55 protein-coding genes, 1 tRNA gene and 1 pseudogene (1 of these 57 cut by a window edge) are annotated in these 56,242 nt (G+C 68.0%); 18 read left to right on the plus strand and 39 right to left on the minus strand.

Annotated elements, in window-relative coordinates:
• Positions 1–279 (plus strand): annotated as a pseudogene (locus C441_RS14670) (NADH:flavin oxidoreductase); the annotation flags it as partial.
• Positions 280–399: 120 nt separating this feature from the next.
• Here C441_RS14670 and C441_RS14675 read toward each other — a convergent pair.
• Both C441_RS14675 and C441_RS14680 read right to left on the minus strand, forming a co-directional pair.
• Entirely contained in the window at positions 400–1,209 is an 810-nt protein-coding gene (locus C441_RS14675; protein ID WP_007275788.1) for a ZIP family metal transporter, read from the minus strand.
• Positions 1,210–1,317: 108 nt separating this feature from the next.
• A complete protein-coding gene (locus C441_RS14680; RefSeq protein WP_004968746.1) occupies positions 1,318–1,746 on the minus strand; it encodes a hypothetical protein in 429 nt (142 codons plus the stop codon).
• A gap of 187 nt (positions 1,747–1,933) precedes the next feature.
• Here C441_RS14680 and C441_RS14685 point away from each other — a divergent pair, with 187 nt between their 5' ends.
• Both C441_RS14685 and C441_RS14690 read left to right on the plus strand, forming a co-directional pair.
• Positions 1,934–3,112 (plus strand): aspartate kinase, encoded by a 1,179-nt coding sequence (locus C441_RS14685; RefSeq protein ID WP_007275789.1) that lies wholly within the window; start codon positions 1,934–1,936, stop codon positions 3,110–3,112.
• A gap of 235 nt (positions 3,113–3,347) precedes the next feature.
• The gene (locus C441_RS14690) at positions 3,348–4,694 is read left to right on the plus strand and encodes a tryptophanase (RefSeq protein WP_007275790.1); all 1,347 of its coding nucleotides are present in this window, start codon (positions 3,348–3,350) and stop codon (positions 4,692–4,694) included.
• Positions 4,695–4,724: 30 nt separating this feature from the next.
• Here the strand turns inward: C441_RS14690 and C441_RS14695 are convergent, their stop codons facing one another.
• Together C441_RS14695 and C441_RS14700 are read right to left on the minus strand one after the other, a co-directional pair.
• Complete coding sequence (locus C441_RS14695; RefSeq protein WP_007275791.1) at positions 4,725–5,384, minus strand: metallophosphoesterase family protein; 660 nt, start codon at positions 5,382–5,384, stop codon at positions 4,725–4,727.
• A 48-nt stretch (positions 5,385–5,432) separates the two neighbouring features.
• Positions 5,433–6,005 (minus strand): IMP cyclohydrolase, encoded by a 573-nt coding sequence (locus C441_RS14700; protein WP_007275792.1) that lies wholly within the window; start codon positions 6,003–6,005, stop codon positions 5,433–5,435.
• A 132-nt stretch (positions 6,006–6,137) separates the two neighbouring features.
• On the opposite strand from C441_RS14700, the gene C441_RS14705 reads away from it, so the two are divergent.
• A tRNA-Gln gene (locus C441_RS14705) sits at positions 6,138–6,210 on the plus strand.
• 161 nt (positions 6,211–6,371) lie between these two features.
• Here C441_RS14705 and cgi121 read toward each other — a convergent pair.
• Positions 6,372–6,866 carry a KEOPS complex subunit Cgi121 gene (gene cgi121 / locus C441_RS14710; protein WP_007275793.1) on the minus strand — a complete coding sequence of 165 codons (495 nt, stop codon included), beginning with the start codon at positions 6,864–6,866 and terminating at the stop codon, positions 6,372–6,374.
• Positions 6,863–9,352, minus strand: coding sequence for an ATP-dependent DNA helicase (locus C441_RS14715; RefSeq protein ID WP_007275794.1), 2,490 nt, complete (start codon positions 9,350–9,352; stop codon positions 6,863–6,865). Before C441_RS14715 ends, cgi121 begins: the two co-directional genes overlap by 4 nt.
• 164 nt (positions 9,353–9,516) lie before the next feature.
• On the opposite strand from C441_RS14715, the gene C441_RS14720 reads away from it, so the two are divergent.
• The 3 genes from C441_RS14720 (at position 9,517) to C441_RS14725 (ending at position 10,859) form a co-directional block, all read left to right on the plus strand.
• Positions 9,517–9,762 carry a ferredoxin gene (locus C441_RS14720; protein ID WP_004968753.1) on the plus strand — a complete coding sequence of 82 codons (246 nt, stop codon included), beginning with the start codon at positions 9,517–9,519 and terminating at the stop codon, positions 9,760–9,762.
• A gap of 160 nt (positions 9,763–9,922) precedes the next feature.
• Complete coding sequence (locus tag C441_RS20760; RefSeq protein ID WP_424008935.1) at positions 9,923–10,009, plus strand: hypothetical protein; 87 nt, start codon at positions 9,923–9,925, stop codon at positions 10,007–10,009.
• A gap of 4 nt (positions 10,010–10,013) precedes the next feature.
• A complete protein-coding gene (locus C441_RS14725; protein WP_007275795.1) occupies positions 10,014–10,859 on the plus strand; it encodes a DUF7089 family protein in 846 nt (281 codons plus the stop codon).
• A 21-nt stretch (positions 10,860–10,880) separates the two neighbouring features.
• Here C441_RS14725 and C441_RS14730 read toward each other — a convergent pair whose 3' ends face one another.
• On the minus strand, positions 10,881–11,459 hold the full coding sequence (locus tag C441_RS14730; RefSeq protein ID WP_007275796.1) for a DUF7090 family protein: 579 nt from the start codon (positions 11,457–11,459) through the stop codon (positions 10,881–10,883).
• Between the two features lie 93 nt (positions 11,460–11,552).
• Entirely contained in the window at positions 11,553–12,011 is a 459-nt protein-coding gene (locus C441_RS14735; RefSeq protein WP_007275797.1) for a DUF2391 family protein, read from the minus strand.
• Positions 12,012–12,137: 126 nt separating this feature from the next.
• Here C441_RS14735 and C441_RS14740 point away from each other — a divergent pair, with 126 nt between their 5' ends.
• Positions 12,138–12,818, plus strand: a complete 681-nt coding sequence (locus C441_RS14740) for a class I SAM-dependent methyltransferase (protein ID WP_007275798.1) — start codon at positions 12,138–12,140, stop codon at positions 12,816–12,818.
• Positions 12,819–12,848: 30 nt separating this feature from the next.
• Here the strand turns inward: C441_RS14740 and C441_RS14745 are convergent, their stop codons facing one another.
• The 3 genes from C441_RS14745 to C441_RS14755 form a co-directional block, all read right to left on the minus strand.
• Positions 12,849–13,985, minus strand: coding sequence for an ABC transporter ATP-binding protein (locus tag C441_RS14745; protein WP_007275799.1), 1,137 nt, complete (start codon positions 13,983–13,985; stop codon positions 12,849–12,851).
• Between the two features lie 115 nt (positions 13,986–14,100).
• Positions 14,101–15,822, minus strand: a complete 1,722-nt coding sequence (locus C441_RS14750; RefSeq protein ID WP_007275800.1) for an ABC transporter permease — start codon at positions 15,820–15,822, stop codon at positions 14,101–14,103.
• Between the two features lie 9 nt (positions 15,823–15,831).
• Complete coding sequence (locus C441_RS14755; protein ID WP_007275801.1) at positions 15,832–16,974, minus strand: thiamine ABC transporter substrate-binding protein; 1,143 nt, start codon at positions 16,972–16,974, stop codon at positions 15,832–15,834.
• A 128-nt stretch (positions 16,975–17,102) separates the two neighbouring features.
• Here C441_RS14755 and C441_RS14760 point away from each other — a divergent pair, with 128 nt between their 5' ends.
• On the plus strand, positions 17,103–18,185 hold the full coding sequence (locus tag C441_RS14760; RefSeq protein ID WP_049920622.1) for an AI-2E family transporter: 1,083 nt from the start codon (positions 17,103–17,105) through the stop codon (positions 18,183–18,185).
• A 9-nt stretch (positions 18,186–18,194) separates the two neighbouring features.
• Here the strand turns inward: C441_RS14760 and C441_RS14765 are convergent, their stop codons facing one another.
• A complete protein-coding gene (locus C441_RS14765; protein ID WP_007275803.1) occupies positions 18,195–18,971 on the minus strand; it encodes a sulfurtransferase in 777 nt (258 codons plus the stop codon).
• Between the two features lie 251 nt (positions 18,972–19,222).
• Between C441_RS14765 and C441_RS14770 the strand changes: the two genes are divergently transcribed.
• Positions 19,223–20,083: a sulfurtransferase gene (locus tag C441_RS14770; protein WP_004968763.1), complete on the plus strand. Its 861-nt coding sequence runs from the start codon at positions 19,223–19,225 to the stop codon at positions 20,081–20,083.
• A 53-nt stretch (positions 20,084–20,136) separates the two neighbouring features.
• On the opposite strand, the gene C441_RS14775 is transcribed toward C441_RS14770, so the two are convergent.
• A complete protein-coding gene (locus tag C441_RS14775) occupies positions 20,137–21,579 on the minus strand; it encodes a short-chain fatty acid transporter (RefSeq protein ID WP_007275804.1) in 1,443 nt (480 codons plus the stop codon).
• A 186-nt stretch (positions 21,580–21,765) separates the two neighbouring features.
• Here C441_RS14775 and C441_RS14780 point away from each other — a divergent pair, with 186 nt between their 5' ends.
• Positions 21,766–22,365 (plus strand): hypothetical protein, encoded by a 600-nt coding sequence (locus C441_RS14780; RefSeq protein ID WP_007275805.1) that lies wholly within the window; start codon positions 21,766–21,768, stop codon positions 22,363–22,365.
• A gap of 137 nt (positions 22,366–22,502) precedes the next feature.
• On the opposite strand, the gene C441_RS14785 is transcribed toward C441_RS14780, so the two are convergent.
• The gene (locus tag C441_RS14785; RefSeq protein WP_007275806.1) at positions 22,503–22,772 is read right to left on the minus strand and encodes a DUF7553 family protein; all 270 of its coding nucleotides are present in this window, start codon (positions 22,770–22,772) and stop codon (positions 22,503–22,505) included.
• An 88-nt stretch (positions 22,773–22,860) separates the two neighbouring features.
• On the opposite strand from C441_RS14785, the gene uvrB reads away from it, so the two are divergent.
• The 4 genes from uvrB to C441_RS14805 all read left to right on the plus strand — a co-directional run bounded on the left by uvrB (position 22,861) and on the right by C441_RS14805 (position 27,389).
• Positions 22,861–24,963 (plus strand): excinuclease ABC subunit UvrB, encoded by a 2,103-nt coding sequence (uvrB, locus tag C441_RS14790; protein WP_007275807.1) that lies wholly within the window; start codon positions 22,861–22,863, stop codon positions 24,961–24,963.
• Positions 24,964–24,969: 6 nt separating this feature from the next.
• Positions 24,970–25,389: an NUDIX hydrolase gene (locus C441_RS14795; protein ID WP_007275808.1), complete on the plus strand. Its 420-nt coding sequence runs from the start codon at positions 24,970–24,972 to the stop codon at positions 25,387–25,389.
• Positions 25,390–25,797: 408 nt separating this feature from the next.
• Complete coding sequence (locus tag C441_RS14800; RefSeq protein WP_007275809.1) at positions 25,798–26,880, plus strand: sulfite exporter TauE/SafE family protein; 1,083 nt, start codon at positions 25,798–25,800, stop codon at positions 26,878–26,880.
• Positions 26,881–26,948: 68 nt separating this feature from the next.
• Entirely contained in the window at positions 26,949–27,389 is a 441-nt protein-coding gene (locus C441_RS14805; RefSeq protein ID WP_007275810.1) for a universal stress protein, read from the plus strand.
• Between the two features lie 19 nt (positions 27,390–27,408).
• Here the strand turns inward: C441_RS14805 and C441_RS14810 are convergent, their stop codons facing one another.
• Both C441_RS14810 and C441_RS14820 read right to left on the minus strand, forming a co-directional pair.
• Positions 27,409–27,903, minus strand: a complete 495-nt coding sequence (locus C441_RS14810) for an acyl-CoA thioesterase (protein ID WP_004968772.1) — start codon at positions 27,901–27,903, stop codon at positions 27,409–27,411.
• Between the two features lie 446 nt (positions 27,904–28,349).
• Entirely contained in the window at positions 28,350–29,552 is a 1,203-nt protein-coding gene (locus tag C441_RS14820) for an SPFH domain-containing protein (RefSeq protein WP_007275812.1), read from the minus strand.
• Between the two features lie 92 nt (positions 29,553–29,644).
• On the opposite strand from C441_RS14820, the gene C441_RS14825 reads away from it, so the two are divergent.
• Entirely contained in the window at positions 29,645–29,839 is a 195-nt protein-coding gene (locus C441_RS14825; RefSeq protein WP_004045037.1) for a DUF7554 family protein, read from the plus strand.
• A 55-nt stretch (positions 29,840–29,894) separates the two neighbouring features.
• Positions 29,895–30,392 carry a 2'-5' RNA ligase family protein gene (locus tag C441_RS14830; RefSeq protein ID WP_004968776.1) on the plus strand — a complete coding sequence of 166 codons (498 nt, stop codon included), beginning with the start codon at positions 29,895–29,897 and terminating at the stop codon, positions 30,390–30,392.
• 51 nt (positions 30,393–30,443) lie between these two features.
• Here C441_RS14830 and C441_RS14835 read toward each other — a convergent pair whose 3' ends face one another.
• Positions 30,444–31,820, minus strand: coding sequence for a cytochrome P450 (locus C441_RS14835; protein WP_007275813.1), 1,377 nt, complete (start codon positions 31,818–31,820; stop codon positions 30,444–30,446).
• A gap of 78 nt (positions 31,821–31,898) precedes the next feature.
• Complete coding sequence (locus tag C441_RS14840; RefSeq protein WP_007275814.1) at positions 31,899–34,103, minus strand: ATP-dependent DNA helicase; 2,205 nt, start codon at positions 34,101–34,103, stop codon at positions 31,899–31,901.
• 150 nt (positions 34,104–34,253) lie between these two features.
• Between C441_RS14840 and C441_RS14845 the strand changes: the two genes are divergently transcribed.
• Positions 34,254–34,718 carry an ester cyclase gene (locus tag C441_RS14845; RefSeq protein WP_049920623.1) on the plus strand — a complete coding sequence of 155 codons (465 nt, stop codon included), beginning with the start codon at positions 34,254–34,256 and terminating at the stop codon, positions 34,716–34,718.
• Between the two features lie 13 nt (positions 34,719–34,731).
• On the opposite strand, the gene argF is transcribed toward C441_RS14845, so the two are convergent.
• The 21 genes from argF to C441_RS14950 form a co-directional block, all read right to left on the minus strand.
• Complete coding sequence (gene argF / locus C441_RS14850) at positions 34,732–35,631, minus strand: ornithine carbamoyltransferase (protein ID WP_007275816.1); 900 nt, start codon at positions 35,629–35,631, stop codon at positions 34,732–34,734.
• A 69-nt stretch (positions 35,632–35,700) separates the two neighbouring features.
• Complete coding sequence (locus C441_RS14855; protein ID WP_007275817.1) at positions 35,701–36,843, minus strand: [LysW]-lysine hydrolase; 1,143 nt, start codon at positions 36,841–36,843, stop codon at positions 35,701–35,703.
• Positions 36,840–37,976: an aspartate aminotransferase family protein gene (locus C441_RS14860; protein ID WP_007275818.1), complete on the minus strand. Its 1,137-nt coding sequence runs from the start codon at positions 37,974–37,976 to the stop codon at positions 36,840–36,842. The genes C441_RS14855 and C441_RS14860 overlap by 4 nt, the downstream gene beginning before the upstream one ends.
• Positions 37,973–38,905: an acetylglutamate/acetylaminoadipate kinase gene (locus C441_RS14865; RefSeq protein WP_007275819.1), complete on the minus strand. Its 933-nt coding sequence runs from the start codon at positions 38,903–38,905 to the stop codon at positions 37,973–37,975. Before C441_RS14865 ends, C441_RS14860 begins: the two co-directional genes overlap by 4 nt.
• A 57-nt stretch (positions 38,906–38,962) precedes the next feature.
• Positions 38,963–40,006: an N-acetyl-gamma-glutamyl-phosphate reductase gene (gene argC / locus C441_RS14870; RefSeq protein ID WP_007275820.1), complete on the minus strand. Its 1,044-nt coding sequence runs from the start codon at positions 40,004–40,006 to the stop codon at positions 38,963–38,965.
• Positions 40,003–40,878, minus strand: a complete 876-nt coding sequence (gene lysX, locus C441_RS14875) for a lysine biosynthesis protein LysX (RefSeq protein ID WP_007275821.1) — start codon at positions 40,876–40,878, stop codon at positions 40,003–40,005. The genes argC and lysX overlap by 4 nt, the downstream gene beginning before the upstream one ends.
• A gap of 1 nt (position 40,879) precedes the next feature.
• On the minus strand, positions 40,880–41,059 hold the full coding sequence (lysW, locus tag C441_RS14880; protein WP_004968787.1) for a lysine biosynthesis protein LysW: 180 nt from the start codon (positions 41,057–41,059) through the stop codon (positions 40,880–40,882).
• A 281-nt stretch (positions 41,060–41,340) separates the two neighbouring features.
• Positions 41,341–42,807, minus strand: coding sequence for an argininosuccinate lyase (argH, locus tag C441_RS14885; protein ID WP_007275822.1), 1,467 nt, complete (start codon positions 42,805–42,807; stop codon positions 41,341–41,343).
• Between the two features lies 1 nt (position 42,808).
• Positions 42,809–44,026, minus strand: coding sequence for an argininosuccinate synthase (locus tag C441_RS14890; RefSeq protein ID WP_007275823.1), 1,218 nt, complete (start codon positions 44,024–44,026; stop codon positions 42,809–42,811).
• A 522-nt stretch (positions 44,027–44,548) separates the two neighbouring features.
• Positions 44,549–45,763 (minus strand): cation:proton antiporter, encoded by a 1,215-nt coding sequence (locus C441_RS14895; RefSeq protein WP_007275824.1) that lies wholly within the window; start codon positions 45,761–45,763, stop codon positions 44,549–44,551.
• Complete coding sequence (locus tag C441_RS14900) at positions 45,763–46,248, minus strand: cation:proton antiporter regulatory subunit (RefSeq protein ID WP_007275825.1); 486 nt, start codon at positions 46,246–46,248, stop codon at positions 45,763–45,765. The genes C441_RS14895 and C441_RS14900 overlap by 1 nt, the downstream gene beginning before the upstream one ends.
• Positions 46,249–46,291: 43 nt before the next feature.
• Complete coding sequence (locus tag C441_RS14905) at positions 46,292–46,894, minus strand: hypothetical protein (protein ID WP_007275826.1); 603 nt, start codon at positions 46,892–46,894, stop codon at positions 46,292–46,294.
• Positions 46,895–46,900: 6 nt separating this feature from the next.
• The gene (gene glyS, locus C441_RS14910; protein WP_007275827.1) at positions 46,901–48,685 is read right to left on the minus strand and encodes a glycine--tRNA ligase; all 1,785 of its coding nucleotides are present in this window, start codon (positions 48,683–48,685) and stop codon (positions 46,901–46,903) included.
• A complete protein-coding gene (locus tag C441_RS14915) occupies positions 48,678–49,532 on the minus strand; it encodes a CBS domain-containing protein (protein ID WP_007275828.1) in 855 nt (284 codons plus the stop codon). Before C441_RS14915 ends, glyS begins: the two co-directional genes overlap by 8 nt.
• 132 nt (positions 49,533–49,664) lie before the next feature.
• Positions 49,665–50,255 (minus strand): DUF7529 family protein, encoded by a 591-nt coding sequence (locus C441_RS14920; protein WP_007275829.1) that lies wholly within the window; start codon positions 50,253–50,255, stop codon positions 49,665–49,667.
• A gap of 60 nt (positions 50,256–50,315) precedes the next feature.
• Positions 50,316–50,762: a DUF7555 family protein gene (locus C441_RS14925; protein WP_007275830.1), complete on the minus strand. Its 447-nt coding sequence runs from the start codon at positions 50,760–50,762 to the stop codon at positions 50,316–50,318.
• A gap of 2 nt (positions 50,763–50,764) precedes the next feature.
• Entirely contained in the window at positions 50,765–52,099 is a 1,335-nt protein-coding gene (locus C441_RS14930; RefSeq protein ID WP_007275831.1) for an ABC transporter ATP-binding protein, read from the minus strand.
• A complete protein-coding gene (locus C441_RS14935; protein WP_007275832.1) occupies positions 52,096–53,175 on the minus strand; it encodes an ABC transporter ATP-binding protein in 1,080 nt (359 codons plus the stop codon). The genes C441_RS14930 and C441_RS14935 overlap by 4 nt, the downstream gene beginning before the upstream one ends.
• A complete protein-coding gene (locus C441_RS14940; protein ID WP_007275833.1) occupies positions 53,172–54,611 on the minus strand; it encodes an ABC transporter permease in 1,440 nt (479 codons plus the stop codon). The genes C441_RS14935 and C441_RS14940 overlap by 4 nt, the downstream gene beginning before the upstream one ends.
• A gap of 6 nt (positions 54,612–54,617) precedes the next feature.
• Positions 54,618–55,667: an ABC transporter permease gene (locus C441_RS14945; RefSeq protein ID WP_004968800.1), complete on the minus strand. Its 1,050-nt coding sequence runs from the start codon at positions 55,665–55,667 to the stop codon at positions 54,618–54,620.
• 211 nt (positions 55,668–55,878) lie between these two features.
• Positions 55,879–56,242 carry the 3' portion of an ABC transporter substrate-binding protein gene (locus C441_RS14950; RefSeq protein WP_007275834.1) on the minus strand. It continues 1,463 nt past the right edge of the window, so 364 of the gene's 1,827 nt are visible here — the last part of the coding sequence; its start codon lies beyond the right edge, outside the window; it ends in the stop codon at positions 55,879–55,881.

Raw genomic sequence — 56,242 nt, forward strand, 5'->3', positions numbered from 1 at the left:
GCCCCGTCGCTCGCGGAGGCCGCCGCCGAGTACGTCGCGGACGACACGGTCGTCGTCGCCAACGGCGGCCTCGGCGACCCGGACGCGGCGCGGGCCGCCCTCGACGCCGGCGCGGACCTGTTCACGCTGGGGACGAGCGCGCTCGCCAACCCGGACTGGCCGGCGCGCGTGGCCGCCGGCGACGACCTCGACGCGTTCGACCCGGCGGAGTACCTCGCGCCGACCGCCGGGCTCTCGGACCACGAGGTGCCGTCGGAGCCCCCGCTCGCGGACGACTGACGCGGGTTCGCCGCCGGCTTCCCCGTCGGCGACCCGACCACCGAACCCCTTCGCTTCCACTCGAACTCCCGTTTCACAGCTCCGACGGCCGCCGTATTCGGTCGCGCTGACTCGATTCGACTACCCGAGCGTCACGTCGAGATAGAGCATCACGACGACGCCGAGCATCGTCCCGAACGTCGCCACGCGCTCGTGGCCGTTCGAGTGCGTCTCGGGGACGATTTCGTCGGAGATGACGAACAGCATCGCGCCGGCGGCGAAGCCCATCGCGTAGGGGAGCAACGCCGCGGCGTACTGGACGGCCCACGCGCCGAAGACGGCGAGCGGAATCTCCACGAGGCCGGCGCGGATGCCCGCGAACGTCGCGTAGGTCGTGTTCCGAAGCCCGGCGTTGACGGCGGCGATGGAGACGGCCAGCCCCTCGGGGATGTTCTGGATGCCGATGGCGAGCATCAGCGGGATGGCGGTCCCGAGGTCGCCGGAGCCGAAGCCGACGCCGACGGCGAGGCCCTCGGGCATGTTGTGGATGGTGATGGCGACGATGAACAGGATGACCGATGCCATCTTTTTGTCCGTCTCCGGGGCGTCAGCCCGGGTCTTGCCGGTCACGAGGATGTGGACGTGCGGAATCCACAGGTCGGCTTGGTCGAGGACGACGACGCCGATGACGAAGCCGGCGAGGACGGGAATCGGATTCCCGCCCGCCGCCTCGATGCCGGGGAGAATGAGGCTCGTGAAGCTCGCGGCGAGCATGACGCCGGCGGCGAAGCCGAGGAGCGTGTCGAGCGAGCGCTTCGAGGGGTCGCGCCAGACGAGGATGAGGAGCGCGCCCAGCATGTTCATGCCGGCGATGACGACGCCGCCGAGGAGGCCCTGCATCACCGGGTCCGAGCCGGCGAGCGAGACGAACAGCTCTTCGGCCGCGGTCACAGTCGTCTCACTTCCGGTCGTCGGCTCCCGCGTCGTTCGGTCATGGGCCACCTGACGGGCGGGAGGTATGTATGCCCTCGGTCGGTTCTCGCCGCCCGCGACGACCGACTACCCCGTCTCGTCGAGGACGTACCGGACCGTCGGCGACCCCTCGAACCGCGGACCGTGGCCGACGCGGTCGAAGCCGGCGTGCTCGACCGCGTCGCAAAGCGGCGTCTCGGATTCGAGGACGAGCACCTCGACCGGCAGGTCCTCGGCGCTGGCGAAGCGGAGCGGCTCTTCGAGCAGTCGCCGCACCGCCGTCTCGGTCCCGCCGAGCCGGGTGACGTGGAGGACGCCGTCGCGGACGTCGAAGCCGACGAACCCGAGCACCGGTTCGTCGTCCGCCGGCGCGTCGGCGTGGGGGTCCGACCCCGTCTCGGCGGTGGCGAGGCGGACCGTCCGGTCGCGTATCAGCCGCCGCATCGCTCGTATCGGCGCGTCGGCGACGGCGGCGAGCGCCTCGGCGTCGGTGTCGACGGCGTCTCTGACATCCATGTCCGAACCTTCCGCGGCGTCGGTGATAAATCTCCGCCCGCGAGGCGTCGGTACGGGCCGTCTCAGCGCCGGATTCGCGGGTGACGGCAACGGTTGAATCGGAGGACATAGTTATACGTCCCCCCGCGTTAGCCCCTCGCATGTTTACCAACGAAGCCCCGAAGCGACGCGACGCACCGGAGGGACGATGCGCGTAGTCGCGAAGTTCGGCGGCACCTCGCTCGGTAGCGGCGACCGAATCAACCGCGCCGCCGACTCCATCGCCGCGGCCGTCGAACACGGCCACGAAATCGCCGTCGTCGCCTCCGCGATGGGCTCGACGACCGACGACCTCCTCGACGAGATCAAGTTCGAGGCCGACGACCGCGACCGCGCCGAAATCGTCTCGATGGGCGAGCGGACCAGCGTGCGCATGCTCAAGGCGGCGCTGGCCGCCCGCGGCGTCAACGCTCTGTTCGTCGAACCCGGCACGGACGAGTGGCCGGTCATCACCAACGACCTCGGCGAGGTCGACGTCGAGGCCACGAGAGAGCGGGCCGCGAAGCTCGCGGCCGAACTCGACGGCGTCGTCCCGGTCATCACCGGCTTCCTCGCGCAGAACCACGACGGCGAAATCACGACGCTCGGCCGCGGCGGCTCCGACACCTCCGCCGTGATGCTCGGCAACTACATGGACGCCGACGAGGTCGTCATCGTGACCGACGTGGAGGGCGTCATGACCGGCGACCCGCGGGTGGTCGAAGGCGCGCGCAACGTCGGCCGCATCACCGTCGACGAGCTTCGGAACCTCTCGTTCCGCGGGGCCGAGGTCGTCGCGCCGTCGGCGCTGTCGTACAAGGACGCGGCGCTCGACGTTCGGGTCGTCCACTACCAGCACGGCGACCTGCTCACCGGCGGGACGCTCATCGAAGGCGAGTTCCACAACCTCATCGACATGCAGGAAGAGCCCCTCGCGTGTCTCACCGTCGCCGGGCGGGCGATTCGCAACCGACCGGGCATCCTCGCGGACCTCTCGGCCGCCCTCCGAGAGGAGGACATCAACGTCGACTCGGTCGCCTCCGGGATGGACTCCATCACGTTCTACGTCCTCGAAGACGACTCCGACCGGGCCGAGGCCGTCCTCCACGACCGCGTCATCGCCGACGACGCGCTGTCCTCGGTCACCGTCGAAGACGACATCGCCGTCGTCCGCGTCACCGGCGGCGAACTCCCGAACCGCCCCGGCGTCATCCTCGACATCGTCCAGCCGCTGTCCGACGCCGGCATCAACATCCACGACGCCATCACCTCCGCGACCTCCGTCGCCATCTTCGTGGCGTGGGACGACCGCGAGGAGACGCTCGGCATCATCCAAAACGAGTTCTGAGCCGGCCCCGCCCCGTTACCTCTCGACGCTGTTTTCGCGCGACTGCGTCCCCGCCAGCGACGCCAACGGCCGGTGAGCCACGACGGCCGCCGAGGTCGGTTCGTGGCGGTTCGTGGCGAGAGCGGAACAGCCGGCGACACCGATGCACACACCCGTCCACGAGCGCCGGAAACCGGTCGTCGTCCCTCGATTTTCCGCCTGCCGATTACTTCACGTTCGCGGGCCTATTGCGGGCATGAAATCGTACAAGGCGAAGATGGTCGAGCCCATCGAACTCCCCTCGCGCGAGGAGCGCGAGGCCGCCCTCGAACGCGCCGGCTACAACGCGTTCAACCTCGACGCCCGCGACGTGTACATCGACCTCCTGACCGACTCGGGGACGGGCACGATGTCCGCCGAGCAGTGGGCGGCGATGATTCGCGGCGACGAGGCCTACGCCGGAAGCGAGTCGTTCGCCCGCCTCGCCGACTCGGTCCGCGACGTGATGGGCTTCGAGCACGTCGTGCCGACCCATCAGGGCCGCGGCGCGGAGAACGTCCTCTACGGCGTCCTCTTGGAGGACGGCGACGTGGTGCCGAACAACTCCCATTTCGATACGACCCGCGCCCACGTCGTCAATCAGGGCGCGGAACCCGTCGACTGCCCGTCGCCCGCCTCACGGGACCCCAACTCCACGGAGACGTTCAAGGGGAACTTCGACATCGACGCGGGCTACGCGCTCGTCGAGGAGGTCGGTGCCGACGCGATTCCCGTCGTCGTCCTCACCATCACGAACAACTCCGTCGCCGGCCAGCCCGTCTCGATGGCGAACATCCGCGCCACCGCGGAGTTCGCCCGCGACATCGACGCCATGTTCGTCATCGACGCCTGTCGGTTCGCCGAGAACGCCCACTTCATCAAGACCAACGAGGCGGGCTACGAGAACCACTCGGTCGCCGAAATCGCCCGCGCGCAGTTCGAACACGCCGACGCGATTACGATGTCCGGCAAGAAAGACGCCCTCGTCAACATCGGCGGCTTCGCCGCGATGCGCGACGAGACGGTGTTCGAGCACGCGAAACAGCGCGCCATCCTCTACGAGGGCTTTCCCACCTACGGCGGCCTCTCGGGGCGCGACATCGAGGCGATGGCCGTCGGCCTCCGCGAGGCCGTCACGCCGCCGTACGTGACCGACCGGGTCGAGCAGGTGGCCGAACTCGGTGACCTGCTGGTCGAGGCCGGCGTCCCCGTCTACCAGCCGACGGGTGGGCACGCGGTCTACCTCGACGCCGGCGAGGTGTTCCCGCACGTCCCGAAAGACGAGTACCCCGGACAGCAACTCGTCTGCGCGCTCTACCTCGAAGGCGGCGTCCGCGGCGTCGAACTCGGCGGATTCGCGTTCCCCGGCACGGACCGCCCGGACCTCGTGCGCCTCGCGCTCCCGCGGCGCACCTACAGCCGCGAGCACCTCGAACACGTCGCCGAGACGGCCGCGAAAGTGATGGCCTCTGCCGGCGAGTACGGCGGCCTCGAAATCGTCGAGGAGCCGCCGATGAAGGAGCTTCGGCACTTCTCGGCGCGGCTCGAACCGGTGTCGAACTGACGATTTCGGGACGGCTACTCGCTTTTTTCCCTACTTTCCCTCGTACAGCCGACTCGCCAACCGCTCCGGCAGGCCGACCTCGCGCACGCGCTCCGCGACGCGGTCGATGTCGTAGTTGACGCGTTCGGCTTCGATTTCCATCGCGTCGAGGTCGGCGACCGCGTAGGCCGCCCGCGGGTCGCCGTCGCGGGGTTGGCCGACGCTTCCGGGGTTCAGCACGATTCCGTCGTCGTAGATTCGGTGGCCCTGTACGTGGGTGTGGCCCAACACCAGCAGATCCTCGTCGTCGAGGAGCGACGGCGAGAAGTCGTCGGGGTAGGTGTAGCGGTCGGGGTCGCTCGGGTGGCCGTGGGCGAGTTTGACCCGCTCGTCGGCGACGTGCCGCGTGTTCGGGAGCGCGGAGAGCCACTCCATCGACGCCGGCGACAGCGCGTCGCGGGCGTAGTCGACGCCCGCGGCCGCCATGCTGTTGAAGCGGAAGCCGGTACCCGACGTGACCGCGCGGTCGTGGTTCCCCGAGACCGTCGGAACGTCCCGCTCGGCGAGTTCGGACACGCACTCCTCGGGCCACGGGTTGTAGCCGACCACGTCGCCGGCGCAGACCAATCGGTCGACCGGCGGCATCGATTCGAGCACCGCTTCGAGTGCCGGGAGGTTCCCGTGCACGTCCGAGATGACGCCCAGACGCATGGCTCGGTGTACGGCGTCGCGGCTGAAAAATCTCGGGCCGGGGCGGCGTTACTCGCCGTTGTAGAAGGCGGTCTCGACCGCGTCGCCGACGGTCGCGGCGGCGGCGCAGACGGCGTGTTCGAACTCGTGGTCGTACAGTTCGCGGGCCGCGTCGGCGGCGGTCTCCGCGTCGAGGTCGAACGCCCGCGGGTCGTCTTCCTCGTAGGTCGCCACGAGCGTGGGCTCGGTCACGGCTTCGACGACGAGCGCGTCCCTGCGGACGATGCCGATGAAGGCCTCGTCGTCGCCGACGACGCCCGCGATGCGGGGCGTGTCGTAGTCGTCCTTCTCGTAGTCGAGCGCGAGCAGAATCTCCGCGAGGGCGTCCCGCGGCGGGTAGCCGAGGTCGAGTTTCTCCGCGACGGGGTCGACCTGCGAGCCGTTGCCGACGACGACGTAGTCGCCGCCCTCGCGGACGCAGTTGTAGGCGATGTAGGGGTTGTCGGTCTCGGGGGCGTCGGGCGTCGGCCCGACGGTCAGGGCGTCGTCCCGGTCGACGACCTGTCGGTTCGGGAAGGACCGAGAGGAGACGCGATACGCACCGATTCCGGGGCCAACGACGACGAAACGTCCGACGTACATACACGACAGTGGATAGAATAAGGGCAAATAGTTGGCGGTTTATGCACGTCTGTCCGTCGCCGTGCGACGAAATCCCACGGCGGAATCGACACGCAACGTTTACAAATACCCGCGAAGTACGAACTGATGCGAAGTCCCATGGGGTAGTGGCCAATCCTGTTGCCTTCTGGGGGCAACGACCCAGGTTCGAATCCTGGTGGGACTACTTCTCAGCGTTCTACTCCCGATGAGGCTACGCCGTCCCCTTGTTCTCCAGTTGAAACGAAGGGGTAGGTTTCAGAAACCAAGGGGGTCCGTTTCGAGTGGAGTTTTCCATTACAGACTCTCAAACTCTCGAATACGGACGGTACAGGCCGCGAAAATCGTTTAGCGGTCGACCGCGAGGAGCGCGACTCGCTCTCTGACCAGCGCGGGGAGGTCGCCGTCGGCGACGCGCAACTCCGCCTCGCCCACGTCGAACACGTCGCGGACGAGCGCTTCGTCGTAGTCGCCGAGGGTTTCTGCGGGTTCGAGGTCGAGTCGGTCGAACAGCGCGGCCTCGGCTTCGGCCTCGTCGCCGCCGTCGACGAGAATCACGACGGGGAGCGTCCCCTCCGAGACGCCGATTTCGAACGCGCGGTTGATCTGCCGGCGGCCGCTGGCGTAGAGGAGGATTTCGACGGCGCGATCGCGGGCGATTTCGTTGCCGCGGGCGATGGCCCGGTCGGCGAGTTCGGTCGCCCGTTCGAGGTGCTCGCGGTCCACGACGTACCGGGCGTCGAACGCCTGCACCGTCGCGCCCGTCTCGTCAGCTATCTCGCCGACCGCCGCGATGAACGAATCGAGGTTCGCGACGGTCGCCTCGGCCTCGACGAGCCTCATTCGAAATCACCCAGACTGGCCTGCTGGTCGGCGCGCTCTTTGGCCGTCTCGAAGCCGGCGTCCTCGGGCACGGCGTCGTCCGGCGCGTCGTCTTCGTCCACCTCGTCCATCGACGGGTTCTTTCGACCCGCGGCTTCGAGGATGTTCTGTGCCGTCTTCCTGCGGCCCCGGAGGGCGGCGAGGATGCGCGATTTCTCGGCCTCGCGGAGGTCGGCGCGGCTCTCGACGCCGGCTTCGAACAGTCGGCGGGCGCGCTTTCGGCCGACGCCGCGGACGCCGGCGAGGTCGAGCAGTTCCTCGCGGACGCCGTACTCGACGCGCTTTTTCGCCTCGCGGACCGCGTACACCGAATCGAGGTCGAGTTCGGAGGCGAGCCGCTCGGCCGCGCCGAGGAGCCACTCGGCCGTCTCGACCTTCCCGCGGATGTCGCCGGGGCCGACGCCGTAGCGCTCGGTGATGCGGTCTTCGTCCACCTCGCCGACCCAGTCTTCGAGGAGCTTCGCGGTCTTCAGCGCCGACAGCCAGTCCTCGAACGCCACGTCCTCGTACTCGGAGGGGACGCGCCCGAGGAACTCCGGTTCGCGCTCGTAGCACAGCTCGGTGTACGTCTCGCGGTCGCCGGACTTCAGGTAGAGCCGGTACATGTCCGGCGTCCGGCAGACGAGGTGATAGAGGCCGAGCGGCGTCGGATACGTCCGGTCCGTCTCGAACGCGTCGGCGTCCCCGCCGCCGCCGTCTGTGTCGTCCGCGCCGTCCCCGTCGTCGCCGGCTCCACCGCCGCCGTCGTCGGCGACCATCTCGCTGGCCCGCTGGAAGCCGCCGGGCTCGTCGTCCGAGTCGCTCCGGTCTCGCTCCGGCTTCTCGGGCGTCTCGCCCGCGAGCGCCCGGAGCTTCTCGGTTCGGTGGTCCGCCGCCCATTCGAGGCCGTCGATGATTTCGGCGGCGCTCATCGGGTCGAGATAGAGCCGCGAGACGGTGTGGCCGACGGGCGTCGCCCGAATCGTCTCTCCTTCGAACTCGACGAACCCGTTTACTTCGAGGTAGTCGAGCACGCGGTCTGTCACCTGCCCGAGTCGCTCGGGGTCGTCGGTCTGGGTCGCATACAGCGTCTGGTCGAGGAATTCGAGCAGTCCCTCGCGGGTGTGGGCGAAGCCGGAGGCGACCGTGGCGAGCAGGTGCGTCCGCAGGGCGGGCTCGGCCGCGAGCTTCGACCGCACGTCCTCGGGGTCGGCCCAGATGTACCGCTCGAACAGCTCGTCGCGGGCGTCCGCGTCCTTCGCCAACAGCACCGCCTCGCCGTAGGGGTCGAGGCCGGGCCGACCGGCGCGGCCCATCATCTGGTGGACTTCGAGCACGTCCAGCGGTTTCATCCCGCCGTAGTCGCCGTCGTAGCGTTGCCAGTCGCGGACGACGACCCGTCGGCTCGGGGTGTTGACGCCGGCGGCGAGCGTCGGCGTCGCGCAGATACATTTGATGAGTCGGTCGCGGAAGGCGTCTTCCACGAGGGTGCGGTGCTCCGCGGCCAGCCCCGCGTGGTGGAACGCCGCGCCCTTGGCGACCGCCTTGGCGAGGTCCTCGGAGGTCTCGGTGTCGGACACGTCGCGTATCTCGGCGGCGAGTTCCGCGAGGTCGCTCCGCTCGTCGCCGGTGAGGTAGCGCTCCGTCACGCCGGCCATGCGGCGGGCCGCGGACTCCGCGTTGCGCCGCGAGTTCACGAAGACGAGCGAGGAGCCTTGGTCGCCCTCACCGTCGCCCTCTAACGCGTCGGCGACGAGCGCGGGCGTCTGTCGTTCCCCGCGGCCGACCGGCACCTCGCGTTGGCTCCCGTCGGCGAAGGAGACGGCGTTGCCGTAGTGGACGCCCATCTTGAGGTCGATGGGCCGCCAGTCGGACTCGACGAGCTTCGCGTCGAGCCAGTCGGCGACGACGCCCGCGTTGCCGACGGTCGCCGACAGCGCGACGACCTGCAGGTTCGGGTTGAGCCGGCGGAGCTTCGCCAGCGTGACCTCCAGCGTCGGCCCCCGATGGCGGTCGTCGACGAGGTGGACCTCGTCGGCGACGACGCAGGTGAGTTGGTCCATCCACGCCGCGTTGTTCCGGACGAGCGAGTCGACCTTCTCGCTCGTGGCGACGATGATGTCGCGCGAGGAGAGCCACTCGCCGTCGGACTCGTAGTTACCGGTCGAGACGCCCACGTCGATGCCGTACTCCTCCCAGCGCTCGAACTCGGCTTTCTTCTCGGAGGCGAGCGCCCGAAGCGGGACGATGTACAGCGCCTTCCCGCCGCGCGCGACGCTCGACAGCATCGCCAGTTCGGCGACGAGCGTCTTCCCGCTCGCGGTCGGGACGGCGGCCACGAGGCTCTCGCCGTCCGTCAGGCCGGCCTCGACGGCCTCGGCCTGCGGCGGGTACAGCTCCTCGATGCCCTCGTCGCGGAGGGCCTCGGGAATCCCCGTCGGCAGGCCCGTCAGGTCCGCAGTTCGCATTGCATCCCCCTTGGACCGTCCCCCGGTTTAAGCCATCGGGTCGGGTCGGTCGCGGGGGCGGCGCTGTCGGCGGTGTCGGCCGCGCCGTCGCGGCGCTCGTCGCCGCCGCCGAATCGGCGTCCCGCGTCGGCAGGGCTTTGTACGGCCCGGCGGTACGATTGCCCATGAAAGTCGAGTACGACCGCGACACCTGCATCGGCATGTTCCAGTGTGTCGACGAGTGGGAGGGCTTCGAGAAGAACGTCGACGACGGCAAGGCCGACCTCGTCGACGCCGAGGAGACCGACGACGGCGTCTTCGTCCGCGAGGTTCCCGAGGACGCCGAGTTCGACGCGAAGTTCGCCGCCCGCGTCTGCCCCGTCGAGGCCATCCGCATCCTCGACGACGACGGCGAACAGCTCGTCCCCTGACCGCGACGGCGACGAGCCTGTGTGCTCTCTCGCGTCCGCGACGCGACCGGACCGTGTGACCGTCGCCCGTGGGGCGCGTCCCCGAACCCCTCCGTTTCGACTGGAGATTCGCCGACGACAGAGTGTAAAAGTTAAGCGGCGGCCCCCTAATCGTGCCACTATGAGCCAAGCGACGAAAATCGTGCTCGGTACCGTCGGCGTGTCGGCCCTGCTGGCCGTCGTGTTCATCGGGATGAGCATCGCCTGAGCGGATGTTCGAGACGCGCACCCTGCCGTCGGACCTCGAATCGGTCCGCGACGAGTACGCCCCCGGCGCGCTCGTCTTGGACGTGGCCGGCGACTTCGACACCGTCCCCCCGGAGGCCGCGGAGAACCTCGGGCTGGTGGTCGAGTCGCTCTCCCCGGCGGCGTACCCCGCCGAGTGGCTACCAGACGACGCGCCCCAACAGCTCCGGCGCTACGCGTCGTCCGACTTCACCATCGGGATGCCCGGCGACGGCACGGTGACGTGGTCTCGGCAGACCACGCCGCCGGTCGTGCTGGTGAAGTACCGCGCGAAGGGGACGCCCGACGACTTTCTTGATTTCCTCGTCGCCGAGGCGTTCGTGCAGGCCGGCACCGACGAGATTCCCGAACAGTTCCTGCCCTTCTTCGGCGAGCGCTACCGCGACCTCGCCGCGGCGACGCCGCTCGGCCCGAGCGAGACGTATCAGGTCGCCGCCGCGCTCTACGAGGGCTGGGTCGGGCTCCACACCCGCGAGGCGTTCGCGTCGTGGGAGGGCCGATACGACCGCCTCCACGAGGCGTGGGTCGACGCGGGCGGCCGGCTCGACGACCGACTCGAAAACCTCCCGCGGCTCGTCGCGCTCGGCAGGCTCTCGTTCGCCGAGGCGACCGAGTTCGCGTGTTCGGCGGTCAAACACGAGCGCGACCTGCCCGCGCCGTTTTCGGCGCTGGACACCGCGGCGTACCGCGACCACGGGCCGAGCTACGCGGTCAAGTGGGCCGAAAAGACGTTCGAGCAACTCGCGGCGGACGACGACGCGGAATCGGGCGGCGACGCCGACCCGACCGCCGACGACGCTGACTCGGCGTAGCCGGTCGCGTCGCGTTTCGCCTCAGAACTCGGTCGTGACGGTGCCGTCCTCGTTGAGGTCGACGACGCCGTCGAACAGTTCGCGGAAGCGGTCGAGCGTCTCCTGGTCGTGGACCTCCTTCGAGAGGTGGAACAGCCCCACCGCGTCGAACTCGTCGAGGAGTTCGAGAATCTGCTTCGTCGCCTCGAATGCGCCGTCCTCGTCGGCGTAGTAGGCCATCTCCGTGACGGAATCCACGCTGAGCCGGAGCTTTCCGTCGTGACCTTCGAGGAACTGCCGGGTCTTCTCGACGATGGCGTCGAGGTCGTCGGGGGACGCGACGTAGTGGATGTTGTCCGAACTGCGTCGGGAGTAGCCGCGCTCGATAGACAGCGTGTCGAGGATAGTGGCGCTGGACTCGTCGACCTCGTAGTGTTCCAGCTTCTGTTCGACCTCGCGCGCGGTGGTCCGCGTCGAGATGACGAGGAAGTGGTCGGTGTCGACCTTGAAGAAGTCCGTGTCGATGCGGTCGGTCTCGCCGATGCTCGGATGAAGGAGCAAGATACCTGTGCCGCCCGGAATCGTCTCGGGCGCGTCTTCGATGGCGAGCTCGTAATCCATACCCCAAGCAGTTACCCTGCCGACTTAATCCTTCATGCCGTGTGACCGGCGTCGTCCCGGAATCGTAACGTATGTTCACGCCTCTCGGCGAGGTCAGAACAGCGAGTCGGCGGTGGCCGCGCCGATGACGCTGAACACCGCGCCGACGCTCGTCGCCTTGAGCGTGATTCGGAGCACCGCGAGGTCGACTTCGTATCCGAGGACGGTGACGAGGCTCTGTCCCGACACGTCCGAGAGGAACGTCCCCGGCGCGTCGAACGCGAGCGCGAGGATGAACACGGAGAGATACGAGACGGAGATGAGCGAGATGAACCGGACGGGAATCCCGCCGACCTCGCGCTCTCTGTCGGGGTCGCGGTCGTCGGCCTTGTAGAGCGCGCCGTAGCCGACCGCGAGCACGATACAGAGCGTGAGGAGCGCCTGCGCGAACGACATGCTCCGCGCGAGCACCCACACCTCCTCGGTGACGACGAACGGCCCCGCGAGGAGGAAGCCGCCGACGACCTGCTGGGCGGTGTCGGCGAGCGCGAACCGGCGGCGGACTCCGACCATACACCGGTCGTCGTGACGGCGGTAATTAAAAGGCGCGACGGGGGGACGCGACCGAGTCGTCGCCGGACTCGCCGCCCGTGCGGTCCGGTCCGAACGCATTTTCACTCCGGCGCGCGAGGCTCCGGTATGAGCGTCCGCGACGAGTTCGACGCCTGGGCGGCCGACGGCCGCGACAAGGGCATGGAGGACCGACACTGGCACACCGCGAAGCACGCGCTCGCGCGGATGCCCGTCGAGGAAGGCGACACCGTCGTCGACCTCGGAACCGGAAGCGGCTACGCCCTCCGCGCGCTCCGCGACACGAAGGGCATCGGCCGCGGGTTCGGCCTCGACGGCTCGCCCGAGATGGTCCAGAACGCCCGCGCGTACACCGACACCGACGACCTCTCGTTTCTCGTCGGCGACTTCGACGACCTCCCGTTCGAGGACGACAGCGTCGACCACGTCTGGTCGATGGAGGCGTTCTACTACGCCGCCGACCCGCACCACACCCTCGAAGAGGTCGCCCGCGTCCTCAGGCCGGGCGGCACGTTCTACTGCGCGGTGAACTACTACGAGGAGAACGTCCACTCCCACGAGTGGCAGGACCTCATCTCCATCGACATGACCCGCTGGTCCCACGCGGAGTACCGCGAGGCGTTCCGCGACGCCGGCCTCCACGTCGCCGAACAGGACTCCATCGCCGACCTCGACATCGACATCCCCGCGGCCGCCGAGTTCCCGACCGACGACTGGGAGACCCGCGAGGCGATGGTCGAGCGCTACCGGACGTTCGGCACGCTCCTGACCGTCGGCGTCGCGCCCTGACTGAACGGCGCGAAAAAACGACTCCCCTCGCTACTCGACGATGTGAGCCGCCGCCGGGTCGAATCCGACCTCCATCGTCGTCCCGATCTCGAACCCCGCGTCCGACTGTTCGCCGCCGTCGTCGACCGCCACGACGAGTTCCGTCTCGCCCCAGTCGAGTCTGACCCGCGTCGTCGCCCCCTGAAACTCGGTGTCGACGACGGTTCCTCGTATCTGGTTCGTCCCCGCGCCGACCCGGAGCTGTTCGGGTCGGACGCAGAAGGTGAGTTCGTCGCCCGGTTCGGGACGCGCGGGCCGGCTTCCGTCTTTCGCATCGTTTTCAGCGCGTTCGCCGGAGACCGCTCCCGCCCGCCCGAGCACGCGCCGGCCCTCGGCCAGCGTGAACACCGCGTCGCCGACGCCGACGCGAATCCCCCCCGTTTCCGGTCGAGACTCGACGACCGCGTCGAGGACGTTGTTCTCGCCGAGGAACTCCGCGACGAACCGCGTCCGGGGTCGGTGGTAGAGTTCGCGGGGGTCGCCGACCTGTTCGACGCGGCCGCGGTTGAGGACGGCCACCCGGTCTGAGACCGCCAGCGCCTCCGACTGGTCGTGGGTGACGTAGACGGTCGTCACGCCGAGTTCCGACTGGATGTGCTTTACCTGTCGGCGGAGTCGGTCGCGGAGTCGGGCGTCCAGCGCCGACATCGGCTCGTCGAGGAGGAGCAGGTCCGGGCCGGGAGCGAGCGCGCGGGCGAGCGCGACGCGCTGTTGTTGCCCGCCGGAAAGCGAGTCGGGGTCGCGGTCTTCGAACCCCGCGAGGTCGACGAGGTCCAACAGTTCGGCGACGCGGTCGTCGCGGGAGCCGCCGCCCGGCGGGTCGGTAAACCGGAGGCCGTAGGCGACGTTCTCGCCGACGCTGAGATGCGGGAACAGCGCGTAGTTCTGGAACACGACGCCGACGCCCCGCGACTCGGGCGCGACGCCGGCCATCGACTCGCCGTCGAAGCGGACGGCCCCCTCGGTCGGGGCCTCGAACCCCGCGATACAGCGGAGCGTGGTCGTCTTCCCACAGCCGGACGGCCCGACGAGCGTGAAGAACTCGCCGTCGTCGACCGACAGCGAGACGGAATCGAGCGCCGTCGCCGACCCGTAGCGCTTGGACACCGCGTCGAGTTCGAGTCTCACGGGTTCGCCTCCGAAGTCACGTGCTCCCCTCGCCGGCGGACGGGCATAATTCTCACTTCCGGCGCTCCCCCGCGGTTCGCGTTCTGCGTCCGCCCCGGTTCGCCCTCCGGCCCCCTCACAGCTCGCCCCACCGGCCGCCGAAGCGGTCCACGACGAGGAAGCTGGCGGACGTGACGAGAAGCAGGAGACAGCCCATCGCCGTCGCGGGGCCGAGCCGCCGGCCGAGGAACCGCTCGACGGCGACGGGCATCGTGTAGCTCCCCGCCCCCTCCGCGAGGATGATGGTCGAGTCGAACTCGCCGATGCTGATGGCGACGGCGAACGCCGCGCCCGCGACGACGCCGGTCCAGACGAGCGGCAGTTCGATGTCGACGAGCGCGCGGGTTCTGGTCGCGCCGAGCGACCGCGCGGACTCCACGAGCCGGCCGTCGAGCCGGGCGAAAAGCGGCGCGACGTTCCGGGTGACGAAGGGGTACGCGCCGACGGCGTGGGCGGCGACGATGGCGAGCGCGCCGGTGACGCGGATTCGCGTCCCCAGCACGTCGACGCCGAAGACGAGGCCGCGGAGCAGGCCGAGGCCGACGACGATGCCCGAGACGGCGAAGGGGGCCATCGAGAGCACGTCGATGAGGCCGCGCCCGCGGTACCGGCGGGTCGTGAGGACGGCCATCGTCACGCCCATCGGGACGGCCACGACGAGCGTCCCCGCGGCGAAGCCCAGCGAGTTCAGGATGGCCGGGAGGGGCTTGACCTGAAAGCTCGCGCCGGTCGCCTGCCGCTCGGCGAGGAAGGCGTAGTTGGCGAGGGTGAAGCCGCCGTCGCCGCCGGTGACGCTCGCCAGCACCATGCTGGCGATGGGGACGACGAACACCAGTCCGACGACGAGGGCGTAGCCGGCGATACCGACCGTCCGGAGCGTCGATTTCGGCGTCCAGTCGGACGGGAGGACCGAGCGCCGGGGAAGCGGGTTCGCCGCGCCGCCGGCGGACCGCTGGCTCGCCTCGTATCGGAGGTAGACGGCGGTCAGCGTGATGGAGACGGCCGTCTCGACGACCGCGAGGCTGGCGGCCTCGGCGTACGCGAGGTCTCGCACCCGCGAGTAGACGAACACCTCGATGGTCGCCAGTTGGAAGCCGCCGAGCGCGAGGACGATGGGGAACGACGCGAAGGTGAAGATGAACGTCAGCGTCGCGCCGACGCCGATAGACGGCAGGAGTTGCGGGAGGACCACGTCGCGGAAGGCCCGCCGCGGGCCCGCGCCGAGCGAGCGGGCGGTCTCGACGGTTCGGGCGTCCACGCTCTCCCACGCCGCGGTGACGACGCGGGCGACGAGCGGGGCGTTGTAGAACGCGTGGGCGACGATGATGGCTTCGAGCGTGAACAGCAGTTCGACCGGCGGCAGGCCGACGAGGGAGAGCGCGCGGTTCAGCGTCCCGTTGCGGCCGAACGTCGCCACGAAGCCGATGGCGACCATGATGGAGGGCATGACGAACGGGAGGATGGTGAGAGAGCGGAGCGTCTCGCGGCCGCGGAACTCGAAGCGGGCGAACAGCCACGCGGCGGGGAGGCCGAGCGCGAGGCTGGCGAGCGTCGAGTAGAACGCCTGCTTCGCCGTGAACCAGATGATGTCGACGAGGTAGAACTCGCTCGTCAGCACCGCCGCGATGGGTTCGACAGTGAGTCGGCCGTCGGCGAGGACGGCGTCGGCGAAGACGGTGGCGACGGGGTAGTAAAACAGGACCAGAAGGACGACGGCGGTGAGCGCCGCGACGAGGGTGAGCAGTCGCTGTTCGAGGGCGCGGGCGGCCCGTCGAACCGAGGCCGAGACGCGGCTCACCGGCTCACCTCACTTGCTGGCGAACTCGCGGGCCCACGCGTCGGTCCAGTCACTCAGGTTGTTCTGAAGCCGGTCGTAGGAGAACGTGACGGCTTCCGGCGGCTCTTGGGCGTACTGCGCGAACTCCTCGGGGAGTTCCGCGGTGGTCGTCGCCGGGAACTGGACGTTGCGGACGGCGATTTCGGCCTGCACCTCGGGCCGGAGCACGAAGTCCATGAATTCGGCGGCGAGGTCGGGGTTCGACGCGTCGGCGAAGGGGGCCATCCCCTCGGGGTTGGCGTAGCCCTCGTCGTTCAGGAAGCGAATCTGGTGTCTCGCCATGTCCTCGCCGGACTCGGCGGCGTACACCTGATCGGTCGAGTACGAGACGACCATCGGGGCCTCCCCGTTCGAGTAGGCGTTGTAGGAGTCCTCCCAGTTGCCGAGGACGCGCACGTCGTTTTCCTTCAGGCTCGCCCAGTAGTCGAGGTAGCCGTCTTCGCCCTTGGCGTCGATGGTGTGGAGTAAGAACGCCTGTCCCGTCGCCGACGACGTGGGGTTCTGCGCGAGGAGCGCGCCCGCGTACTCGGACTCCAGCAGGCCGTCGAACGTCTCGGGGGCGACGAAGTCTCCGTCGCCGTCGCCGTAGGTCTCGTCGTAGACGAGCGAGATGTAGCCCGTGTCGTAGGGGACCGCGCGGCCCTGCGGGTCGAAGTTCAACTGCTCGTTCACGTCGCCGAGTCGGGACAGCCCCTCGGCGGGCGAAAACAGCGCGTCGTCGAGGTTCTCGTCGATGCGGACGAGCATCTGCGCGTCGAGGCCGACGTAGAGGTCCGCGCCGGACTCGACGCCCCGGAGGGCGCGCTCGATGTAGTAGTTCACGCCCGAGTCGGGCGTCTGCCACTCAAGGGTCGCGTCGAACTCGGACTCGAACGCCTCTTTCAGCCACGGCCCGGGACTCGAACTCGGCGCGTCGACGAACGAGCCGTAGGTGCCGACGGTGAGCGTCGGCGACTCGCCGCCCGTGGTCGTCCCTTGGGTCGTCGTTGTCGTCTCGGTCGCGTCGCCCGAGGCCTCGGTCGTCGCCTCGTCGCCGCCGGTCCCGGCACAGCCGGCGAGGAGCGCGGAGACGCCTCCCGCCCCCGCGGCCTTCAGGAAGCTACGTCGTCTCATTACTCGGTTGTTGTACTCTGTGGTACTTAACGGGAGTGATGTTCCCGGGGCGGTACCCGGCCGAAACCGTCGGTTTCGAGCCTCGTCGCGGGAGAACGACTTTACCCTCTGCCGGAGTATCATCGGAGGTGACTGCTTCTCGTCCGTACGTCTTCGGCGGCGTGCTCGCCCTCTTTGCGCTCCTCGCGGCGGTCATGCTCGCGAACGTGCTGGCGACGGTGTTTTTCGCCATCACCGTCGCCTACCTGCTCGTCCCGCTCAGGCGAGGCCTCGAAGCGCGCGGGGCCTCCCGGTGGGTCGCCAGCCTCGCCGCCACCGTCGTCGCGGCGGTCGGCGTCGTCGTCGTGCTCGCGCCGCTCTTCGTCATCCTCTTTCTCCGGCTGAGCGACATCCTCGAACTCGCGGCGCTCCTTCCCGACGTGGTGACCGTCGAGTTCCTCGGGATGGTCGAGACGGTGACGCTGGACGACGTGGTCGCGGTCGGCCTCGGCCTGCTCCAGTCGGTCGGCCGCGCCGCCGCCACCGCCGCGCCCGTGGTGCTCATCAAGCTCACGCTGTTCGGCTTCCTCGTGTTCGCGCTCCTCCTCAGCGGCGACGCCGTCGGCCGAACGCTCCTCGCGCTGGTCCCGGCCGACTACCGGGACGCGGCGACGGCGCTCAACGAGCGGGCCCGCGAGACGCTGTTCGCCATCTACGTCCTGCAGGCGGCGACCGCCGTCGGCACGTTCGCCATCGGCCTCGTCGTCTTCTGGGCGCTCGGCTACGACTACGTCGTCACGCTCGCGACGGTCGCGGCCGTCCTCCAGTTCATCCCCATCGTCGGCCCGAGCGTCCTGCTCGCGGCGATGGCGGCCTACCACGTCGCCGTCGGCGACCTCGTCGCCGCCGCGCTCGTCGTCGCCGTCGGCGGCTTCGCGGTCGCGTGGCTCCCGGACATCCTGATTCGCCCGCGGCTCGCCAAGGAGACCGCCGACCTGCCGGGGAGCCTCTACTTCGTCGGCTTCGTCGGCGGCCTGCTCAGCCTCGGCCCGGTCGGCATCATCGCCGGCCCGCTCGTCGTCGCGCTCCTCGTCGAGTCCGTGGACCTGCTCGGCGCGGAGTTACGCGTCGATGGGGGTGGCGGCGTCGGTGGGGGCGGCGACGATGGCGACGAGAGCGACGGAACCGCCGGGACCGAGGGCGGTGACGCCGCCGACTCGCTCCAGTCGTGACCCTGCTCGTCAGTCCTCGACGACCGCGCCGTCGCGGGCCTCCCACTCGGTGAGACTGCCCTCGTAGAACGCCACGTCGTCGTAGCCGAGATGCGAGAGCACGACGTAGGTGTGGCTGATGCGCCGGGCGGTGTTGCAGTAGAGGACGACCCGCCGGTCCGGGGTGACGCCCGCGGCCTCCAGAATCGAGTCGAGTTCGTCCCGCGGCTTCAGCCCGCGCGTCTCGTCGTCGACGAGCTCGCGCCAGTCGACGTTGACCGCGCCGGGGAGGTGCCCCTCCTCGTACTCCGCGGGGTCGCGGGTGTCCACGGTGACTGTCTCGGGGTCGTCGAGCGCGGCCTCGACCGCCTCGAAGTCCACGAGCGGCGTCTCGGCCGGTTCGGTTATCTCGTAGACCGTCTCCGCGACCTCGGTCGCCTCCGTCGTCGTCTCGCGCTCGCGGTTCCACGCGCTGAAGTCGCCGTCGAGGAGGTGGAGCCTGTCGGGGTCGTGCCCGTAGAGGAGCGCGGTCACGAGAAAGCGGGCCGCGAACACGCCGTGGGTGTCGTCGTAGGCGACCACGTCGTCGTCGGCCGCGATACCCGCGCCCGACAGGAGGTCGGTCCACGCGTCGCGGCCGGGGAGCATCCCCACGTCGCCGTCGGCGCTCCGGAAGCTGTCGAACGGTATCGAGACCGCGCCGGGGAGGTGCCCGATGCCGTCGAACTCCCAGCCGTCGCGCACGTCCACGACGCGCACGTCGCCGAGCCGGTCCGCGAGCCAATCCGAAGAGACCACGTCTACCATGACCCCACGTTTCCGGGCCGCGGATTTAGGTCCGCCCCTCCTCACACCCCTCGCCACGTGTCCGGGGTAGCGGACGTTGTTGCTGGTTCCGTCGGATACCGGACTCAGATAGCGCGTGACGGTTGTTCTCCGAGTCGCTTTCGCCGTCTCCCCCGCCATATGTAGGTCAATATTGCCGCATCACCCGAGGTCAGGCCGTACATGCCGTCGCTGTGAGAGTTATGGGTCTTCCTGTTGTACGGGGAAACGCGATGTCAAACTCCGATTACGCGAAGGACGTACTCGTCTCTGCGGACTGGGTGGAGAGCCACCTCGACGAGTTCCAGAGCGACGACGCGGCGTACCGACTCGTCGAAGTGGACGTGGACACCGAGGCGTACGACGAGAGTCACGCCCCCGGTGCCATCGGGTTCAACTGGGAGTCCCAACTGCAGGACCAGACGACCCGCGACGTGCTGACCAAGGAGGACTTCGAGGACCTCCTCGGCTCGCACGGCATCTCCGAGGACTCCACGGTCGTCCTCTACGGCGACAACTCCAACTGGTTCGCCGCCTACACCTACTGGCAGTTCAAGTACTACGGCCACGAGGACGTTCACCTGATGAACGGCGGCCGCGACTACTGGGTCGACAACGACTATCCGACGACCGACGAAGTCCCGTCCTTCCCGGAGCGAGACTACACCGCCAAGGGTCCCTTCGAGGACATCCGCGCGTACCGCGACGACGTCGAGAAGGCGGTCGACAAGGGCCTTCCCCTCGTCGACGTTCGCTCGCCCGAGGAGTTCTCCGGCGAGATTCTCGCGCCCCCGGGACTGCAGGAGACCGCCCAGCGCGGCGGCCACATCCCCGGCGCGAGCAACATCTCGTGGGCCGCGACCGTCAACGACGACGGCACCTTCAAGTCCGCCGACGAACTCCGCGACCTCTACGCGGACCAGGGCATCGAAGGCGACGAGTCCACCATCGCCTACTGCCGCATCGGCGAGCGGTCGTCCATCGCGTGGTTCGCCCTCCACGAACTCCTCGGCTACGAGAACGTCACCAACTACGACGGCTCGTGGACGGAGTGGGGCAACCTCGTCGGCGCGCCCGTCGAGAAGGGTAACTGAGCCGCCTCGGCCTCAGTTCGTTTCGAGACCGACCGTACGGTTCTTTTTGCGGCTTACATCGGGAGGACGCTGATGCCGACGGCGACGAGCACGCCCGCGCCGAGAAGCACCATCACGCAGTAGCCCATGATGTCGCGGACCGACAGGCCGCTGATGGAGAGAAGCGGGATGGCCCAGAAGGGCTGAATCATGTTCGTCCACGCGTCGCCCCACGAGGCGGCGACGGCGACCCGCGGGATGGACTCGCCGGACGCCTTCGCGGCCGTGACGAGCGTCTCGCCGATGACGGCCCACTCGCCACCGCCGGAGGGGACGAAGAAGTTCACGAGGCCGGCGGTGAAGAAGGCGAAGGCCGGGAGCGTCCCGTCGGGCGCGACGGCGACCATGCCCTGTGCGATCTGCGTGGCGAGGCTGACCGACCCCTCGGGCGCGTAGGCCATAATGCCCATGATGCCCGCGTAGAACGGGAACTGGAGGATGATGCCCCAGACGTTCTCGACGGCCTCGACGATGGCCTCGATGTACGCCTTGGGCGTCCCGTGGAACAGCAGGCCGAGAAAGAGGAAGCCGAAGTTGACGATGTTCAGGTTGAGGTTGTTCCACGGCATCGTCCCGTTCTGCACGCCCTCGAAGAAGTACAGCGCGACCGCGAGCAGGCCGACGAGGCCGATTGCCACGCCGATGCCGAGCGAGTGCTCGATGCGCGTCGCGAGCGAGGCGTCCTCGGGGACGGCCGTGGAGGCCCATCCGCTCGTCGTCTGCTCGCCGCCGTCGGTCGCCGCCTCGAACTCCGCGGGGTCGATCGGCGTCTTCTTCGTCTCGTCGGTCGGGTACATGAGCGCGAACAGCGCCGGCAGGAAGAGGAAGCCGACCGCGACGACCAACGCGAGGTTGGCGACCGTGAAGATGGTCCCGCCGGTGCCGAACGTCGTGTCGAGGATGCCCGCTTCGATGAGGAAGTTATCCTCGGTGTTCAACAGGAGCGGAATCGACCCCGCGAGGCCGCCGTGCCAGACGACGAACCCGGAGTACGCGCCGGCGACGACGATGGGGAAGTCGATGCCGCGCATCTCGGTCGCTATCTTCCGGGCGAAAAGCGCCCCGACGACGAGGCCCAGCCCCCAGTGGACGAACGACGCCGCGGCGGCGACGACCGGAACCATCGCGGCCGCGCCGCGCTCCGTGTTCGGGACGCGCGCGAGCCGCGTCAGGAGCCAGTCCACGGGCTTCGTCTGCGCGAGCGCGTAGCCCGTCATCAGGATGAGCGTCATCTGCATCCCGAACGAAAGCAGGTTCCAGAAGCCGCCGTACCAGCCGTCGAGAAGCAGGTTTCCGGCGTGTCCGACGACGCCGGTCCCCTCGCCCGGCGCGACCGATACCAGCGCCAGCACGAACGCCACGCCCGTCAGAATGATGGCGAACAGAAACGCGTCGGGGAGGTACTGTTCGACCAGTTTCGAACTGCGCTCCGCCGCCTGCCTGATAGCGTTTGTCATAGCCCGAGTTATTTCATGATAATACAATACATAATGTTTAATATTCGAACGGGTTCGGCTCGGTTGGATGTCATGAACCGGCCGACTCGGCGGGCGACTTGCCAGTCACCTCCTCGCCCGTCGCAGACTCGAGCCGGACTCGCCGCCGCCGATGGGTACAAACCCGAGACGACCATACGGGGCCGTATGACCGAACTCCTCGACACCCTCCGCGACGACCACGAGACGCCGCTTTCCCGACTCGGCTCCTCGAAGGCGCTGTACGCCGTCACCGGCGGCGAGATGGACGGCGACGCGGTCCGCGCGGCCGCCGCCGCCGAGGCCGCCGCCGCCGCCGACCTGTTCGACTGGTGGGCCGACGACGAACCGAACGACGAGGCCGCCGCGCTCTTTTCGGACCTCGCCGACACCGCCCGCGACCACGCCGACACCGTCGACGCGGAGCCGGACGGGTCGAAGCCGAACGTCTACGACGTGCTCGCCGAGTTCGAGACGACCGACGGCCGCCTCGGCGGCGCGCTCGCCCGCGCGCTCGTGTCGCTGAAGACCGTCGAGCAGATGGTCGGCTTCTTCGTCGGCGACGCGGACCCGATGGCCGCAAACGACTTCCGCACGCTCAAGTCCGACCTCAACGACCAACTCGACGCGCTCGGAGCCGCCGTCTCCGACCTCGTCGAAGACGACGCCGTCGCCCGCGAGGCCGCCGACGCGGTGGTCGAAGCCGCCTACGACGAGTACGTCGAGACGCTGGAAGGCATGGGCGTCAAGCCGAAGAACGTCTGCTGACTCGCTTTTTCATATCCGGGGTCGCGGGGCGACCCGCTCGGCGCGAAATCCGTCTTCGCTCACCGAGTGCCGACAGCGCCGACTGGCGGCGTAACGGGTGAGTTCCAGTAGAAACGAAGGGGTTTGTCAGCCGGTCGTCAGACGCCGGGGACGCCCTTGCGGTATTCGAGGACCTCGCTTCGGGCCTCGCGGACCGTCTCGGCGACGTCGCCGTCGAGGTCCTCGGCGAGGTCGTGGAGGACCGTCATGTGCCGGGCGAGTCGCCCGTGGTCCGGTCCCTGCTCGCGCGTCGCCAGCTTCGCCAGCTGGTCGGACTGTTCGTAGAGTCGCTCCTGTACGTCGCCGTCGGTCGCCTCGGCGGCTTCCTTGAGCAGGTTGCTCGCGCGTTCGAGTTCGGCTCGGGTCATACAGGAACGTTCGACAGCCCGCCCCAAAACCGTTCCTCCGGCGACAAGCACCGCCTCGCTCAAGTACGCCGCGGCCCAAGGACGGGCAATGAGCGAGTCCGGTCCCCTGTCCGCCGACAGACCCGACGCAGACCGCGAATTCCGCGTCGACGCCCCCTTCGACCCCGCGGGCGACCAGCCCGAGGCAATCGAGGCGCTTGCCCGCGGCTTCCGCGAGGGCGCCGACGTACAGACCCTGCTCGGTGTCACCGGCTCCGGCAAGACCAACACCGTCTCGTGGGTCGTCGAGGAGATTCAGAAGCCGACGCTCGTCCTCGCGCACAACAAGACCCTCGCCGCCCAGCTGTACGAGGAGTTCAAGGGGCTGTTCCCCGACAACGCGGTCGAATATTTCGTATCGTACTATGACTATTATCAACCCGAAGCTTACATCGAACAAACCGACACCTACATCGACAAGGACATGTCGATAAACGAGGAAATCGACCGGCTCCGCCACTCCGCGACCCGGTCGCTTCTCACCCGCGACGACGTCATCGTCGTCGCCTCGGTGTCGGCCATCTACGGCCTCGGCGACCCGAAGAACTACACCGACCTGTCCCTCCGACTGGAGGTCGGCCAGGGGATGGACCGCGACGAACTGCTCGGCGCGCTCGTCGACCTCAACTACGAGCGCAACGACGTGGACTTCCGGCAGGGGACGTTCCGCGTCCGCGGCGACACCGTCGAGGTGTTCCCGATGTACGGCCGCTACGCCGTCCGCATCGAGTTCTGGGGCGACGAAATCGACCGGATGCTGAAGCTCGACCCGCTTGCGGGCGAGGTGAAGTCGTCGGAGCCGGCGGTGCTCGTCCACCCGGCGGAACACTACTCAATCCCCGAAGCACAGCTCGAAGGCGCAATCTCCGAAATCGAGGAGCTGATGGAACAGCGGGTGAAGCACTTCCAGCGACAGGGCGACCTCGTGGCCGCCCAGCGCATCGAAGAGCGCACCACCTTCGACATCGAGATGCTCCGCGAGACGGGCCACTGCTCCGGCATCGAGAACTACTCGGTCCACCTCTCGGACCGCGAGCCGGGCGACGCGCCCTACACCCTCCTCGACTACTTCCCCGACGACTTCCTCACCGTCATCGACGAGTCGCACGTCACGCTCCCGCAGATAAAGGGCCAGTACGCCGGCGACAAGTCCCGAAAGGACTCGCTTGTCGAAAACGGCTTCCGCCTGCCGACGGCCTACGACAACCGCCCGCTGACCTTCGAGGAGTTCGAAGAGACCGTCGGACAGGCGCTTTTCGTCTCCGCGACGCCCGGCGACTACGAGCGCGAGCACTCCGACCAAATCGTCGAGCAAATCGTCCGGCCGACCCACCTCGTGGACCCGAGAGTCGAGGTGACGGAGGCGACCGGGCAGGTCGACGACCTGATGGCCCGCATCGACGAGCGCGTCGACCGCGACGAGCGCGTGCTCGTCACGACGCTCACGAAGCGGATGGCCGAGGACCTCACTGAGTACCTCGAAGAGGCCGGCGTCGACGTGGCCTACATGCACGACGAGACCGACACGCTCGAACGCCACGAACTCATCCGGTCGCTCCGCCTCGGCGACATCGACGTGCTCGTCGGCATCAACCTCCTCCGGGAGGGCCTCGACATCCCCGAGGTGTCGCTCGTCGCCATCCTCGACGCCGACCAGCAGGGCTTCCTGCGCTCGGAGACCACGCTCGTCCAGACGATGGGCCGCGCCGCCCGCAACGTCAACGGCGAGGTCGTGCTCTACGCCGACGAGATGACCGACGCGATGGAGGCCGCCATCTCCGAGACACAGCGCCGCCGGCGCATCCAACAGGCGTTCAACGAGGAACACGGCTACACCCCGACGACCATCGAAAAGGAGGTCGGCGAGACGAACCTGCCGGGGAGCAAGACCGACACCCGCGGCGTCTCCGGCGACGAACCCGCCGACGCCGACGAGGCGGTCGAACAGATAGCCTTCCTCGAAGACCGGATGCAGGAGGCCGCCGACAACCTCGAATTCGAACTCGCCGCCGACATCCGCGACCGCATCCAGACGCTCCGCCGCGAGTTCGACGTGGACGCGCTCGAAGACGGTGTCGCGCCCGAGTACCCCGACGAACACGACGGCGACGGCGACGGCGACGGCGGCCTCGCACCGCCCGACGAGTTCTGACCGGCCGTGTCTCGACCCCCAACGCTGACGTTCGCGGCCGGCGGGCTTCTCCGCCGCGACGACGGCCGACTCTGTCTGGTCCACCGGCCGCGCTACGGCGACTGGTCGCTCCCGAAGGGAAAGCTCGAACCCGGCGAGACGCTGGTCGAGACCGCCGTCAGAGAGGTCCGCGAGGAGACGCGCTGTGCGGTCGACTGCGGCGGCTTCGCCGGGCGCTACGAGTACCGCGTCCCCGACGACGCCGGGACACGGAGCGGCCCGAAGGGCGTGTTCGTCTGGCACATGCGCGTCGCCGCCGAGCACCCGTTCGAACCCGGCGGCGAGGTCGACGCGCGCCGGTGGGTCACCCCCGCCGAAGCCCTCGACCGGCTGACGTACGAGACCGAACGGGCGCTGGTCAGACGGGCATTCGAACTCAACGAGTGAACACAGATTTTGGATAGAAACACATGTTACTGGTTTTTCGACGCGCGTCGGTGTGTGGACAGTACCCAAAATGGTGGGCCGACATCAAGACTTATTACTCCGACCTCGCTATGCCTGTTCCACCGTGATCCGCACCTCGGCGGACGAGCCTGCAACCCACACCGTTCACCACGCCTACCCCAACGGAGGCATTACCTGAATGGTCCGCGGATTCGAGCACTCCGTGCTCGACAGTTCGGGCGACCACCGCACGCCGGTCCATCCGGTGTGCGACGCGGTCGCATCCTCGGGAGATGGTGAACACGCGCGGGTCGGTGCCGCTGGTGACTCGGCAAACGGGCTGTTTTCGACGCGTCACTCCACGCGAGTGCACGCGGACGCTACTGCGTACTGACAACAACGAGAACCATGAGCTCTCAGTCTCTCAGTCACGTCCAGAAGTCGTTCCTGAAGTACCAACACATCCTCGTGTTCATCGCTCCCCTGCTGTTCCTCGCCTCGGTGTTGACCATGGCACCGACGCCGTCGGGTGCAGGCATGGAGTACTGGCTCCAGTACTGGTGGCTGTTCCCGGTGTTCCTCACCGGCGCGACCATCGTGAACACGGTCGGCATCAGCGGGTCGGCGCTCTTCGTCCCGTTCTTGATCTTCATCTTCCCCATCTTCGCGCACCCGCTCGACTCGTCGACGCTGGTGAAGGTGGGCCTCATCAGCGAGGCGTTCGGCCTCTCCAGTTCGGCCGTCGCCTTCATCCAGTACGGCCTCGTCGACCGTCGACTGGCGCTGACGCTCGTCGGCGGGTCGATTCCGTTCGTCGTCGGCGGCGCGCTCCTGTCGTTCGTCATCCCCGACGTGGTGTTCCACGCACTGCTCGGCATCGCACTGCTCGCCGCGTCGTACCTGCTTTTCACCGCCGACCTCGGTCACGAGGACCACGGTTCGTCGGGCTCCGACCACGCCGCGGCCACCGACGGCGGCGTCTCCGCGAGCCTCCCCAACGACCCCGGTAAGCTCGGTCCCGCGGGCGTCAACACGGCCGACGACGGGACCGTCACCCGCGTCGACCGCGAGGGCGACGACTACACCTACACCCGCGGCGGCTACCTGCGCCGCTTCGCCAACTACAGCGTCGGCGGGATGTTCCAGGGTCTCGCCGGCTTCGGTATCGGCGAACTCGGCATCATCTCGATGCTCGGCACGAAAGTCCCCGTCCGCGTCGCCATCGGCACGAACCACATCGTCGTCGCGCTGACCGCCATTCTGGCGTCGCTCGTCCACGTCTTTGGCGGCGGCCTCGTCGGCGGCCACTCGCTGAGCCTCGCGACGACGCCGTGGAACATGGTCGTGTTCACCGTCCCCGCGACGGTCCTCGGCGGCCAAATCGCTCCCTACGTGTCGAACGCGCTGGAGACCAGCGTCATCAAGAACTTCGTCGGCGTCCTCTTCGCCGTCATCTCGGTCGCGCTGTTCCTGATGGCGCTGGGTATCTAACGACTCGGACCCGTCCGAACCACCTCGCTGGCACCACTTTCACAGTCCCCGATTCTGAACGTCCACCCATGTACGACCACATCCTGCTTCCGACCGACGGCAGTGACGCGACCGACGCGACCATCGAGCACGCGGCGACCCTCGCGGAGACCTACGGCGCGACGGTCCACGTGCTGTCGGTGGCCGACTCGCGCAACCGCTTCGAATCGCCCTCGGCCGGCATCGCGCCGGACGTGTGGGAGAAGTCAGAACTCGAACGCGCCGAGTCAGCGGCCGACGCCGCAATCGAGGCGCTTCCCGACGGCGTCGAGACCGAACGAACCGTCGTGGAGGGCGTCCCGCACTCGACTATCGTCGACTACGCCGCCGACGGCGACATCGACCTCGTCGTGATGGCGACCCACGGCCGCACCGGCCTCGACCACTACCTCGTCGGCTCCGTCACCGAGCGCGTCGTCCGGCAGTCCGACGCGCCGGTGTTGACCGTCCGCGCGGCGGACGAAGAATAAGACCCGCGAGCGGGCCGCCCTACTCGAACTCTTCCGCCAGCGCGGCGCGGTGCTCGCGGCGCTTCTGGAGCGCCGAGTCGCGCAGTTCGCGCTCCTCTTGGGAGTCGCAGACGAGGTCCGGGACCGGAACCGGCTTCTCGTCGTCGTCGAGCGCGACGAAGGTGAAAAAGGAGGTGAGCGTCTCGCGGCGGTCGCCCTCGCTCGGGCGCTCGGCCGTCACGTCGACCTTGATGTCCATGCTGGTGCGACCGGTGTCGAAGACGTACGCCTCGACGGTCACCACGTCGCCCACGTCGATGGGCGCGAGGAAGTCCACGTGGTCCATCGACGCCGTGACCACCTGCCGCTCGGCGAAGCGCCGGCCGGCGATGGCCCCGCAGACGTCCATCCACTCCAAAATCCGTCCCCCGAGGGCGCGCCCGAGGTTGTTCGTGTCGTTGGGCATCAGAATCTCGCTCATCTCGGCGCGAGACGCCGACAGCGACCGCGTCCCGACCGACGACTGCTGTTGCATACCACACGGTCCGTGACGAGCGGGGTTAAATTATTCTACGTCGTAAAAACTAGAAATAAAGGCGATTAATCGCTCGGGTTGGGGGTTTAGCGGGTCGCTCGACGTTTCAACGACCTAGATGATTAATAGTGTTTATCCCGTTTAGTACGGTGTCTGCGCGAACCGCAGACCGGTGGTGGGACGCCGACACCCGTCTCTCGTCCGCGTTCGGGGGGACGTTCCCGAAGGTTCCGACTCTCGTTCGACCGGACGGGTGGGGAATCAGCCGCGACCCGAACTCGACGCACCGAGCGGTCTCCCGTCTCACGTCCGCCTCGCGCCTCGCCGAACCGCGACGGCCGGACGACGGGACCCACGTCGGTCGCCCCCGCAGACCGGCCACGACGCTGTACCGGCCCCGGTGCGCCGAACGGGTCACCGACTGATTCGCGTATCGGATTTTTCGCTCACTCGACGCGTTCAGTTTCGACGCCGCCGTCTTCGATTTCGATGTCGACCGCGTCCGCGGAGATATCGGCCGTCTCGATGCCGTCCAGCTCACCGAGTATCTCGCTGATGTCGTCGAGACCGAGGAGTTCGCGGGTCTCCTCGTCGAACGCCTTGCTTTCGAGGCCTGCGGCCTGCTGTATATCGGAACCGCTCAGCCCCTTCCCGTAGCGACCGAGAAGCGACGTGAGTTCCTGCGGCAGGACGTACGTCGTCGACGGTGAGGTGCCGATGTTCGCCAGCGTCTCCATGCCCTTGTCGATGATGGCGCGCTCGCCCATCGACTCCGCCGCGCGGGCCCGAAGCACCGTCGAGATGGCGTCACCCTGCGCTTCGAGAATCTGGGACTGCTTTTCGCCCTGCGCGCGGATGATGTTCGACTGCTTGTCACCCTGAGCTTTCTCGACGGCGGAGCGACGCTTGCCCTGTGCTTCGAGAATCATGGCGCGGCGGCGGCGCTCGGCGGAGGTCTGCTGTTCCATCGCGTTCTCGACGTCCTTCGAGGGCTTCACCTCGCGGACCTCGACGGACTCCACGCGGACGCCCCACTCGTCGGTCGGCTCGTCGAGTTCCCGGCGGATGCGCGCGTTGATGTGGTCGCGTCGCGCCAGTGTGTCGTCGAGTTCCATGTCGCCGAGGGCGGCCCGGAGCGTCGTCTGTGCGAGCAACGAGACGGCCCGGCGGTAGTTGTCGACCTGCAGGAAGGCGCGTTCGGGGTCCATCACGCGGATGTAGACGACGGCGTCGGCCGTGACCGGCGAGTTGTCTTCCGTGATGGCCTCTTGGGAGGGCACGTCCAGCGTCTGGGTCCGCATGTCGAAGCGGTAGGTCTTCGAGACGAACGGCGGGACGACGTTCAGCCCCGGTTCGAGGATGCCCTTGTAGTCGCCGAACACCGTCAGCGTCCGCTTTTCGTACGCCTGCACGATTTCGACCGCGTCGTACACCGCGGCGACGGCGAGCGCGAGGGCGACGTAGCCCGCGAGCGTCAGCGGCGTGACGGGGAAGACGACGACGGCGAGGCCGAAGACGACCACCGCGACCGCGAGGGGACCGAGCCACCGCGGGATTCGGCCGGGCTCGCTGTCGACCCGCGCCGCGCCCGACGAGGACGACGACGAGGACGCCGAGAGCTTCCCGAGTTGGTAGAACAGGCTGTCCATGGTGGAGAGTGACACCGAGGCGGAATAAAGCTACCCGGCTGTTCCCCCACCCGGCCACCAGCTATTTGTCCGCGAACGCCCCACGGCCCCGTATGCGAACGAACCGCGGCCGAATCGACGTGGAGGACCTGCTGAAAATCATCCTCCTGCTCGTCCTCGTCTGGCTCGTCCTCGAAATCATCGGCGAGGTGCTCGGGCTGTTCGGTGCGTTGCTCGGCCCGCTCCAGCCGCTTTTGGGCCTCGTCGTCGCGGCGCTCATCGTCCTCTGGCTCCTCGACCGAATCTAACCGCCCTCCGCGGCGACGACGATACGCCTTTGTGTCTCTCGCGTGAGACACGGGCGTGTACAGTCTGAACGTCCCGGTTCCGGGGCGGGTCGCCCGCCTCGCGTCCGACCTGTTTCCGTACCTCGCCTCGTTCGACCGGGTTCGCGACCGGCACACGCTCGTCTGTAAGCGGTTCGAAGACGACGACCTCGACCGCCTACGCGAACAGTTGCGGCACGCGCTCGCCGGCCAGCCGGCGTTCGAGGCCCGCGTGACCGACATCCGGTTCTTCGAGGACCCGCCGCGCGGGGCCGCGCCGGTCGTCTACCTCGCGGTCGAGAGCCCCGGCCTCCTCGACCTGCACCGCGCGCTCGCCGACGAGTTCGGCGCTATCGAGGGTATCGAGGGCGACGACTACGTCCCGCACGTCACGCTCGCCCGCGGCGGGAGCGTCGCCGACGCCCGCGCGGTCGCAAGCCAGCCGCTCGACCCCATCGAGTGGACCGTCTCACAGCTCGACGTCTACGACTCGTCGTTCCGCGAGACCGCCGCCTCGATTTCGCTCCCTGCCTGACCGCGAGCCCCCGACTCCCAGCGACGGCGCGTCGAGCCGCCGGTCCGCGCGTCAGTCGCGCGCCCGGAGCCGCATCCCCATCGGCTCTTCGGGGTGCATCGTCAGCGACCCGCGGAGCGAAAACGGCTCGTCGCGCACGTAGTCGAGTTCGTACCGCTGGGCGACGGTGCCGAGGATGAGCCGCCCTTCGAGGAGCGAGAGGTGTTTGCCGATGCAGTGGCGCGGTCCCCCGCCGAACGGGAAGTACGCGAAGCGCGGGCGGTCGCCGGTCCGCTCGGGCGCCCAGCGGTCCGGGTCGAACGAAAGCGGGTCGTCCCACCACCGGTCCGAGCGGTGGACGACCCACTGCGGGAGCATGATGGCCGACCCCGCGGGGACGCGGTAACCGCCGAGGCGAACGTCCACCTTCGGCTCGCGGAACATCACGTACACCGGCGGGTACAGCCGCATCGCCTCGTTCAGCACGCGCTCGGTGTACTCCAGTTCTCGCACGTCCTCGAACGTCGGCGTCCGCCCGTCGAGCACCTCGTCCAGTTCGCGGTGGAGTTTCGCCTCCGCCTCGGGGTGTTGCGAGAGCAGATACCACGCGTACGTCAGCGTCAGCGCCGTCGTGTCGTGGCCCGCGAGGAGCATCGTCATCAGCTCGTCGCGGAGGTTCTTCTCCGTCTGTTCGCCCTCGTCGTAGGCGCGGAGCAGAATCGAAAGCAGGTCCATCGGCCCCTCCTCGCCCGTCGCGCCGGCCGACACCGACGACGCCGGCGTCTCGCCGTACTCGGTCCCGCGGCGCTCCTCGACGATGTCCCAGACGAGCGATTCGAGTTCGGATAGCGCCTCCTTGTACTGGCGGTTCTCCCGCGTCGGCGCCCAGTCGGGCGTCAGGAACCGAAGCGGGTCGGGTTCGAACCGCGCGCCGAGCGGTTCGAGGTTCTCCTGTACCCGCCGGACGCGCTCGTCGTCGAGGTCGGTGCCGAACATGGCGTCGACGATTATCTCGACGGTCAGCCGCGCCATCTCCAACTGCACGTCGACCACGTCGCCGTCGCCCCACGACGACAGCATCGACGCCGTCCGGTCGGTCATCATACCGGCCATCGTCGAGATTCGCCGCACGTCGAACGCCGGCTGGGCGAGGCGGCGCTGTTTCTTCCACGTCGCCCCCTCGCTCATCAGCAGGCCGTCGCCCAGCAGGTCGCCGATGGCTCTGTCTTGGAACTGCGGCTTTCTGAACTTCGACGCCTCGCTCACGAGCACCGTCTCGACGTCCGCCGGGTTCGTGAGCATGTACGTGTCGAGCGGGCCGAGGTCGAAGTGGACCACGTCGCCGTAGGCGTCCGCGACGGCCGTCAGGAACGTGAACGGGTCGCGGGCGTACTGTCTGCTCGCGCCGAACAGCGGGAGGCCCTTCGGTCCGGGAGGGGTCGAACTCATCACCCTGTGTTGGTTCGAACAGGTAAGAATCGCACGGCGGTCGCCGTCGCTGTCGCTCCGACTGCGAGCGCGACGCGCTCAGGGCCGCGGCGGGTCGCCGTCGTAGGCGTCGCGGTCGGCGTAGAAGTTCAGCATCGCGAACTTGAGTTTGTTCGGCGCGATGTCGACCATCTCGGCGCGCTCCTCGACCGGGAACGACCCGCGGACGCCGTACTTCCCCATGGAAGAACTCTCGCGGGTGTAGCGCTTGTCGGCCAGCACGCGGACGCCGAAGTCGTCGGGCGCGCGGATGACCCGCCCGAGCGCCTGTCTGGTCTTCCGAATCGTCGGAATCTCGACGGCGTAGCGCCAGCCGGCGTCCCTCTTGCCGCGGTAGGCGCGGTCGTAGGCGGCCTGTACCGCCTCCAGCCGCTCGGAGAGATGCGGGTAGGGCACGCCGACGACCACGACGGTTCGGGCGTCGTCGCCGTCGAAGCTCACGCCCTCGGCGAGCGTCCCCCACAGCGAGGTGAGAAGCACCGCGCCGTCCTTGCCGACGAACTCGCGGCGCAACTCCTCGGCGCGGACGCCCGGCTCGTCCAAAAACAGCTCCGCGTCGACGTCCGGATTCGTCCGCAGGCGCTCGTGGTGGCGCTCCGCCTCGGCGTACGACGGGAAGAACACGAGCGTGTTGCCCGGCGTGAAGGCGGCCGCGTCAGCGAGCATCTCCTCGATGGTCTCCTGCGTGCCGGGGTCGTCGCGTTCGGAGGAGAACAGCGCGGGCAGTGAGACCGAGAACGTCCGGCGGTTCTCCTCGGGGTATTCGAGGCCGTAGGCCATCGTCACCGGGTTTTCGAGGCCGAGCGTGCCCTCCGTCACGTCGAACGGGCGGAGCGTCGCCGACATCAGGACGCTCGCGTGGACCTCCTCGAACAGCTCTCTGGTGACCTCTCGCGGGATGCAGGTGTACAGCTCGGCGCGGCCGTAAATCTCGTCGGTGCCGCCGTCGCGGCGGACCGACAGCATCGGATGGCGACCGAGTTCCCCGCCCATCTCCGTCCAGTCGGCGATGAAGTTCGCCGCCTGAAGCGTCTGGCACTCCTTGCGCGTCGTCGCCTCGCCGTTCTTGTACGCGTCTTCGTACTGCTCGTCCAACTGCTTGCCCAACTGGAGGGCGAGTTCGACCTCCACGTCGATGCCGCGGCCCTCGTAGGACTGCAGGAACTCCATCGTCAGGTCGTCGCGGCGGCCCTGATTGGCGATAGAGAGGTCGTACCAGTTCTCGCCGACCTGCTCGCGCTCGCCGAAGCCGAACGCCTCCTCGTAGCTGTCGCGAAGCGCGTCGAGGAACGTCCCGATGACGTTGCGGGCGCTCTCGGCCCGCGAGTCGTCTTCGTCTTCCAGCTCGTTCATCGCGCTTTCGAGCGTGTTCTCGGTGAGCGCGCGACTCGCGTGGTCGCGGGCGGCGCTCTCGATGTTGTGCGCCTCGTCGAACACCGTAATCACGTCGTCGGGGTCGCGGTCCAACCACCGGAAGAACTGCTCGCGTATCATCGGGTCGAGCAGGTGGTGGTAGTTGCAGACGACGAGGTCGATGCCCTCCATGCCCTCCTTGAGCAGTTCGTAGCCGCAGAGGTTCTGCTTTCCCGCGTACTCGAAAATCTCGTCGGGCGTCCGCACGTCGTCGAACAGCCACTGGAAGAACTGGTCCGTGTTCCGCGTGAGGTTGTTGTAGTAGTGCTCGCAGTAGTTGCCCTCTTTCAACTCCTCCAGTTCGTCGTCGAGGGCGTCGAGTTCGTCCGTGACGGCGCTCCGCGCGTCGGCCGCTCCGGACTCGCCCTCGCGCATCCCGTCGAGGAGCGACTGCGCCTGCTCGGAGAGTTCGGCCTTGTCGGACTCCTTTTCGACGATGCTCCGGGTCGTATCTCGGAGGGTCTGGCACTCCTGAAAGCCCACGTCGATGTGGCACATCGAGGACTTCCCGCGGAACACCACCGCGCGGATGGCCTCCTCTCTGGTGATGGCGCGGGCGTCCTCGACGAACTGGCGCATCTGCTGGTGGACGTTGGTCGTGATGACGACCGTCTTGTCGTGCTCGCGGGCGTACGAGAGCGCGGGCACGAGCGCGGAGATGGTCTTCCCGGTCCCGGTCGCCCCTTCGAGGAGGACGTTCCGCTCGTCGTCGAGCGCGTCGGCGATGCCGGCCATCGCCGCCTCCTGATTGGGGTACGGCTCGTCGTACGGGAAGAACCGCCACGCGCCGTCCGCGTCGCCGTCGTCGGGTGCGCCGTTGGCGTGGGCCACGGGAGAATCTCGGCCGCCATCCGATTAAAAGGCTCGGAGCACCCACCCCGCCTTTTTCTCGGCGGCGACCGGCCGACAGACAAGACTCACAGAAACAACTGACAAATGTTCTATGCTTCGTCCGGACGTACTCACACCGGGTGAACCGAGATGGACCCGATACCGACAGCCGAGATGAAAGCGACGGTTCGGCACGTCGAAGAGGCGGTGTGGAACGGCCGTGACCCGGCGGCCTTCGACGAACTGGCGACCGACGACTTCGTCATGCACGACCCGATGGGCGACCGCGGCGTCGACGGCGCGCGCGAGATGGTTCAGGCGGTCCTCGACGGGACGCCGGACCTCGAATTCACCGTCGACGACCTGTTCGCCGCCGGCGACCGGGTCGCCGTCCGCTACACGCTCGAAGGGACGAACGAAGCGCCGTCGTACCTCACCGCGGAACCGACCGGGAACCACTGGCAGTCGAGCGGTATCACTATCTACCGCTTCGAGGGCGACAGAATCGCGGAACAGTGGGACGCCTTCGACTACTTCGGGACGATGCGGCAACTCGGGCTGATTCCGTCCGAGGCGGAGACGGACGCCGAAGGCAGTGCGGGCGCGCCGGCGTAAGCGGCGGACTCGCTTATTCTTCGAGCAGTTCGACGATGAGGCCCTTCTGGGCGTGCAGGCGGTTCTCCGCCTGGTCCCAGACGAGCGAGCGCTCGCCTTCGAGCACGTCGCCGGTAATCTCCTCGCCGCGGTGGGCCGGCAGGCAGTGCATGACCTTCGCGTCGGTCCCCGAGAGCAACTCCTCGTTGAGCTGGAACCCCTCGAACGCCTGCAGTTTCTCGTGGCGCTGGTCCTCTTGACCCATCGAAATCCACACGTCGGTGTAGACCACGTCCGCGTCCGAAACGGCTTCTTCGGGGTCGGTCGTAATCGTCGGTGCCGAGCCGAGTTCGTCCGCCTTTTCGAGCACGTCGTCGTCGACGCCGTACGCCGGCGGCGTCGCCACGGTGAGGTCGATGCCGGCCATCGCACAGCCGAGGACGAACGACTGGCCGACGTTGTTGCCGTCGCCGACCCACGCCGCGGACACCTCGTCGAAGTCGCCGACGTGCTCGCGGATGGTGAGCAGGTCGGCGAGCGTCTGACAGGGGTGGGCGTCGTCGGTCAGGCCGTTGATGACCGGCACGTCGGAGTGCTCGGCGATTTCGAGCAGGTCCTCGTGTTCGAACAGACGGGCCATGATGGCGTCGCCGTAGCGACCCAGCACGCGCGCGGTGTCCGAAAGCGGCTCGCCGTGGCCGAGCTGGATGTCCTCCGGGCCGAGGAACAGCGCGTGGCCGCCCAGCTCGGTCATCCCCGTCTCGAAGGAGACACGCGTCCGGGTACTCGGCTTCTCGAAGAGCATCGCCAGCGTCGCTCGGGTGAGTTGCGTCTCGTCGTCGCCGGATTTGATGTCGGCGGCGTGGGTGAGAACGCGGTCTAACTCCGATGCGCTGATGTCGTCGATGTCGGTGAAGTGGGTGGTTTCGAGCATTGTGTCGTGTGTCGTGTCTCCGTGTCGGTTCGTCGTCTCGGTCGTTCGGTCGCCGCCGCTCGGCTCGCCTCAGTCGTCAGCGAGGCGCTCGCACACGTCGACGAGCACGTCGATGGCGCTGTCGAACTCGGCGAGGTCGAGGTGTTCGTTCGGGGCGTGGTCGAGGTCCGAGTCGCCGGGGCCGTAGGTCGCCATCGGGCAGTCCCACGTCCCGGCGAAGATGTTCATGTCGCTGGTTCCGGTCTTGCGGAGGAGCCGGGGCTTCACGCCGCCGACGTTGCGGATGGCGACGCGGAACGCCCGCGCCACGTCGGTGCGGGGGCTCATCATGACCGGCGGGATGGGTTTGTTCCAGTGGACGCCGCCGCGGGTGAGTTCGCTCTCCGCGACCTCGCGCACGTCGTCGATGGTGTACCGCGGCGGGACGCGAAACTGCACGTCCACCGTCGCCTCGACCGCGAGGCCGTCGTCGCTCGGGCCGCCGTCGAAGCGCACCGGCTTGGTCGTCACCGTGTCGAAGACGCCGTCGCGCTCCTCGTCGAAGAAGTCGGCCACGCGGGACCACCACGCGACCGCGGACTGGATGGCGTTCTCCTCGGGGCGCGAGGAGTGGCCCAGTTCGCTCGTCGAGATGTACGTCCCGGAGAGGAAGCCGCGGTAGCCGAGGGTGACGCCGTCCCAGCCCGAGGGTTCGCCGTTGACGACCGCGTCGGGCTCCTCGCGGTCCTCCACGAGGTGCCACGCGCCGCGCGAGGAGGTCTCCTCGCCGACGACGCCGACGAACGAGACGCCCGTCTCGACGGCCGCCGCGGCCATCGAGCAGAGCGGTCCGGTCGCGTCGACGCTCCCGCGACCCCAGAGGACGCCGTCTTCTATCTTCACCGGCACGTCGCCGGGGACGGTGTCGATGTGGGAGGTGAGAAGCACCGCGTCGTCGGCCGGCGCGCGGACGTTGCCGATCTCGTCTATCCACACCTCGCGGTCGTGCGCCTCGAAGAACGCCTTCAGCACCTCGGCGGCCGCCTCCTCCTCGCCCGACACCGAGGGCGTCGAGACCATGTCGTAGAGGAGGTGGCGCGCCTCGGCCCACTCGCCTTCGTCGAGGGCGTCGGTCCCGTCGTCGGAGACGGCGCTCGCGTCGGTCTCGGCGTCGGCCGCTCCCGCGTTCTCCACGTCTGCCTCGTCGTCTTCGCGTTCGATTTCGGCGTTCATGATAACACGTTCGTCATGGCGTCGACCGCGCGGTCGGCGTGTTCCTCCTCGATGACGAGCGGCGGCAGGAAGCGGACGACCGTCCGGCCCGCCGGGAGCGCGAGCAACTGCTCGGACAGCGCGAGGTGCTTCAGCGTGCGGTTCGCGCCGCGTTTGACCTCGACGCCGACCATGAGGCCGTCGCCGCGGACCTCGCGGACCGGCAGGTCGTGCTCCTCGACGGCGGCTTCGAGTTCCGTCGTGAGGTAGTCGCCCACCGCGGCCGCGTGGCCCGGCAGGTCTTCCTCGACGATTGTGTCGAGGGTGGCGTTCGCCGCCGCACAGACCACGGGACCGCCGGAGAACGTCGAGCCGTGGGAGGCCGCGCCGTCGGCAATCCAGTCGGCACACAGCGTCGCGCCGAGCGGGAGACCGTTGGCGATGCCCTTCGCGCTCGTGAGGATGTCGGGGACGACGCCGGCGTTCTCGCAGGCCCACAGCGACCCGGTGCGACCGATGCCGGTCTGAATCTCGTCGAAGACGAGCGCGGCACCCGCGTCCTCGGTCAGGTCGCGGGCGGTCTGGAGATATTCCGCCGTCGCGGGGTTGATGCCGCCTTCGCCCTGAATCGGCTCTAAGAACACGGCGGCCGTCTCGTCGTCGACGGCCTCGGCGAGTTCCGCTTCGTCGCCGTAGCTGACGAACTCCACGCCGCCGGCGACCGGCTCGTAGGGCTTCTTGTACTTCTGTTTCCACGTCAGCGCGAGGCTCCCGAGGGTGCGACCGTGGAAGGCGCGCTTCGTGGCGACGATTTTCTCGCGGCCGGTCGCCGAGCGGGCGAACTTCATCGCCGCCTCGTTGGCTTCGGTGCCGGAGTTACAGAGCCAGACGTTCGAGATGTCGCCGGGCGCGAGCGTCGCCAGCTTCTCGTACAGTTCGGTGCGGACCTCGACGGGGTACGACGCCTGCACGTAGGTCAGCTTCGCGGCCTGTTCCTGAATCGCGGAGGTGACCGCTGGGTGGGAGTGGCCGAGCGCCGCGACGGCGTAGCTCGCGCCGAAGTCGAGGTACTCGGTGCCGTCGCCCGAGTAGAGATACGGCCCCTCGCCGGACTCGATGGCGATGGGCTTCTCGTTGAAGACGAAGCCGCTCATTGTTCGGCCCCCTCGGCTTCGACCAGCGCGCCGGGCGTCACGTGCGTGCCGCCGCCGTTGAGCGCCGTCACGATGGGGTCGTTGAGGTTCGCGTCGGAGACGACGACCTCGGCGGCCCCGCCGTCGAGCGCCTCCTTCGCGGCCATGACCTTCTTGGTCATGAACCCCTCAGCGGCCGATTCGAGCGCCGAGAACCCCTCGGGCGTGTCGGCCGTCTCGATGAGCGTGGACTCGTCGTCGGGGTCGGCGTAGACGCCTTTCACGTCGGTGAGGACGACGAGTTTCGCGCCGAGCGCGCCCGCGACCGCGGCGGCGGCGCGGTCGGCGTCGGCGTTGACCGGCACGCCGTCGTCGGCGAGCATCGGAACGGTCACGATGGGCGTGTAGCCGCCGTCGAGGAGCGTTTCGAGGAGCGTCGCGTTCACCGAGGTAATCTTCCCGGAGTGGTCGCCGCGCTTGATCTTCTTCTTGCCGTCTTCGACGACGCGGACGGCCGACTTGCGCGGCCCGGTCAGGAGGCCGCCGTCGACGCCCGAGAGGCCGAGCGCGTCGACGCCCGCCTCGCGGAACAGCGCGGTCAGGTCCGTGTTGAGCTTTCCGGGCATCACCATCGAGAAGACCTCCATGGTGCGCTCGTCGGTGAAGCGGCCGGAGACGCCCGAGGGCGACTCGACGTAGGTCGGCTCCTCGCCGAGTTCTTCGAGCGTCTCGTCGACGGCGGTCGAGCCGCCGTGGACGACGACCACGTCGGTGCCGTTGGCGACGAGGTGGGCCACGTCGGAGACGGCTCCCTTCGGGTCGACGGCCTTCGCGCCGCCGATTTTGACGACGACCGGCGGCTCCTTGCCGCCATCGGTGAGTAGATTCGCTTCGTTGTCGACGAGCTGTTCGTGTGCCGCGAGCAGTTCCTCGCGTGTGTATCCTGTCATAGTCGAAATGGTGCGTAAATCGTGTGTCGGGGGCGAGTCCGTTCGGGGGCGGTGCGGTCAGGGCGAGCCGATGGGGTGGAAGCCGGTGAAGTCGAGTCCGGCAGTCTCCTCCAGCCCAAGCGCGATGTTGGCGGCGTGGACCGCCTGCCCCGCGGAGCCTTTCATCATGTTGTCGATGGCCGAGAAGACGACGAGTCGTCGGTTTCCGGGGTCGATTTCGAAGCCGACCTCGCCGAAGTTCGTCCCGGCGACCGACTTCGGTTCCGGGTAGCGGTAGACGCCGCCGCCGCCGGCGACGGTGCGCATGAACGGTTCGTCGCCGTAGGAGCCGCGGAACGCTTTCCACATGTCGCCCTTCGAGACGGGGCCGTCGGGGAAGACGTGACAGGTCGCCGCCGCGCCGCGAACCATGTCGACCGCGTGGACGGTAAACGAGACCGAGAGGCCGAGGTACTCCTCGATTTCGGCCTCGTGGCGGTGGCCGGTCGGCGCGTAGGGCCGGACGATGCCCGAGCGCTCGGCGTGCGACGACGCCTTGCTCGCGCCCGCGCCGCCCTCCGACGAGCCGACTTTCACGTCCACGACGACCTGCTCGTCGCCGGAGAGGATGCCGGCGTCGAAAAGCGGCTTGAGGCCGAGAATCGTCGCGGTCGCGTTACAGCCGCCCGCGGCGATGAGGTCCGCGCCGGGGAGGTTCTCGCGGTTAAGTTCGGGGAGCGCGTACTCCGACTGTTCGAGGTATTCGGGGCAGACGTGGCCGTCGTACCACTCGTCGTACTGCGCCGCCTCCGAGAGGCGGAAGTCAGCGGAGAGGTCGACGACGGTGTCCGCCGCGTCCTGAAAGGCGTCGATGTGCTCCATCGAGACGCCGTGGGGCGTCGCCGTGAACAGCACGTCGACCGATTCGAGGTCCTCCGGCGAGGTGAAACGGAGGTCGAGGTGACGAAGGTTCGGGTGGACGTGACCGACGGTCTTGCGCTCGTAAGAGCGGCTCGTGGCCTGTTCGACGTCGAAGTTCGGGTGGCCGTCGAGCAGGCGGAGCAGTTCGCCGCCGGTGAAGCCGGAGCCGCCGACGACGCCCGCGGTGAGCCGGTCGCTCACGCCGAGACCTCCGCCAGCGACTGCTCGCCGTCGACCTTGGCTTCGAGCCAGTCGACGACCGTCGCGGGAACGTCCGTCTCGACGGCGTCGTTGAGCGCCTTGAACTCGACGGTGTGGTTGACCTCGTGGACGGTGTAGTCGTCTCCCGTCTCCATGAGGTCGACGCCGAGTAAGCCGCCGCCGACCGCGTCGGACGCCTGCTTGACGAGTTCCTTCGCGCGGTCGTCGAGTTCGAACTCGTCGACGCTCGCGCCCTTCGCGGCGTTCGTGAGCCAGTGGTCCGACGAGCGGACCATCGCGGCCACGGGTTCGCCGTCGACGGCGAGCACGCGGATGTCGCGGCCCGGTTTCTCGACGAACTCCTGGATGTAGAACACCTTGTGCTCGTAGTTACCGAGCGTCGACTTGTGTTCGAGGATGGCCTCGGCGGCCGACTCGGAGTCGATTTTCGCCATCAGGCGACCCCACGAGCCGACGACCGGCTTGAGGACGCAGGGGTAGCCGAACTCCTCGACGATTTCCATCGCCGATTCGACCGTGAACGCCACTTTCGTGTTCGGCGTGGGCACGCCCGCGTCCGCGAGCGCGAGGCTGTTTTTCGCCTTGTCGGCGCAGATGTCGGCGGTCTCGTGGGAGTTGACGACCGGGATTCCGTACGACTGCAGGAAGCGCGTGATGTAGATGCTCCTGCTCGTCGCCAGACAGCGGTCGACCACCACGTCGAGTCCGTCGAACGATTCCGGCGGCTCCGTGAGGTCGAACTGCTCTTTCCGAACGTCTATCTTCGTCACCTCGTGGCCGCGGTCGCGAAGCTCGTTGAGCAGGAGCTTCTCGTCGCGGCGAATCCGGGAATAGAGCAGTCCAACGTGCAATTTACTCTCCCCAGTCCTCTTCGAGCTCGGGCGCTTCTTCGAGTGTCACGGGGTCGAGGGAGACGACTTCCAGCTCTGCGCCCGTGGCGGGGCTGTCGATGATTTCGCCGACTTCGACGTCGGACGGCAGTTCGATTTCCTCTCCGCTCAGCGGGTCTTCCGCGGTGATGGTGTCGCTCATTACATCCGTGGCTGGTCGACGGACGGTATTAAAGGCGTCGAAAATTACGCGTGGAAAATTAACGCAAAGAAGTCTCTAACGGGTGTTATCTGTCGAATCGGCCGAACGTACGGGCCGGCCGAACGACGCGTCGAGCTTGGGTGCCACGCTCACTCGACGCCGGAGACGGGACCGGTCGTCGGACCGGTCGACCCGTCCCCCGCGTCGGGCGTGGTGGTCGTCGTCGCGGCGCGGTCGCTCGCGGTCGTCGAAGCAGGCCCGCGGGCGTCGCGCGTCCGGACTCAGACATAGCTCGAAACCTCCTCGTCGAGGCCCTCGGCGGCCGCCGCGAGCGAGTCGCGGGCGTCGGCGACGGCGGCGGCGTCGTCCGAGAGCTCGTCGCGGGCCGTCGAGAGCGTCGCCTCCACGGCGGCGGGCGCGGGCCCGCCGACCGAATCGCGACTCGCCACGCTCTCGGTCGGGTCGAGCGCGGCTTCGACGGCCTCGGCTGTCACGTGCGTAAAGAGTGACTCACCTAATACGTCCGTAGCGACGGCGTCAAGTGTTGCCACGTCGGGCGTTCCCTCCGAGCGGGCGGCCGCCTCCGCGACGACCTCGTGGGCCGTGCGGAACGGGAGGCCGGCCATCGCCAGCAGGTCCGCCACGCCGGTCGCGGTCGAGAAACCGTCGCCGGCGGCCGCGGCGAGTTCGCCTTCGGGCCACGTCGCCGACCCGACCGCGCCGGCGGCCACCGCGGCCGCCTCGGCCACGTCGTCGACGGTGCGGAACGCGTGTTTGTGGGCGCGCTGGAGGTCGCGGTTGTACGCGCGCGGCAGTCCCTTCAGCGTCGTCAGGAGGCCGGTGAGTTCCCCGACCGCGTCGCCCGCGACGGCGCGGACGAGCTCCATCGTGTCGGGGTTCTTCTTCTGCGGCATGATGGAGGAGGTCGACGAGTAGTCGTCCGACAGCTCGACGAGGCCCTTGTTCGAGAATATCACGAGGTCCTCGGCGAGACCGGAGAGCGTGACCGCGTGGGTCGTGAGCGCCGACAGCGTCTCCGCGAGGAAGTCGCGGGTCGCCGAGGCGTCCATCGAGTTCTCCATCACGCGGTCGAAGCCGAGCAGGTCGGCCACGAGTTCGCGGTTCACGTCGAAGGGCGTGCCCGCGAACGCCGCCGACCCGAGCGGCGACTGGTTGATGCGCTCGTACGCGCACATGAGGCGGGCGCAGTCGCGGGCGACCGCCCGCTCGTACGAACACAGGAAGTGCGCGACCGTCGTCGGTTGCGCGGGCTGGAGGTGCGTGTAGCCGGGCATCACCGTCTCGGTGTGTTCGGCGGCCGTCTCGAGTAACGACTCGCGCAGGGCGAGCGCGGCGTCGAGGGCCGAAAGCACGTCCTCGCGCAGGCGGTAGCGGATGCAGGTCGCCACCTCGTCGTTGCGCGAGCGGGCGGTGTGCATCTTCCCGCCGTCGGGGCCGACGATGTCGATGACGGCGGCCTCGATGGCCTCGTGGACGTCTTCGCCGCCCGAAAGCGCGTCGTGGCCCGCGGCCTCGACCTCGTCCAGCGCGGCGAGAATCTCGCTCGCGACCTCTGCCTCGATGATGTCTTGGGCCGCGAGCATCACGACGTGCGCCCGGTCGACGGCGAGGTCGGCCTCGAAGATGCGTTCGTCGGCCGCGAGGCTCGACATGAACCCGCGGGCGGGGCCGCCGCTGAAGCGGTCCCGACGGATGACGCCCTCGGAGTCGCCGTCCTCGCCTGCCATCTTACTCGTCGCTACCGCCGTCTGCGGCGAGTTCGGGCTTCTGCTTCTTCGCGCTCTGGTTTGCGAGACGCGCCTGGAAGCCGTGGTACTTGGCGACGCCCGTCGCGTCGGCTTGCTCGATGCCGTCGACCGTCTCCGTGTTGAAGGAGGCGGCGGACTCGGAGTAGGCGGCGTACTCGGACTCGCGGCCGACCGGGCGGGCCTGTCCGCCCTCGAACTTGATGGTCACGGTGCCCGTGACGCGCTCTTGGGTCTTCTCGACGAAGGCGTTCAGCGCGCCCACGAGCGGCGCATCGATGAGGCCCTCGTAGGCCTTCTGGGACCACTCGTTGTCGACGGTGGCCTTGAAGTCACGCTCTTCTTTCGTGAGGACGAGCCCTTCTAGCGCCTCGTGGGCGTTCAGGAGCGTCGTCGCGGCCGGGTGCTCGTAGTTCTCGCGCACCTTGAGGCCGAGCATGCGGTCTTCCATCATGTCCGTGCGGCCGACGCCGTGCTTGCCGGCCTTCTCGTTGAGAAGCGAGATGAGTTCGAGGGGTTCGAGCTCCTCGTCGTCGACGGCGACCGGGTAGCCGTCTTCGAACGCGATTTCGATGAGCTCCGTCTCGTCCGAGGGCTGGTCGGTCCACTCGTAGATGTCCTCCGGCGGGACGTAGCCGGGGTCTTCGAGGTTGCCGCCCTCGATGGAACGGCTCCAGAGGTTCGTGTCGATGGACCAGACGCCCTCGTTGCCGCCCTGCACCGGGAGGTCCTTCTCGGCGGCGTACTCGATTTCCCACTCGCGGGTCATGCCCATCTCGCGGACGGGCGCGATGACTTCGAGGTCGGAGGCGCGCCAGACCGCCTCGAAACGGAGCTGGTCGTTACCCTTGCCCGTACAGCCGTGGGCGATGCCGTCACAGCCCTGCTCCTCGGCGAGTTCGAGGATGGCCTTGGCGATGACCGGGCGCGCGAGCGCGGTGCCGAGCGGGTAGCCCTGATAGTCCGCGTTGGCGCAGACCGAGTCGAGACAGAGCTGTGCGAACTCCTGTTTCGCGTCGACGACGTGGTGTTCCAGTCCGAGGGCCTCGGCCGTCTCGTAGGCCTCCTCGAACTCCTCTTCGGGCTGGCCGACGTCGACCGTGACGCCGACGACCTCGTCGTATCCGTACTCCTCTTCGAGGATCGGGACGCAGACTGTCGTGTCGAGTCCGCCCGAGAACGCGAGTGCGACTTTCTTCATGTACTCGTCTGTGGCGGGGACATACAGATAAATTCTTTGCATTCAATCTGTGAAATTAAGAGGTAGAGATGCCTATAGGCACGAAAAATGGAGATTAGAGATTTCGACGTGTCCCGAAGGAGATGATGATTGTGGCCCTAAAGGGCCCGTCGTCGGGGTCGGACAGCCGCGGCTCGCAGTGGGGCAAAAGTGGCGCAAGTACTGCGAGTCGCCATTGTTGTGAAACGCTACGACGTCGTCCCTATTAAACGCTTCCGGCGACGCAAACGTTTCCTCAGTCGAGCAACTCCCCGGCGAGTTCGACCAGCAGTTCGTTGTCGACGAGCGCGAGGACGAGCGCGACGAGCGCGACCACGACGACTGCGATGACGAGCCACTCGATAAGGGTCATAGCACCCGCAACGTGACGGCTCCTCGGGTAAGTGTTCTGTGGCCGGCCGAGTCAGTCGAGTCGGCCTCGGCGTTCGAGTCGGTCGCGTTCGTCGCGGCCGCAACCGACGGGCAGAAACCGCGCCGGGCGACTCAGGCGCTCTCCGTCGAGGCGTCGCCGTCCGCCGCGCCGCCGCGGAAGACGAGTCGCTCCACGAGGTCCGACCGTTGCATCAGCACCGTTCCGAGCGCGCTCATGACGAAGACGTAGCCGACGGCGAACGCCGGGATGATTTCGCGCATCACCGGCGTCGTGCCCGCCGCGGCCAGCGCCGCGATGACGAGCGAGAACTCGCCGCGGGGGACCATCCCGACGCCGACCCGGAGCGACCGGTGCGCCGAGAGGTCGTACGCCCGACCGCCGAGATAGCCCGAGAGAACCTTCGACGGCGTGGACACGACGACCGCGATGGCGAGCGGGACGGCCGCCGCCGCCAACAGCGTCGGGTCGGTGCCGAGGCCGATCCAGAAGAAGAACACCGCGGCGAACACGTCGCGCACGGAGACGAGCAAGTGTTCGAGCCGCTCTCTGTGGCCGCTCGTCGAAAAGCCCATGCCGACGAAGAACGCCGCGACGGCCTCGCTCACCCCGAGCGCGAGCGCCGCGCCCGAGATGGGGACGACGACCGCGAGCGCCCGCAGGACGAACGCCTCCTGGTTCTCCACGTCGAGGACGCGGGCGAAAAGCGCCGTTCCGTACTGGACGGCCACGAACAGGAGGCCGAGGAAGCCGAAGGCGATGGCGAGCGACCGGCCGATGGCCGCGACGCCGCCGTCGCCGCCGAGCACGAGCGAGGTGACGACCGCGAGGTAGACCGCGATGGCGAGGTCCTCGAAGACGAGCGTGCCCAAAATCGGCTCCGACTCGGGGTCCGCAATCCACCCGAGGTCGATGAGCGTCTTCGTCACGATGGCCGACGACGAGATGTAGACGATGCCGCCGAGCAGGAGCGCCTCGACCGGCGACCACCCGAGGACGAGGCCGATGGCGACGCCGATGGGGAGGTTCACCGCGAGGTCGATGACGCCCGCGCGGCCGATTTTCGCCCCGGACGCCCGGAGCCGGTCGAGGCTGAACTCCAAGCCGAGGAAAAACAGGAGGAGGACGATACCGAGTTCCGCCAGAATCGTCACGACCTCGCCGTTCGGGACGTACGGGAGGCCGAACCGCCCGGCGACGTACGGCCCGGCGACGACGCCGCCGACGACGTAGAGGGGAATCACCGACAGGCCGAGGCGGAGCGCGACCGCTCCGACGACCGCGAGGACGGCGAACAGGTAGCCGAATTCGAGGAGCGCCGCCGCCATCAGGTCCCTTTGACGAGCGCGACGAAGTCGCGGCAGGCCGTCTTGGGACCGATGACGACGAGCGTGTCGCCGGCTTCGACCATCGCGTCGCCGCCGGGCGAGGTGATGACCTCGTCGCCCCGCTCGATGGCGATGACGGACGCGCCGGTCGCCTGCCGGAGGTCGGACTCGCCGAGGGTCTTCCCCGCGATGTCGGAGTCCGCGCCGACTTCGACCCACTCGATGAGCGTGTTGTCGCCCAGAAGCGTCTCGATGGTCTCGGTCTGGACCGGCTGGAAGTACGCGCCTTCGAGGAGCGTCCCCACCTGCCGGGCGAGCTTGTCGGTGAGTTCGAACAGCTTCTCCGAGTCGCTGTCGGCGCTCGCGCGCCGGAACACCTCTCGTTTCCCCGTGTTGTGCGTCACGATGACGAGCCGGGAGCCGTCGCCGAGCTCAACCTCGTGTTTCTTCCCGACGCCCGGAAGGTCGCTCTCGTAGACAGTCATGACTCGACGATTAGCGAGCGGACGAAATAAAGCCGCCTTCCGCTCAGGCGAGAAGCCAGAGCGTCACCGCGATGGCGGTACAGGCGACCGGCGGAATCGAGAGGTTGTCGTCGATGACGTAGCCGGCGACGACCGGCTTCGCGCCGTCGGCCAGCGTCGCGCCGGCGGCTCCGGCGGCCGCGGCGAGCCCGCCCGCGGCGACTCCCGAGACGGGAATCACGAACGGCGCGGCGAGGATGAAACAGACCGCGAACATCGCCGCGAGCGTCCGCGCCGACTTCAGCTCGCCCACCGGCGCGGAGCCCATGAGGCCGCTTATCGGGTCGCCGATGGTTAGCATGAGCATCCCCGGCACCGCGATGTGTGGGCCGAACACCAGCGCGACGGCGGTCTGGCTGTAGACGTACAGCGCGTAGCCGGCGACGTTGTCCTGTTCGTACTCGCGGGTGAGTTCGTCGTAGACGGCCCACTGGAGACCGCCGAACAGCCGGAGCAGTTCGAGGACGCTGACGACCGCCGCGAGGAAGACGAACAGATACCCGAGGGTACGCCACTCGACCAGCCCGAGGAGGTACAAAAGCGGCATCCCCGAGCCGCTCGCGTGGACCAGTCGCCGCTTCACCTCGGCGGTGCTCGGTCGCCCCACGGCGGGTTACGCCTCGACGACCTCGTTGTCGTCGAGCACGTCGTCGAACGAGGCGGTGCCGGCGCGCAGGCCGACGAGCGTTCCGACGAGGTCGTCGACGGGCAGTCGGACCTGCTTGCCGCTGTCGCGCTCGCGGATGGTGACGGTGTTCGCGCCGTCGCCTTCGAGCCCGTCGCGGTCGATGGTGATGCAGAACGGCGTGCCCACCTCGTCCTGCCGGCGGTAGCGTCGACCGATGCTACCGGAGTCGTCGTAGACGACCGCGAAGCCGGCCGCGCGGAGTTCTTCGGCCACGTCGTCCGCGAGGTCGACCAGTTCGTCGACGTTGCTCACGAGCGGGAAGACGCCGACGTTCGTCGGCGCGACCGACGGCGAAAGCGAGAGGTAGCTCCGCGCCTCGCCGTCGACCTCGTCGGTCTCGTACGCGTGCGCGAGGAGCGTGTACACCGTGCGGTCGATACCGAACGAGGGCTCGACCACGTGCGGCGTGATGTGCTCGCCCGCCTCGGTCTGCGTCTCGACCGAGAAGTTGGCCACGTCGGTGTCGACGGTGACTTCCTCGCCGTCGACGTCGAGGGTGACCTCGTCGGCGTCGAAGGCGTCGGGGTCGCGCTCGGCGAGCGTCTCTAGCGCCTCGGCCACGTCGGCGGCCCGCGCGCCGAACTCGGGGCCGAGCGTCGCCATGTCGGGGTCGACGACGGCGCGCTCGACCGTCTTCGGCTCGTCGTACTGCTGGAAGACGGTGAAGTCGTCGTCGCCGTACTCGCCGTGTTTCGAGAGGTCGTAGTCGCTCCGGTAGGAGAAGCCCGCGATCTCTATCCAGTCGCCGTCGACCTCGCTTTCTGCGTCCCAGCAGTCCGAGGAGTAGTGGGCGCGCTCGCCCGCGAGGTGCTGGCGGAAGCGGAAGCGGTCCATGTCGACGCCGACCGTCTCGTACCACTCCTGGGCGATGCCGAGGAAGTAGCCGAGCCACGCGTTGCCGATGATACCGTCTTCGACGGCCTCGCCGATGGTGGTCTCGACGTAGTCGCCGTCGTCGGCCTCCTGTTCGGTCGCGGGGTACAGAAGCACCTCGACGTCCTCGACCGCCGAAAGGTCGGCCTCGTCGCGCTCGGGGTCGATGAAGTGCTCCAGTTCGGCCTGCGTGAACTCGCGGGTGCGGACGATGCTCTTCCGCGGCGAAATCTCGTTGCGGTAGGCGCGACCGACCTGCGTCACGCCGAACGGGAGGCTGTTGCGCGCGTACTCCTTGATGCGCGGGAACTCCACGAAGATGCCCTGTGCCGTCTCGGGCCGGAGGTAGCCCGGCGTCGACGAGCCGGGGCCGATGTTCGTCTCGAACATGAGGTTGAAGTCCTCGACCGACTGGCCGGCGAGGTCAGCGCCGCAGGTCGGACAGACGAGTCCGAGGTCGGCGATTTTCTCGGCCGCTTCCTCGGGCGACAGCGTCTCGGCGTCTTCCAGTTCCGAGTTGTCCTCGATGAGGTGGTCCGCGCGGTGGGACTCGCCGCACTCGGCGCACTCGACGAGCATGTCGTCGAAGCCGTCGAGGTGGCCCGACGCCTCGAAGACCGGCTCGGGCATGATGGTCGGCGCTTCGATTTCGAGGTTGCCCTCCTGGACGGCGAAGCGCTCGCGCCACGCCTCCTCGACGTTGGACTTCAGGGCCGCGCCCTGCGGGCCGTAGGTGTAGAACCCGCCGACGCCGCCGTAGGCCTCCGAGGAGCCGAAGAAAAAGCCCCGGCGCTTTGCGAGTTCGGTGAGCGCGGCGGACTCGTCGCCCTCACTCATACAGCGCCTCCAGCAGGTTCACGTCGCGGACGACGCCGATGAGCTCGTCGCCGGAGACGAGCGGGATCTGCTCGATATCCTCGCGGATCATCGTCTGGGCGGCGTCCTTGGCGGTGACGCGCGTCGCGACGCTCACGAGGTCGTCGCTCATGAACTTCGAGACCGGCTCGGCCGGAATCTCGACGTTCCGGGTCGGGATGTAGCGGTTGCCGACCGCCTTGATGCCCTCCCACATCCACTCGTCGTCCTGATTGGCGACCGAGTCGCCGGTGCCGGCCTCGCCTTCGACGACGCGGGCGACCTCGATGATGTCGACTTCGGTCACGATGCCGGCCAGCGAGGCCTCGTCGTCGAGGACGACCGCGTAGGGGACGTTCGCGTAGAATATCTCGCGTTCGACGATGTGGAGGGGAACGTCGACGTACGTCGTGTTCACGTCGCGGGTGGCGAGGTCGCCGACCTCGGTCTCGCCGTCGATGTCGCCGCGGGCGATGGCCCGGACCACGTCGGTGACGGTGAGGATGCCCTCGATGGCGTCGCCGTCGACGACGGGGATTCGGCGCGCGCCCTCCGAGACCATCGTCGCGGCCACGGCTTCGAGGTCGTCGTCGGCGCTCGCGGTCGGCACCTCGCGGACGAGCACCGCCAGCTGGTCCTCGTCGGGGTGTTCGATGAGGTCCTCCCGAGAGATGAGCCCTCGGTACTTCGTCCCCTCGTCGGTCTCTTTCACCACGGGAACGGAAGAGAACCCACGCTCTTGGAGGTATTCCAGAACGTCGTCGCGGGTGCCCGGCAGGGACACCGTCACGACCTCCTCGCCGCGGGTCATCGCGTCGGCTACTTTCATACACCCGCTTTCTTCCCCCCGCCTAATGTACTCTGCGAACGCTTTCGCCTCGCTGACAGGCGTCCGCCGCGGCTCGCGGGGGCCGGGGGACAGGGGATGCGCACACGGCGCAGAAGCAGAACGGCTCTCGGCTCAGTTGCCGTCGTCGGTCTCGCCGTCGCCGTCGCCATCGCCGCCGTTCGGCGCGTACCGCCGAATCGCGTCGAGGTTGGGGAAGAACTTCTCGGGGTCGTCGTGTTCGACGACGCCAACGATGGTGCCGTCGAGCTTCTGGAGATAGGAGTACATCCGACCCTCTTCGACGGCGACGGTCGCACACTCAAGCGCCTCGCGGAGGTCCCACGCGCCCGCGATGAAGACCGCGGTCTCGGTCTCCGGCGAGAACAGCGCCGTCACGATGTACACGCGGCCGTCGTTCTCCGCGCGGTAGACTTCGTACTCGGGGAACGTGGTCGCCTCGAACAGCTCGGCGACCGTCTCGGCCTTGTCGCCGGGGATGACGTACGCGAGGCCGAACGCCCCCTCGTCGCCCTTCCCGCTGGAGGGACCGAACGGGCCGCTGTCGCCCGCGGCGATGCGGACCGTCGTCCACCCCTCGTCCTCGAAGTCGTCGGCCATCGCGGCCATGTCGTCGAGCGTCGCGCCCCACGCCTCGCGGCGACGGTCCGCCTCGCCGGCGATGCGTTCGACCTCGGGCGTCTCGTCGTCTCCGAGTTCGGCCATACCCGTTCTGGACGACGTATATGGTAAAAGGCATCGAAGGTCGCGGGCGCCCCCGACCGGTCAGTAGTTGATCTCGAAGACGACCTCCATCGCGTAGGAGGCCGCGAGGATACAGACCGACGCGAGGAGCAGTTTCACCCCGCTCGACGGCCGCTCGTCGCCGGTCGCCGGTCGCAGTCGCGGCGGCAGTATCGCGTCGAGGGCGTCCCCGACGAGCTTCTCGACGCCGACGGGCTCGTCGCTCCCCGAGAACAGGCCGCCGTCGGTGCCGCCGGTGCCGCCGCTTCCGTCTCCGCGCTTCCACGCCGCCTTCGGGCGAACCTTCAGCGACGAGTAGCCGAACATGGCGAATCCGAGAAAGAACATGAGCCACTTCGCGCCGGGCAGTCCGTTGCCGGCGAGCGTGCTCACGACGGCGGTCACGACGAACACCACGCCGGTGAGGGCGACGGCGTAGGCCACGGCGTCGATGGCCTTGACGCCGAATCGGCGTGGGTCGAACTCCATGGCTATCGGACGAGCGTCTCGAAGACGGTCGCCGGCTCCTCGTACTCGGCGTCGTGGCGGTGACAGAGGCTCAGCCGCCCTCGGTCGCCCACCGAGAGCTGTTCGGGCCGCTCGTGGTCACAGACGCTTCCGAACTCCTCGCGGAGGTAGGTCCGCGCGGCGTCTTCGTCGTCGTTTTCGGCGTAGTCGGCGGCCTCGCGGACGTGGGTCATCACGTCCGAAGGCACGTCGAGGTCGCCGAACAGCTCGGGGATGATCTCGTCCATGCCGGCGCGGTGGCTCTCCCGGCCGAGCAGTTTCCGGACGCGGTCGCTCAGCGAGGGGTCCGCGCGCGAGCGCTCCCGAAGCACCTCGCGGAAGATTTCGATGCGCTCCCAGACGTCGGGGTCCATGTCCCTGTACGCCGCCGGGCGAATCTTCACCGGACAGCGCGTCGAGAACGGACAGCCCGCCGGCGGGTCCCGCGGGCTCGGCGGCGTCCCGCGAAGGGTGATGCGGTCGCGCTCGACCGTCGGGTCAGGCTCCGGAATCGACGACAACAGCGCGTGGGTGTACGGGTTCGCCGGCTCGTCGAACAGCTCGTCGGCCGGGCCGATTTCCATCATGTTGCCGAGGTACATCACGGCGACGCGGTCGCAGATGTGGCGGACGACCGCGAGGTCGTGGGCGATAAACAGGTACGTCAGCCCGAACTCGTTTTGCAGGTCTTCGAGCAGGTTGAGAATCTTCGCCTGCACGGACACGTCGAGCGCCGACACCGGCTCGTCGAGGATGATGAACTCCGGTTCGAGCGCGAGCGCGCGGGCGATGCCGATGCGCTGGCGCTGGCCGCCGGAGAACTGGTGGGGGTAGCGGTAGTAGTGCTGTTCCTGCAGGCCGACGGTTTCGAGCAGTTCGCGGACGCGCTCGCGGCGTTCGGACGGCGTCTTCCAGTCGTGGACGTCGAGCGGCTCGCGGACGATTTCGCCGACGGTCATCCGCTCGTTGAGGCTCGAATCGGGGTCCTGGAACACCATCTGCACGTCCTTGCGGAACTGCTTGAGGTCGGAGCCGGACAGCGTGGTGATGTCCGTGCCGTTGAGTTTGACCTCGCCCGCGGTGGCCTCTTCGAGGCGCATCAGCGTGCGGCCGAGCGTGGACTTCCCACAGCCGGACTCGCCGACGAGCCCGAGCGTCTCGCCGCGCTGGATGTCGAACGAGACGCCGTCGACCGCCTTCACGGGATTGCTCCCGAGGAGGCCGCCGTCCTCGTAGTAGGTCTTGAGGTCGTTGACTTCGAGAATGGTCTCTCCGCGCGCCGTCGTGGGTCGCTCTTCTTCAGTGGGTGTGGTACTCATCGCGTGTCACCTCCGCGCTGTCCGCCCTCCCGGTGGACGGCGACCGCCTCCTCCGTGGGGAGGTCTTCGGGGTACAGCAGACACGACGCGCGGTGGTCGCCCGCGCCGTCGCCGACGTCGACGGGTTCGGGGTGGACCGTGTCGCACTCGGCGAACGCCTTCGGACACCGGGGGGCGAACCGGCAGTACGTCGGGTCCTCGTTCGGCGTCGGCACGTCGCCTTCGATGGTCGCGAGGCGCTCGTTCTCGTCGAGTCCCTGTCCGGGGATGGAGTTGAGAAGCCCCTGCGTGTAGGGGTGTTTCGGCGATTCGAACAGTTCGACGACGGGGGCGCTCTCGACGATTTCGCCCGCGTACATCACGTTGACGCGGTCGGCGATTTCGGCGATGACGCCCATGTCGTGGGTGATGAACATGATGCCGAGGTCGCGCTCTTCTTGAAGCTCTTCGAGGAGCTCCAGAATCTGCGCCTGGATGGTCACGTCGAGCGCGGTCGTCGGCTCGTCGCAGATGAGCAGTTCGGGGTCGCACGCGAGCGCCATCGCGATGACGGCGCGCTGGCGCATCCCGCCGGAGAACTGGTGGGGGTACTCGCGGACGCGACGGTGGGCGTCCGGAATCCCGACCGCTTCGAGCAGTTCGATTGCCTCCTTCGTTGCCTTCGACCCGCTCAGCCCGCGGTGGAGGCGAAGCGCCTCCTTGATCTGGTTGCCGACGGTGTAAACGGGGTTCAGGCTCGTCAGCGGGTCCTGAAACACCATGGCGATACTGCCGCCGCGGATGGAGCGCATCTGCTTCGGCGACTTGTCGAGGAGGTCCTCGCCGTCGTACATGATGCGGCCGTTCTCGATGCGGCCGGGGTTCTCGACCAGTCGCATGATAGAGCGGGCCGTGACGGACTTGCCGGAGCCGGACTCGCCGACGATGCCCACGGTCTCGCCGCGGAAAATGTCGAACGAGATGCCGTCGACCGCTCGGATGACCTCCTTGTCGGTGTAGAACGACGTCCGGAGGTTCTCGACGGAGAGCAGGGGCTCGCCCCCGGTGCGGGTCGAACGCGCCTGTTCGGTGCTCATGCGCCACCTCCCGTGGCGGCGGCCTCGTCACCGGTGTCCGCCTGCGGGTCGATGGCGTCGCGGATGCCGTCGCCGAAGGCGTTCAGCCCGGTCACGACGAGCGTGATGAGGAGGCCGGGAACCAGCGAGATGTGCCACGAGGGGCTCGCGACGTACTGCTGTCCGTTGGCGATGAGCCGCCCCCACTCGGGGGTCGGCGCGGTGATGCCGAGCCCGAGATACGAGAGCCCGGCGACGCTGATGATGATTCCACCGAGACTGAGCGAGGCGTAGATGAGCATGTAGCTGAACACGTAGGGTGCCATGTGTTTGCGCATGACCTGCGTCGGCGTCTGTCCGAACGACTTCGCGGCGTCGATCCAGTCCTCCTCGGACACCTGGAGCGCCGGGCCACGTATCGACCGCCAGATGAACGGCCAGTAGACGACGCTGAAGATGAGGATGATGAGCACCGCGCCGTCGTACAACTCCCTGACCCAGGTGTTCTGGAAGATGACGAGCATCAAGATGAGGACCATGATGACCGGCAACGCCTGTACCGAGTCGGAGACTAACACCGTCGCCAAGTCCGCCAGCCCCTTGTAGTACGCCGTTATCATGGCCAAGCCGAGTCCGATGAGCCCGGCGATGCCCATGGCGACGACGGCGATGGTCAGGGATATCCTGGCCCCGAACACCACCTGTGTGAACAGGTCCTTCCCGTTCGTCGCCGTGCCGAACGGATGGAACCGCCCGTAGTCGTCGTACGTCAGCGGCGCGACGTTCTCGTCACCCGCGCCCTGCGACCCCGAGCCGAGGTTGGCCTCGCCGACGAGGACCGTCTCGGTGCTCTGGGTGTCTTCGCTCCAGTAGGTGACCTCGTAGTCGTACGGCTGGAGGATGTTCCGCTCCATCGTGGTCGGCCCGAGCGCGGGCGCGAATACCGCCATGACCACAAACGTGATGACGATAACGAGCCCGAACTTGCCCCAGGAGTGACCCCGGAAGCGGTTGACCACGTCGTCCCGCGGCGTCCAGTCGACGCGGCGGTAGTGGCGGCGGAATCGGGTGTAGCCGTTCCACGCCCACGCCAGCACTGCGAAGGCGTACGCGTAGACGAACGCGACCCGGATGAACCACGCGACCGCGGGCGAGAGCCCGAGGAAGGTGTTCTCGTAGCCCGTTCCGTTCCAGTAGCCCTGGTTCGGAATCACGTCGCGGGAGACGAGCGTCGGAACCGCGTTGAACGCCGCCTGCAACGACTGGACGGCGGACGCGCCGGGGTCACCGGGGAGGAGGTTGACGACCACGCCGGCGACGGCGCCGACGACTTGGAGGATAGCGCCCAGCTCGACGCCGATGAGGACGGCACCGACGGCGGCCCAAATCAGCGCTGGCTGGGGGTTCTCAGCGACTCGTTGTCGGAGCGGAATCTCGGTTTCGGTTGTCGTGCTCACTGTGATTCACCCGTCGTACCCGACGCGCGGGTCGATAATCGTGTACAGGAAGTCCTGCAGGATGTTCGTGCCGACCAGGATGAGGATGAAGATGAACATCAGCGTCCCGATGAGCGGCAGGTCCCCGTTGATGGCGGCGTTGAAGAACAGCCACCCGAGGCCGTTGATGGCGAAGACCGTCTCGACGAACACCGACCCGCCGAGAAGCAGGAACGCCTCGCCCGTGATGATGGGCACGAGCGGGATGAGCGCGTTCCGGAAGATGTGCTTCCAGACGAGCGAGCGCCCGGAGACACCCTTCGCGCGGGCGGTCTCGACGTAGTTCGAGTTGATGGTTTCGAGGACGGCGGTGCGGCCGATACGCATCTCGTTACCCATCGACGCCGACCCGAGGACCAGCGCCGCCGGGGCGATCTGCTTCGTCGCCCGGATGAACGACTCGGTCCACCCGCCGGGGTCGGCGAGGAACTGCTCGACCGGCGATTGGAAGAAGCCCAGCGCCGGCGGCGTGACGACGTTCGTCCTGACGATCCACGTCTGCCACGTGAACAGGCCGTTCGTCCACGTCCCGAGCTGTGAGAGGGCCGTGACGAGCATGATTGCCAGCCAGAAGTTCGGCATCGCGCGCCAGACGATTCCGCCGAAGGAGGCGACATAGTCGGACGGCGTGTTCGGGTTCAATCCGGCGTAGAAGCCGAGCGGAATCCCGACGAACAGCGCGATGAGCACCGACCAGAAGCCGAGCCAAATCGTCCGGGGCGCGTAGATCTCGATGAGTTCGTACGCGGTCGTCCCGGGCGCGATGACCCACGACTGGCCGAGTTGGAAGGTGAACAGCTCGTACATGAAGTCGAGGTACTGACTCCAGAGCGGCTGGTTCAATCCGAGGTTCGTTCGAATCTGTTCTGCCGCCTGCGGGTTGTATTGCGTCCCCAGAATCGCCGACACGGGGTCGAGCGGCCCCAGGCGGATGAGGGCAAACGTAATCGTCGTCCCGAAGATGACGACAGGAATCGACATCAGTACCCTGCGGAGGAAGTACTGCCATCGACTCATGGCATCACCTCGCAGACCGTTCGAGCGGACATTATTGTAAGGGTTTACTGAGTGGTATGGTTATGTCTTGCGCTTCGAAGTCCCAATACTGCTGTTTCAGCAACTCTAACGCCAGATTATGCCACATAGTAGCGACTAACTATACGCTTGTCAAAAATATCCGGGAGTTCGATTCGGACGGGACGCGAGGGCGTGCCCGTGTTCCCCGGCGTTATCGGTTGAGGGTGACGTTGTTGAGCTTCTGGCGGCTCGGACCCATGCCACCGAACGGCTCGATTTCGACGGTGTCGTACCAGAACGTCTCTTCCTTCTGGTTGTAGACCGGCAACATCGCAACGTCTTCCCAGTTGGCCGTCTCGATGTCGACGTAGGCCTCGTTGCGGACCTGCTGGGCCTCGTCGGTCGGCGCCGGGTTGTCGACGACCTGCTGGTAGGCGTCGGTCGCCTGCTGGTAGGCGTCGCCGTTCTCGGCCGTCCAGTTGACGTACGAGATGGGGCCCTGCTCGGACGTGTCCGTCTGCGGCGGGTTCAGAAGCTGGAGGAAGTTGTCCGGGGCCGGCCAGTCGGCGATCCAG

Source organism: Haloferax sulfurifontis ATCC BAA-897 (assembly GCF_000337835.1).
Lineage (GTDB): Archaea > Halobacteriota > Halobacteria > Halobacteriales > Haloferacaceae > Haloferax > Haloferax denitrificans.

Coding starts and splice junctions, on each gene's coding strand:
- C441_RS14680 (WP_004968746.1), bottom strand. CDS start 1,746: ATGGATGTCAGAGACGCCGTCGACACCGACGCCGAGGCGCTCGCCGCC.
- C441_RS14685 (WP_007275789.1), top strand. CDS start 1,934: ATGCGCGTAGTCGCGAAGTTCGGCGGCACCTCGCTCGGTAGCGGCGAC.
- C441_RS14690 (WP_007275790.1), top strand. CDS start 3,348: ATGAAATCGTACAAGGCGAAGATGGTCGAGCCCATCGAACTCCCCTCG.
- C441_RS14695 (WP_007275791.1), bottom strand. CDS start 5,384: ATGCGTCTGGGCGTCATCTCGGACGTGCACGGGAACCTCCCGGCACTC.
- C441_RS14700 (WP_007275792.1), bottom strand. CDS start 6,005: ATGTACGTCGGACGTTTCGTCGTCGTTGGCCCCGGAATCGGTGCGTAT.
- cgi121 (WP_007275793.1), bottom strand. CDS start 6,866: ATGAGGCTCGTCGAGGCCGAGGCGACCGTCGCGAACCTCGATTCGTTC.
- C441_RS14715 (WP_007275794.1), bottom strand. CDS start 9,352: ATGCGAACTGCGGACCTGACGGGCCTGCCGACGGGGATTCCCGAGGCC.
- C441_RS14720 (WP_004968753.1), top strand. CDS start 9,517: ATGAAAGTCGAGTACGACCGCGACACCTGCATCGGCATGTTCCAGTGT.
- C441_RS20760 (WP_424008935.1), top strand. CDS start 9,923: ATGAGCCAAGCGACGAAAATCGTGCTCGGTACCGTCGGCGTGTCGGCC.
- C441_RS14725 (WP_007275795.1), top strand. CDS start 10,014: ATGTTCGAGACGCGCACCCTGCCGTCGGACCTCGAATCGGTCCGCGAC.
- C441_RS14730 (WP_007275796.1), bottom strand. CDS start 11,459: ATGGATTACGAGCTCGCCATCGAAGACGCGCCCGAGACGATTCCGGGC.
- C441_RS14735 (WP_007275797.1), bottom strand. CDS start 12,011: ATGGTCGGAGTCCGCCGCCGGTTCGCGCTCGCCGACACCGCCCAGCAG.
- C441_RS14740 (WP_007275798.1), top strand. CDS start 12,138: ATGAGCGTCCGCGACGAGTTCGACGCCTGGGCGGCCGACGGCCGCGAC.
- C441_RS14755 (WP_007275801.1), bottom strand. CDS start 16,974: ATGAGACGACGTAGCTTCCTGAAGGCCGCGGGGGCGGGAGGCGTCTCC.
- C441_RS14765 (WP_007275803.1), bottom strand. CDS start 18,971: ATGGTAGACGTGGTCTCTTCGGATTGGCTCGCGGACCGGCTCGGCGAC.
- C441_RS14770 (WP_004968763.1), top strand. CDS start 19,223: ATGTCAAACTCCGATTACGCGAAGGACGTACTCGTCTCTGCGGACTGG.
- C441_RS14775 (WP_007275804.1), bottom strand. CDS start 21,579: ATGACAAACGCTATCAGGCAGGCGGCGGAGCGCAGTTCGAAACTGGTC.
- C441_RS14780 (WP_007275805.1), top strand. CDS start 21,766: ATGACCGAACTCCTCGACACCCTCCGCGACGACCACGAGACGCCGCTT.
- C441_RS14785 (WP_007275806.1), bottom strand. CDS start 22,772: ATGACCCGAGCCGAACTCGAACGCGCGAGCAACCTGCTCAAGGAAGCC.
- uvrB (WP_007275807.1), top strand. CDS start 22,861: ATGAGCGAGTCCGGTCCCCTGTCCGCCGACAGACCCGACGCAGACCGC.
- C441_RS14800 (WP_007275809.1), top strand. CDS start 25,798: ATGAGCTCTCAGTCTCTCAGTCACGTCCAGAAGTCGTTCCTGAAGTAC.
- C441_RS14805 (WP_007275810.1), top strand. CDS start 26,949: ATGTACGACCACATCCTGCTTCCGACCGACGGCAGTGACGCGACCGAC.
- C441_RS14810 (WP_004968772.1), bottom strand. CDS start 27,903: ATGCAACAGCAGTCGTCGGTCGGGACGCGGTCGCTGTCGGCGTCTCGC.
- C441_RS14820 (WP_007275812.1), bottom strand. CDS start 29,552: ATGGACAGCCTGTTCTACCAACTCGGGAAGCTCTCGGCGTCCTCGTCG.
- C441_RS14825 (WP_004045037.1), top strand. CDS start 29,645: ATGCGAACGAACCGCGGCCGAATCGACGTGGAGGACCTGCTGAAAATC.
- C441_RS14835 (WP_007275813.1), bottom strand. CDS start 31,820: ATGAGTTCGACCCCTCCCGGACCGAAGGGCCTCCCGCTGTTCGGCGCG.
- C441_RS14845 (WP_049920623.1), top strand. CDS start 34,254: ATGGACCCGATACCGACAGCCGAGATGAAAGCGACGGTTCGGCACGTC.
- argF (WP_007275816.1), bottom strand. CDS start 35,631: ATGCTCGAAACCACCCACTTCACCGACATCGACGACATCAGCGCATCG.
- C441_RS14855 (WP_007275817.1), bottom strand. CDS start 36,843: ATGAACGCCGAAATCGAACGCGAAGACGACGAGGCAGACGTGGAGAAC.
- C441_RS14860 (WP_007275818.1), bottom strand. CDS start 37,976: ATGAGCGGCTTCGTCTTCAACGAGAAGCCCATCGCCATCGAGTCCGGC.
- C441_RS14865 (WP_007275819.1), bottom strand. CDS start 38,905: ATGACAGGATACACACGCGAGGAACTGCTCGCGGCACACGAACAGCTC.
- lysW (WP_004968787.1), bottom strand. CDS start 41,059: ATGAGCGACACCATCACCGCGGAAGACCCGCTGAGCGGAGAGGAAATC.
- argH (WP_007275822.1), bottom strand. CDS start 42,807: ATGGCAGGCGAGGACGGCGACTCCGAGGGCGTCATCCGTCGGGACCGC.
- C441_RS14890 (WP_007275823.1), bottom strand. CDS start 44,026: ATGAAGAAAGTCGCACTCGCGTTCTCGGGCGGACTCGACACGACAGTC.
- C441_RS14895 (WP_007275824.1), bottom strand. CDS start 45,763: ATGGCGGCGGCGCTCCTCGAATTCGGCTACCTGTTCGCCGTCCTCGCG.
- C441_RS14900 (WP_007275825.1), bottom strand. CDS start 46,248: ATGACTGTCTACGAGAGCGACCTTCCGGGCGTCGGGAAGAAACACGAG.
- glyS (WP_007275827.1), bottom strand. CDS start 48,685: ATGAGTGAGGGCGACGAGTCCGCCGCGCTCACCGAACTCGCAAAGCGC.
- C441_RS14915 (WP_007275828.1), bottom strand. CDS start 49,532: ATGAAAGTAGCCGACGCGATGACCCGCGGCGAGGAGGTCGTGACGGTG.
- C441_RS14920 (WP_007275829.1), bottom strand. CDS start 50,255: ATGGCCGAACTCGGAGACGACGAGACGCCCGAGGTCGAACGCATCGCC.
- C441_RS14925 (WP_007275830.1), bottom strand. CDS start 50,762: ATGGAGTTCGACCCACGCCGATTCGGCGTCAAGGCCATCGACGCCGTG.
- C441_RS14930 (WP_007275831.1), bottom strand. CDS start 52,099: ATGAGTACCACACCCACTGAAGAAGAGCGACCCACGACGGCGCGCGGA.
- C441_RS14935 (WP_007275832.1), bottom strand. CDS start 53,175: ATGAGCACCGAACAGGCGCGTTCGACCCGCACCGGGGGCGAGCCCCTG.
- C441_RS14945 (WP_004968800.1), bottom strand. CDS start 55,667: ATGAGTCGATGGCAGTACTTCCTCCGCAGGGTACTGATGTCGATTCCT.